This window comes from Paraburkholderia dilworthii, assembly GCF_000472525.1.
Classification (GTDB): domain Bacteria; phylum Pseudomonadota; class Gammaproteobacteria; order Burkholderiales; family Burkholderiaceae; genus Paraburkholderia; species Paraburkholderia dilworthii.
Map to the genome: position 1 here is coordinate 179,847 of NZ_KI421431.1, position 57,671 is coordinate 237,517.

Sequence of the window (57,671 nt, forward strand, 5' to 3'; positions counted from 1 at the left end):
AACGTCAAGGCCTAAGGTCATTCGCGCCTGCGTTTCTGCGTTCGCGGCGTATGACGCCCTGCCGTGTCGGTTGCCGACGCCCGCGGGGTTGCCATTTTTTGCTGCGAGGTGTGCCGTGCAGGAGCCAGCGATGTTGACAGCGCATTTTTCAGCGCGATTGCCGACTTAACAGCCACAGGGTGCACAGGGCAGGTTCCTGTGGCCGCTGTGGCTTTTGCTTTTGTCATCTATGAAAAAGGGGTTACCGTGAGCCGCCGTCGTGTTGTTGTTACAGGCCTGGGGCTGATTTCGCCTGTTGGCAATAATGTTGCCGACGGCTGGGCCAATCTGGTCGCCGGCAAGTCGGGTATTGCCAATATCACGAAGTTCGACGCGTCGAACTTCTCGACTCGTTTCGCCGGCGAGGTGAAGGGCTTCAATATCGAGGACTACATCCCCGGTAAGGAAGCGCGCCACATGGATACGTTCATCCATTACGGCGTGGCTGCAGGCATCCAGGCGATGCAGGACAGCGGCCTTGAAGTCACCGACGAGAATTCGGAGCGTATCGGCGTCGTGGTCGGCTCCGGCATCGGCGGTCTGCCGATGATCGAAGTCACGCAAACCGAACTGCTCAATCGCGGCCCTCGCCGCATCTCGCCGTTCTTCGTGCCGGCGTCGATCATCAACATGATCTCGGGCCATCTGTCGATCAAGTTCGGCATCAAGGGTCCGAATCTCGCCATCGTCACCGCGTGTACGACGGGGCTGCACTGTATTGGCGAGGCTTCGCGCCTGATCGAATACGGCGACGCAGATGTGATGATCGCGGGCGGTGCAGAATCCACCGTGTCGCCGCTCGGTATCGGCGGCTTTGCGGCGGCGCGTGCGCTGTCGCAACGCAATGACGACCCGGCGACGGCGAGCCGTCCGTGGGACAAGGATCGCGACGGTTTCGTGCTCGGCGAAGGCGCCGGCGTGATGGTGCTCGAAGAGTATGAGCACGCGAAGGCTCGCGGTGCGAAGATTTACGCCGAAGTCGGCGGCTATGGGATGAGCGGCGACGCCTATCACATGACCGCGCCGTTGGAAGACGGCGACGGCGCGCGCCGCTGCATGCTCGCGGCCATGAAGAACGCGGGCATCAACGCCGATCAGGTGAATTACCTGAACGCGCACGGCACGTCCACGCCGCTCGGCGATCTGGCTGAGACGACCGGCATCAAGCGCGCTTTCGGCGATCACGCGAAAGACATCGTTGTGAATTCGACCAAGTCGATGACGGGTCACCTGCTCGGTGGCGCCGGCGGTCTCGAGTCCGTGTTCACCGTGCTGGCTGTCCACCATCAGGTCTCGCCGCCCACGATCAACATCTTCAACCAGGATCCTGAGTGCGATCTGGACTACTGTGCCAACACTGCACGGCAGATGAAGATCGACGTCGCGTTGAAGAACTCGTTCGGGTTCGGCGGCACGAACGGCACGCTCGTCTTCAAGCGCGCCTGATCCTTCGCAACGGGTGACGCGCCAGCCGACTGCGCCGGTTTTGCCGGCGCTTTCCCTTGAAACAGCCATGTCCGAGGGAGCACCGCAGCAGATTGCGCTGCGGTGCTCCCTCGCGATGCGCGTTGCGCTCGCTACTTGCGTGGCGACGGCTTCGTGCGCGGTTTACAACTGCATGGCGTCGTGGCTGGGTGCGTGGCAGGCGGTTCCGTTGGCGCTTGCCGCTTTTGCATTGCTCGCGCTTTGTGCGGTGAGGCACGACCGGGCGCGGCCTGCGGCATTGAAAATGGGCCGCGAGAGTCTCACTGCGTGGGGTCGGGCCGGCAATCCGCTGGTACATGGCCGCATCGCCGGCTGCGCGCACTGGAGCGACCGTTTGCTCGTGCTCACACTGACACCCGATACAGGCCGCCAGCACACGCTGCTGGTTCCCGCCGACACCGTCCCGGCAGCCGTTTTTCGCGAACTGGCGGTGCGCGGCCGGCGCAGCGCCGGCGCGTGACTGTAACGACTGTAACTGCTGTTACCGCGCACTATTACCTCGGTAACGTGCCTCGTCGAGGGGGACGCTACAATGGTGCCCCGTCATGCGCCCTATAGTTAACGGATTTATCAGGTGAGCGAAAAAGAAATTGATCAGGTGTTGGTCGAGCGCGTCCAGAAGGGCGACAAGGCAGCGTTCGAGCTTCTGGTCTCCAAATACCACCGCAAAATTCTCCGGCTGATCTCCCGCCTCGTGCGCGACCCGGCTGAGGTGGAAGACGTTGCGCAAGACGCTTTTATCAAAGCCTACCGGGCGTTGCCGCAATTTCGGGGCGAATCGGCTTTTTATACGTGGTTGTACCGTATTGCGGTCAACACGGCAAAGAACTACCTTGCGACCCAGGGCAGGCGCGCGCCGACGTCGACCGAAGCAGATGCTGAAGAAGCTGAAACTTTCTCGGACGCGGACCAACTAAGGGATATCAACACGCCTGAGTCGATGTTGATGAGCAAGCAGATCGCCGAGACGGTCAACGCTGCGATGGCGGTTTTACCGGAAGAGCTACGTACCGCCATTACTCTTCGTGAAATTGAAGGTTTGAGCTACGAGGAAATCGCGGAGATGATGGGCTGCCCGATCGGCACCGTCAGATCACGAATTTTCCGCGCTCGCGAAGCCATTGCGGCAAAATTGCGTCCGTTGCTTGACACACCCGAAGGCAAGCGCTGGTAAGTCACCGGCGCGCCGGACGGGACGCGGGTGCAATATCTGGATTAGTGGTGTCACTACGGGGTCTTGTAAGATGGGGAGCATCATGGGGTCGGTCTCGATGCAATCGCAAGTCAGCTCGCGCGGCGAGCGTCTGTCCGCTTTTGTCGACGGGGAGTTGTCCGGCGAAGAGCATCTGAATCTGGACAAATTTCTGTCGGGGCTCGACGGCGAAGATCGTGCCGCGTGGTCCAGTTATCACCTGATCGGCGACGCATTGCGTTCCGACGATCTCGCGGTCAGTTCGGCGACGAGCGGCGCATTCCTGAGGGGATTCGCGGCGCGCTTCGAAAGCGAGCCGCACTTGCTCGCACCCGCCGCCATGCCGCTTGCGCGCCGACTGTTGGGCCTGCGCCGGCGCGTCGTGCCAGCTTTCGCAGTGGCTGCCGCGGCTGCCACCTTGACGTGGATCGTGGTGCCGCAATTGCAAGGTGTGCCCGGCGGTTCGGGCGTAACGCAGGTGGCGTCGGTTTCCTCGCATGGCGACGCGGTGCAGAAGGTTGCTTTGGCGTCCGTGCCAGTGGCTAACGTCATGCCGGTCGCTCAAGACGCCAATATCATTCGCGACGCGAGCCTCGACCAGTATCTGGAAGCTCATCAGCAATTCGCGCAGCAACCCGTCATGCCGGGCTCAATGCCGCTGATTCGCGCTGCTGCAGTCTCTACGCAAGGCCAATAGTTTGATGCAGACTCCGCGGTTGAACAAAACGACTATCTGGGGGCGGCTGCCGGCATTCCTGTTTTGCGCAGCCGTATTGTTGTCCGCTACACCGCGGGTCTTTGCACAAACCGACGATCCGCTCGTCGCCCGCCGCACGGCCGCCGATCTGCTCGATCGCATCCATCAGGCCGCGCAGCAACAGAACTACGAGGGCGCGTTCGTCTATCAGCGGGGCAATTTCGTTCAAACGTCGCGGATCGCGCACTATGCGACCCGTGCAGACGGTGAATTCGAACAGCTCGAAAGCCTCGACGGCAAGCCGCGCAAGATGCTCCGTCACAATGAGGAGCTTTACACGTTCGTGCCGGAACGGCATCTGTGTGTGGTCGAGAAGCGCCAGAACAAGGACTCGTTTCCTGCGTTGCTGGCTGTGAGCGGCGAGCAGGTCTTGTCAGTGTATGAGCCGAAATTGCTCGGCGACGATCGCGTCGCCGGCATCGAAAGCCAGGTGATCGAACTCGATCCGAAAGACGCCTACCGTTTCGCTTACAAGCTGTGGGCCGACAAGAGAACCGGCTTGCTGCTGCGCGCACAGACGCTCGATCCGAACGGCCAGGTGCTCGAGCAGCTGTCGTTCTCGCAAATCCGCATCGGCGTGCCCGTCGAGAAGGCGGGCATTGTCAACGGCATTCGCAATACCGCTGGCTGGACAGTGGTGCATCCGCCGATCGAACCGGTCGATATGGCCGCGCAAGGCTGGCAGTTCGGCTCCGCGGTGCCGGGCTTTCGCAAGATCCGCGAATTGCGCCGTCCGATGGCGGCGCGCGAAGCAGGCCAGCCGACCATTCCGGTCGATCAGGCCGTGTTCTCCGACGGTCTCGCCGCTGTTTCGGTGTTCATCGAGCCGGTTGAGAACAACACGCGTAAGGAAGGCGCGGGCAGTAGCGGCGCTACGCACGTACTAGTCAAGCGGCGCGGCGACTTCTGGATTACCCTGCTCGGAGAAGTGCCCCAGACCACGTTGCAGCAATTCGCGTCTGCCATAGAATACAAGGCTCCGAAGTAATCCTCCGAATCCTGAATCCCTCGGCTTCATACGATATGACGACTTTCTCGGTGCGCAAATTCCTCGCGACCGCGGTGGTGGCGGCATGTGTGCCGTTCGCACCGCATACGGCGTCGGCGGCTCCCGCAGCCAATCTGCCCGACTTCACCGACCTCGTCGACAAGGTCGGTCCGGCGGTCGTCAACATTCGCACAACTACGCGCGTGACAAGTAGCGGTACGCGCGGCGGCTTGCCGCCCGGCATGGACGACGGCGACATGTCGGAGTTTTTCCGGCGTTTTTTCGGCATTCCGATGCCGCAATCGCCGCAATCGCCCGGCATGCCGCGCGGCGGCGATAACGGTGGCAGCGGCGGCAGCCAGGATACGCCGGACAGCAACGACCCCGAACAGAACAGCGGCGTCGGCTCGGGCTTCATTCTGTCGGCGGACGGCTACGTGATGACCAACGCGCACGTCATCGACGACGCGGACACCATTTACGTCACGCTCACAGACAAGCGCGAATTCAAGGCGAAACTCATCGGCGTGGACGACCGGACTGACGTCGCGGTCGTGAAGATCAGCGCCGCCAATCTGCCGACCATCACCATCGGCGATTCGAACAAGGTTCGCGTGGGAGAGTGGGTGGTCGCAATCGGTTCGCCGTTCGGGCTCGAAAACACGGTGACGGCCGGCATCGTCAGCGCGAAGGGGCGTGACACCGGCGACTATTTGCCGTTCATTCAGACCGATGTAGCAGTGAATCCGGGCAATTCAGGCGGACCGCTCATCAACATGCAGGGCGAAGTGATCGGCATCAACTCGCAGATCTACAGCCGCACCGGCGGTTTCATGGGCATTTCGTTCGCGATTCCGATCGACGAAGCGATGCGCGTGGCCGATCAGTTGAAGGCTTCGGGCAAGGTGGTGCGTGGCCGGATCGCGGTGGCGATCGGCGAGGTGACCAAAGACGTCGCCGATTCGCTCGGCCTGCCGAAGTCGCAGGGCGCCCTCGTCAGCAGCGTCGAGCCGGGCGGTCCGGCAGACAAGGCGGGTGTGCAGCCAGGCGACATCATCCTGAAGTTCAACGGTCATTCGGTCGATACCGCGACGGACTTGCCGCGCATGGTCGGCGATACGAAGCCGGGCACGAAGGCGACCATCACCGTCTGGCGCAAGGGCCAAACGCGCGACCTGCCGGTCACGATCGCCGAGATGCAGCCGGACAAGAGTGCAAAAGCCGATCAGCGTAAGCCGCAGCCGCCGAAGCAGCGCGCTACGAACGCGCTGGGCCTTGCCGTCAGCGACATTCCCGCCGATCAGCTGAAAGCGCTGAAACTGCGCAACGGCGTGCAGATCGACGCGGTGGACGGTCCGGCCGCACGCGTCGGGCTGCAAAAGGGCGACATTGTCCTGCGCGTGGGCGACACGGATATCACGAGTGCGAAGCAGTTCGACGAACTGACCGCGCATCTGGACTCGCAGAAGATGGTCGCGCTGCTGGTGCGTCGCGGCGAGAATACGCAGTTCGTGCCGATTCGCCCGCGTAGCGCACAGAAATGACGAAGGGGGCGCCGCTTACGCTCTATGGGCGCGCGTGGTGCCACTTGTGCGACGACATGCGCGCCGCACTCGAGCCGTTGCTGGTCGAGTTCGGCGCGCATGTAGACGTCGTCGATATCGACAGCGATCCGTTGCTCGAAACCCGCTACAACGAACTCGTGCCCGTTCTGCTGTGCGACGGCGTCGAGCTTTGTCACTACCGTCTCGACGAATCGCGGGTGCGCGGCGTGTTAGCTGCCCGCGCCGGTGCGGCTTCCTGAACCGGCCGGGTTTTTTGAAGGAGCGTCCGCGCTTTCCGGTGCGACTCCAAAGCCGGACCAAAACATTGAGCCGAAGGTCGAGCCAAATATCCGCTCAAGACCCGGGCCACCGGTCTTTCGCAGGCCGTCTCGGTATCCAGGCCCTGCAAGATGCGCCGGGTGCCGGCCTTTTCGGCTAAAATAGACAGGTTTTTCACCTACTTACAAGGCGTGCTCCGCTATTGTCCGAGCGCGCCTTTTTTGCTTGATCGGCACTGAATGGATCATATTCGTAACTTCTCGATCATTGCGCACATCGACCACGGCAAGTCGACGCTCGCCGATCGCATCATCCAGATTTGCGGCGGCTTGTCCGACCGCGAGATGGAAGCGCAGGTCCTCGACTCGATGGATCTCGAGCGCGAACGCGGCATCACCATCAAGGCACAAACTGCAGCACTGAGCTATCGCGCTCGCGACGGCAAGATCTACAACCTGAACATGATCGACACGCCGGGCCACGTTGACTTTTCGTACGAAGTCAGCCGCTCGCTGTCCGCGTGCGAAGGCGCGCTGCTGGTTGTGGATGCAAGCCAGGGCGTGGAGGCGCAAACAGTCGCCAACTGCTATACCGCAATCGAACTCGGCGTCGACGTCATTCCGGTGCTCAACAAGATCGATCTGCCGGCTGCGAACCCCGAGAACGCGATCGCGGAGATCGAAGACGTGATCGGTATCGACGCAACCGACGCCACGCATTGCAGCGCAAAAACGGGCCAGGGTGTCGAAGACGTGCTCGAAGCGCTGATCGCGAAAGTGCCGTCGCCGAAGGGCGATCCGGAAGCGCCGTTGCAGGCGCTGATCATCGACTCGTGGTTCGACAACTACGTCGGCGTCGTCATGCTCGTGCGTATTGTCAACGGCACGCTTCGCCCGAAGGACAAGATTCGCATGATGGCGACCGGCGCGCAGTATCCGGTCGAACACATTGGCGTGTTCACGCCGAAGTCGAAGAACCTCGAATCGTTGTCGGCCGGGCAGGTGGGTTTCATTATCGCGGGCATCAAGGAATTGGCCGCCGCAAAAGTGGGCGACACCGTCACGCTGGTAAACCGTCCGGCTGCCGAGCCGCTGCCGGGCTTCAAGGAAGTGAAGCCGCAGGTGTTCGCCGGTCTCTATCCGGTTGAGGCGAACCAGTACGACGCGCTGCGCGACTCGCTCGAAAAGCTGAAGCTGAACGACGCATCGCTGCAATACGAGCCGGAAGTTTCGCAGGCGCTGGGTTTCGGTTTCCGTTGCGGCTTCCTCGGTCTGCTGCATATGGAGATCGTGCAGGAACGTCTCGAACGCGAGTTCGACATGGACCTGATCACTACGGCTCCGACCGTGGTGTACGAAGTCCTCCAACGCGACGGCACGACGATCATGGTCGAAAATCCGGCCAAGATGCCGGAGCCTTCGAAGATCGAGGAAGTGCGCGAGCCGATCGTCACGGTGAACCTGTACATGCCGCAAGACTACGTCGGCTCGGTCATCACGCTGTGTACGCAAAAACGCGGCAACCAGATCAACATGCAGTATCACGGCCGTCAGGTGCAGTTGACCTATGAGATTCCGATGGGCGAAGTCGTGCTCGATTTCTTCGATCGTCTGAAGTCGATCTCGCGCGGTTACGCTTCGATGGATTACGAGTTCAAGGAATACCGGGCGTCCGACGTCGTGAAGGTCGACATGCTGATCAACGGCGACAAGGTGGACGCGCTATCGGTCATCGTGCACCGTTCGCAAAGCCAGTATCGCGGCCGCGAAGTGGCGGCGAAAATGCGCGAGCTGATTCCGCGCCAGATGTACGACGTTGCGATTCAGGCCACCATTGGCTCGAATATCATCGCGCGCGAGAACATTAAAGCATTGCGTAAGAACGTGCTGGCAAAATGCTACGGCGGCGATATTTCACGTAAGAAAAAGCTGCTGGAAAAGCAGAAGGCAGGCAAGAAGCGAATGAAGCAAGTGGGGTCCGTCGAGATTCCGCAAGAGGCTTTCCTCGCCATTTTGCGTGTCGAAGACAAATAAGACGAACAACGGAACTCTATGAATTTTGCGCTGATTCTTTTTGTGCTCGTCGTTTTGACGGGCGTCGCATGGGTCGCAGACAAACTGGTGTTCATGCCGCAACGGCGGCGCGCGGCGGAAGCTGCGGTCGCTGAGTTCGACCGTCAGCAGGCGCGTATCGGCGAGCGTTTCGCCGACGAAAACGCCGCGCAAACACGCGCGCGTCTTCGCGACGACAAGCTGCGCCAACCGTGGTGGCTCGAATATTCCGCGAGCTTTTTCCCGGTGATTCTGGTGGTTTTCGTGGTGCGCTCGTTTGTCGTCGAGCCGTTCAAGATTCCATCCGGCTCGATGGTGCCAACGCTGCTGGTGGGCGACTTCATCCTCGTCAATAAATTCGATTACGGTATCCGTCTGCCGATCGTCAATACGAAAATCACCGAAGGCCGCCCGCTTCAGCGCGGCGACGTGGTGGTGTTCCGCTATCCGAAAGACGAGTCGGTCGACTACATCAAGCGCGTGATTGGCTTGCCGGGCGACACTGTCGCTTATCAGGACAAGCAACTGACGATCAACGGCAAGCCGGTGCCTGAAACGCCGCTACCCGATTATCTCGACGAAGAGCGTCTCGGCTACGCGAAACAGTTCGAGGAAAATCTGGATGGCCGCAAGAACGCGATTTTGAACAATCCGGCAGTGCCGCCGTTTATCGTCGGGGCCGAAGATTATCCGTATCGAGACAACTGCACATACAACGCACGCGGCGTGATTTGCAAAGTGCCGCCCGGCAATTACTTCATGATGGGCGACAACCGCGATAACAGCGCGGACAGCCGTTACTGGGGCTTCGCACCGGACAAGAATATCGTCGGCCGTGCGTTTTTCATCTGGATGAACTTCAGCAGTCTCAAGCGCATCGGCTCTTTCCAGTGAGTTCTGCATCGACTGTACGGCGCGCTGTGAGCACAGGTCGCTTATCAATAATCAACGCTCTCACGAGCGGCAGCGCGCTATCGCGCCACATCGAGAAACTCCGGTAACGTCGCTTCACCGCGCTTTTTCCGCCGGCCGGGCCGCGTTTTCGCCCGGCCCGGCGCCCGCGTTATACTCTGCCCATGCCCCTATCTCCGTTGGAAAGCCGTCTGCGCTATGAATTTCGCAATGCGGAATTGCTGCGCCAGGCTTTAACACACCGCAGTCACAGTGCCACGCACAACGAACGGCTCGAGTTTCTAGGCGATTCCGTTCTGAATTGCGCGGTGGCTGCGCTTTTGTTCCAACGTTTCGGGAAGCTGGACGAAGGGGATTTGTCCCGCGTTCGCGCCAACCTGGTCAAACAGCAATCGCTCTACGAGATCGCTCAGGCCCTGAATATCTCGGAAGGCTTGCGGTTGGGGGAGGGCGAGTTGCGCAGCGGCGGCTTCCGCCGGCCTTCGATCCTTGCTGACACGCTCGAAGCGGTGCTGGGTGCGGTGTTCCTCGACGGCGGCTTCGAAGCCGCTCAAACGGTCATCAAGCGCCTTTACGTGCCGATTCTCGATCACATCGACCCACGCACGCTCGGCAAAGATGCCAAGACGCTTTTGCAGGAATATCTGCAGGGGCACAAGATTGCGTTGCCGACCTACACCGTTGTGGCCACGCATGGTGCCGCGCACAATCAGCAGTTCGAAGTCGAATGTACGGTTCCTAAGCTGGACGTGAAGGTGTCTGGCTCCGGCGCGAGCCGTCGGGCGGCTGAGCAGGCCGCAGCCAAAAAAGCGCTCGATGAGGTTCTGGCCGCCGCGCCCGCGGTGGTCGGAAAATCGAAGCGATCCAAAGGCGCCCGCGCGGCGAAAAAGGCTGAGTTTGAAATAGTCCCCGGCGTGACGGGGGTTCAGACAGCGCTCGATTTGCGCAGCCCGGATCGCAAGAACGAACGCGGAGTAGTGCGGGGCGAAACCCGGGCGGCGTCCTCGACAGAGCTGGCAGTGGAACGCGGGGGGCTTGCGGTCGCGGTTGCGCCGTTGGCGGTGATTCGCGCGGCGCATGTCGAGTACAGCGTCCCGGAAAGAGTCGAACGCGCTGACAAAGGCGAAAGGCTGGAAAAAGCCGACAAGGCAGATAAATTCGAGAAAGCGGATAAAACCGCCGCACAACCGGGCGACAAATCCACGGAAAAAACAGCTGGGGACAGGCTGGACGCCAAGCCGGCTGAGCTCAAGCCGGCCGAACCGAAAGCTGCCAACGGCGGCGCCGCCGAATCGAAGCTCGCTGAACCAAAGGCCACGGAATCCAAGGCCGCGGAATCCAGGCCCGCCGAATTCAAGCCCGCCGAACTCAAGCCCGCCGAGCCCAAAGCGGCCGAATCCAAAGCAGCGGAATCCGCCACCGTCCGCGGCATAGACAAACCGCATCGCGGCCGCGACGCCGCCGCGGCAGCAGCGTCGCCTGCGACGAACGCCGCCGCGTCCACCGAACACGAACCCGGCGTAGCCGACGCGGTACCAACGCGCGTCGCCGACGCGGGCCATTGATTGTCCAGGCGCGCGAGCCCCGCGCGTCGATCCGAACCTGCCGTAGCCCAATATGAACGCTCCCACTCCCACTGGTTTTCGCTGCGGCATGGTCGCGATCGTCGGCCGCCCGAACGTCGGCAAATCGACGCTGATGAACGCGCTGGTCGGCCAGAAAGTCAGCATCACGTCGCGCAAGGCGCAGACCACGCGCCATCGCATTACTGGCATCCATACGCTCGAAGACGTCCAATATATCTTCGTCGACACGCCCGGTTTTCAGACCAAGCACAGCGGCGCGCTGAACCGTTCGCTGAACCGCGCGGTGACGTCGACGCTGACCTCCGTCGATACGATTCTGTTTGTGATCGAAGCCGGCCGTTTCGGCGCGGACGATCAGAAAGTGCTCGATCTGATTCCGCCTTCGGTGCCCACGCTGCTGATCGCGAACAAGCTCGATCGCGTGTCGGATAAAGATTCGCTGTTTCCGTTCATGCAGCAGGTCAGCGCGCTGCGCCAGTTCAGCGAGATCGTGCCGCTGTCGGCCAAAAATCCGGACGACATCAAGCGTCTGATGGCGACGGTCAAGCCTTACCTGCCGGAAGGCGCGCCGATTTACGGCGAAGACGATCTCACCGATCGCAGCGAGCGCTTTCTCGCGGCCGAAATTCTGCGCGAAAAAGTGTTCCGTTGGACCGGCGACGAACTGCCGTACACGAGCACCGTGCTGATCGACAAGTTCGAAACGGAAGGACGTCTGCGCCGCATTTTCGCGACGATCCTGGTCGAACGCGACACGCACAAGGCCATGATCATCGGCCAGAAGGGCGCCAAGCTGAAGCAGATCAGCACCGAGGCGCGCCTCGACATGGAGAAGCTGTTCGACGGCCCCATCTATCTGGAAACCTTCATCAAGGTGAAGAGCGGCTGGGCCGACAACGAAGCGGGACTTCGTGCGTATGGGTACGAATGACGCGTGGGTCACGCTGAATTCCGACACCGACCCGGACGACGCCGAGCCGGCCGCGCTGTCGCGCGAGTCTTCAAAGCCGGCTCGCGGTAGCCGCAAATCTTCCACTAAAAGCACATCCGACGCTGGTCCTGGTGATGCGCCGCGCAAGGCGCCTGCTCGCCGGCCGTCGCGCAGTTCCGCTTCGGCTTCCGAATACCGGATCGCCGAGCAGCCCGCCTTCGTTCTGCATAGCTATCCGTATCGCGAGACGAGTCTGATCATCGATGTGCTGTCGCGCGATCACGGCCGTCTTGCGCTCGTGGCGAAAGGCGCGAAGCGTCCGCACTCCGCATTGCGCGGCGTGTTGCAGACATTTCAGCCGCTCGCGCTGTCGTGGTCCGGCAGGGGCGAGGTGCGCACGCTAACCGGCGCGGAATGGGTCGGCGGCATGCTGCCTTTGACGGGCGACGCGCTGCTGTGCGGGTTCTACGTGAACGAACTGCTCGTTAAGTTTTGCGCGCGCGAAGATCCCCATCCGCAACTGTTCCATCACTACGTCGTCACCATGACGCGTCTCGCGCATGACGAGCCACCGGTGCAGGTGCTGCGTTCGTTCGAGCGCGTATTGCTGCGCGAAACCGGTTACGCGATGGCGCTCGATCGCACGGTTGCGCGCAAAGCGGTGGAAGCCAGCCGCCGCTATGTGTTCGACCCCGAGCGCGGCGTGCGCGAGGCAAGCGACGATGTGCCCGCGCAATGGCCGGTGGTCGCGGGCCAGACCTTGCTCGATATGGAAAAGGACGATTACCATCGAGCGCAAACGGTGGCACAAAGCAAAACGCTGATGCGCTTTCTGCTCAACACTTACCTTGGCGGCACGCCGCTCGCGACGCGCCAGATTCTCATCGACTTGCAGAACTTATGAGCTTCTTTCTAACGTCGCCGAATGTGATCGATCTCGGCGTGAACATCGATCACGTGGCCACGCTGCGCAACGCGCGCGGCACCTCGTATCCCGACCCGATCCGCGCCGCGTTGATGGCGGAGGAGGCCGGCGCGGACGCCATCACGTTGCATCTGCGTGAAGACCGCCGCCACATCGTCGACGCCGACGTGCGCGCGCTGCGTCCGCTCCTGAAAACGCGGATGAACCTCGAATGCGCGGTCACTCAGGAGATGCTCGACATTGCCTGCGAAGTAAAGCCGCATGACGTTTGCCTCGTGCCGGAAAAGCGCCAGGAATTGACGACCGAAGGCGGCCTGGATGTGGCCGGTCAGTTCGAGGCCGTGCGCGCCGCGTGCAGGCAACTCGCCGACGCGAACTCGCGCGTGTCGCTTTTCATCGATCCCGACGAGACGCAGATTCGCGCCGCACACGAGGCCGGCGCGCCGGTGATCGAACTGCACACCGGACGTTATGCCGAGGCGCACGATCCCGCCGAACAGCAGCGCGAATACGAGCGCGTGGTTCGTGCGGTCGAGTTCGGCGCGACGCTTGGCATCAAGGTCAACGCCGGCCACGGCCTGCACTACACGAACGTCCAGCAGATCGCGGCAATCGAGGGCATTGTCGAGCTGAATATCGGCCATGCGATCGTCGCGCACGCGATTTTCGCGGGCTGGGACAACGCGGTGCGCGAGATGAAGGCGATCATGGTCGCCGCGCGTCTCGGCGCACGCGCGTAACGTACCGGCTTGCATATGGCGATCTACGGAATCGGTACGGACATCGTTCAGGTGAGTCGCGTGGCGGCGGTCATGACGCGCACCAACGGCCGCTTTGCCGAGAAGGTGCTCGGTCCCGACGAACTGCGCGTCTATCACGCGCGCAATGCCCGTTCGGCCGCGCGCGGGCTCGCGTTTCTCGCTTCGAGATTCTCGGCGAAGGAGGCGTTCTCAAAGGCAATCGGCCTCGGCATGCACTGGCCGATGACATGGCGCGCTCTGCAAACGCTCAACAAGCCGAGCGGCGAACCGATGGTGGTCGCTTCCGGCGAGTTGGCCGAATGGCTCGAGGCGCGAGGCATCACGGCGCGTGTCACGATCACCGACGAGCGCGACTACGCGGTGTCGTTCGTGATTGCCGAGAGCGCGCAGGCCGAAGAGGCGAACGGCTCCAACCCGCGACCTGCTGCCGAATAAAAAATCGGGAACGCGGCCCGAGCGGTCGCGTCTTTCCTTGCTCCACGCAATCTTCAAACGGAATTCGATGAAAACCAATCCCGGACCGGTGATGCTCGACGTGGTCGGCAAAACGCTGAACGACGATGACAAGCGCCGCCTCACGCATCCGATGACCGGCGGCGTGATTCTATTCGCGCGCCACTACGAGAGCCGGGCGCAACTCATCGCGCTGACGGATTCGATCCGTTCGATCCGCGAGGACTTGCTGATCGCCGTCGATCACGAAGGCGGGCGCGTGCAGCGTTTTCGCACCGACGGCTTCACCGTGCTTCCGGCAATGGGCAAACTTGGCGCGCTGTGGGACAGCGACGTTCTGCATGCCACCAAGGTGACGACCGCGGTCGGTTATATCCTCGCGTCAGAGTTGCGCGCTTGCGGCATCGACATGAGCTTTACGCCGGTGCTCGATCTGAACTACGGGCAGTCGCAGGTAATCGGCGATCGAGCGTTTCATAGCGATCCGCGCGTCGTGACGATGCTCGCTAAAAGCCTCAACCACGGTCTCGCGCTCGCCGGCATGAGCAACTGCGGTAAGCACTTTCCGGGGCACGGTTTTGCGCACGCGGATTCGCACGTCGCGATGCCTGTCGACGAGCGCTCGCTCGACGAGATTCTGCGCGACGACGTGGCGCCGTATGACTGGCTTGGGTTGTCGCTGGGCTCGGTGATTCCCGCGCACGTGGTTTATCCGCAAGTCGACTCGAAGCCGGCGGGCTTTTCGCGCGTGTGGCTGCAGGACATCCTGCGCGGCAAGCTGCGCTTCGAAGGCGCCATTTTTAGCGACGACCTGTCGATGGAAGCCGCGCGTCAGGGCGGCACACTCACCGAAGGCGCGACTGCCGCACTGCAGGCCGGTTGCGACATGGTGCTGATCTGCAACCAGCCCGAGCAGGCTGAAAAGGTGCTGGACGAACTACGTTTTACGCCGTCGAAGGAGTCGCAGCAGCGGGTGAAGCGCATGCGCCCGCGCGGCAAGGCGCTCAAGTGGAGCAAGCTGGTGGCGGAGCCGCGATATCTGCAAGCGCAGGCTTTGCTGCGCAGCGCGTTTGCCTGAACGGCGGGCGAAGACAGTAAGTAAAAAAACGGCGCCTCACTTGAGGCGCCGTTTTTCATCGGACATACGCACGCGAGCGCCTGAAGCCTCCAAAGCCCGCAAAGCGCAACATGCGTCAGTTCAACCGCATCCGTTGCAGTTTGTTGTACAGCGTCTTCGGACTGATGCCGAGCAGCGACGCCGCCCGATGGCGTGTACCGCCTACCGCGTCGAGCGTCGCGCGAATCAGCATTTCCTCGACGTCCGCGAGCGGCGTGCCGACCGTAACCTGAACGCGGCTGCCGTTCAGATCGCGGCCATTGACGGAGCCCGCTTCGTCGGCGCGTAACGACTCCAGCACATCGCCCGACGCGTGGTACGCGCGACGCACGCGGTCTTCCAACTCGCGCACGTTGCCCGGCCATTCGTACGTGAGACATTCACGCAGAAAGTTCGGCCCGATCTGTTTGGCGACGTCCGACGTGCCGCGCGCGGCCGCGTCGTGGTTCAATTCGTCGACAATCGCCTGCGCGATCAGCGGCGGATCTTCGCCGCGCTCGCGCAACGGCGGCAGCGTCACCGCTGCAGCTTCGAGGCGCAGTGCAAGGTCTTCGTGCAGGCTGCCGTCGGCCACTGCCGCACGCGGGGCCTTGCGCGTCGACGCGATCAACCGGAAATCGGTCACGACCTGGCTCGTGCCGCCGACCCGCATGAAAGTCTGCGAATCGAGCGCGCGCAGCAGTGCTTCCTGTTGAGCGCGTGGCAGTTCCGCGATTTCGTCAATGAAGAGCGTCCCGCCGCTCGCCTGTTCGAAAAGGCCCGGCTCGCGCTGCTCCGCGCCGCTGAACGCGCCGCGTTCGTGGCCGAACAACACGCTATCCAGCGACCGATGCGCCGCCACGCTGCCCGCGCTTCGGCAATCGAGCGTGACAAACGGGCCTTTGCGGCGCCGGCTCATCTCGTGCATCGTGCGAGCGGCCACCTGCTTGCCGGTGCCGGCTTCGCCTGAAATCAGCACGGCCGCTTCCGTCGGCGCAATATGTTCGATCGTGTCGTAGACGTGTTGCATCGCGCCGCTGCGGCCGAGCATCGAGCCAAAACGGCCGAGTTGACGCAGCGACGCACGCAGCGTCTGAACTTCCTCGGTCAGTTCGTACGGGCGCGGAATTCGCGCAAGCAGGCTGCGCAGACGCGGAATATTGACGGGCTTCAGCAGATAGTCCCAGATGCCGTGCCGCAAGCCCTCAATCGCGCTTTCGACGGTCGCATTGCCCGTCATAACGATGACGGGCAATGCACCGCCTGGCGGCTGCGCAGGCAGATGCTGCAACAGATCGAGCCCGCTGCCGTCCGGAAGGTTTAGGTCGACCAGCACGACGTCGGGAATGAAGCGCGTGAGCGCGGCGCGCGCTTCGGCAATGGTCGTGGCCGTGTCGACGGAAAAGCCGTCGGCGGCAAGAATGGCGGACAGACCTGACAGGCTATTGGGATCGTCTTCAACAATCAGGGCGTGTGGCATGGCGAGCGCAACTTTTTAAATGGATGGAATAGCCGCTTCGCCGCGCCGTGACTGGCGCGCGCGAGGCGGGCACGATGGCTGGCCGGTACTGTCGGTCGGATGCGTCGCCAGCACAGCGTCAGCCGGGCGGCGCAAAAGCGGGCCTCCAGTCGGCATGAACGCAGTGCCCGGGGTCTACGACACCGGGCGAAGCGGGCGGCGAGTCGACTCACGTAGTTCTGGTCCTTTGCTGTCCGAAGGGCGATTGGCTGCTCGCTGATTTGCGTCGCGTCCCGCCCGGTTCTAGTCCACCAGCATCCGCGCGGCCACGATGTGACGCCGCACGGGCACCGGCACTTACTTCGCTACTGATGTCAGAAATCCCGATTGTTGTCGAAGAAACGGCGTACTTCGCGCTCGGCGTCCTCGCGGCTCTTGCCATAGCGCTCCTGGATCAGGCCGGCGAGCCGGTCCGCGCGGCCTTCGGCCCGGGTGAGTTCGTCGTCGGTCAATTCGCCCCACGCAGCCTTCGCTTTGCCAACCAGTTGCTTCCACTTGCCTTCAGCGATGTCGTTGTTCATACCGCATCTCCGGTCGAAAGACATAGGTGAAGGCTCACAAGCATGACTTGTGCCAATGCTCTTTGGCTTGCTATATCAAAGGCTTACCTTGGCCTCAGGCGGCAAGATCGGGGACCGCGACAGGCAATTTGGAGAAAATTGCCGGTAAAGTTTTCCTCAACAATACCCGGCGGCGCAAAAAAGAAAAAGCGCCCAATTGGGCGCTTCTCAATTTTGCCAGCGCGCGTTGCGTCGCGCCGGCAGAGGACTTGCCGCTTTACGCGCGGCTACGGTACTCGTGCGTACGCGTGTCGATCTCGATCTTGTCGCCAATATTGCAGAAGAGCGGCACTTGCAGTTCGAAACCAGTGTTCAGCTTGGCGTTCTTCAGCACCTTGCCCGACGATGTGTCGCCCTTGACAGCCGGTTCCGTGTAGATGATTTCGCGGACCAGCGTGGTCGGCAGTTCGACGGAGATGGCCTTCTCGTTGTAGAACACGACTTCGCAAGTCATGCCGTCTTCGAGATAGTGCATCGCGTCGCCCATCATTTCGGCTTCGACTTCATACTGGTTGTAGTCGGCGTCCATGAACACGTACATCGGGTCGGCGAAGTACGAGTACGTCACTTCCTTGCGCTCGAGCACGACGACGTCGAACTTGTCGTCTGCCTTGTACACGCTTTCCATGCCTGCGCCGGTCAGCAGGTTCTTGAACTTCATCTTGACAACGGCGGAGTTGCGGCCCGATTTGTTGTATTCGGCCTTTTGCACGACCATTGCGTCTGCGCCGATCATCACGACGTTGCCGGTGCGGAGTTCCTGTGCGGTCTTCATAAAACTGTCCTGTACGAAATAAGTAGCTTCAACTTTTGCTCAACGGCATACGGCGCAAGCGGCTTCGACGTTTCCTGCGCTTTACGCCGCGCCGTGATGAGACGGCCTGGCGCGAAGCGGTGCATGAAGCGTGGTTGGTTTGCTGCGAGGTTTCCAGTGGCGTTGCCGATGCGACGCGTTCCGCAATTCCCGCGAGTCCGTTACCTGCTTTTTTACCCGATGCGGGCGTGTACACGAGTGGCGCCGGTCGGCAGCGTGCGTCCTGAAGTGCGCTTTTCTCTGCCGTTTCCGCTGCGGCGCTCAACGAGCAGCGCATTGCATCTTTCGATGCCGGTGAAACGAGCTAACAGCCGGAGCCGAGAGCCAAAGAGCCAACCAAACAGGATTTTTGCTGCGATCGGGCCGCGCTTGCGTCGTCGGCCGTTGGATAACCGCTTATTTTAACTGACTTTTTGTGAACGAGGCCAGATTTCCCACGAGGTCGCCGACTTGCGCGAGTTCGCCGGCCCATTCGATCGCGCGCCGCTGTAGCGCCGGGTAGTGGTGCAGCAGTGTGGCCCAGTCCGGCTCGCCAGTGCCATTCCAGGCGTGCCAGAAGCGCGCGAGCGAGGTGCGTGCATCGGCCGGAAGCGTACGGGCGTAATGTGCAAGCGCGGCGCCGAGTTTCGGCAGATGAGCGTCGTCGGCTTGTGGGTAGATGTGCCAGACGAAGGGCCTGGCGGCCCATTGCGCGCGTACGAACGAATCCTCGCCGCGCACGAAGTTGAGGTCGCTGGCCCATAGCAGCGCGTCGTAGCCGGATTGCTCGGTGAACGCGAGGCCGTGCGCGCTCAAGCTTCCGCGCTCCGCATGAGCGCCGGCGGCGAACTCAGGCACTCCGAAAAAGCGCGCGAGCGCGCCGCAGATGCGTCCCTCCGGCACCAGCAGCACGACAGGATCGGCACTGTCGCGCCATTGTTCGAGAAGACTGTCGACGGCGGGGTTCTCGTACGCGAATAAGGAAACGACGGTCGCGCCGACAGGCGGCGCACGCCCCACCGTTTGCAGCCACCACGCTTTGCGTGCCGCCGGCGACGCCTCGAACGCCGCGCGCGCGGCATCGAGATGCCGTTCCTTCAGCACGCCGCCGGTGCCTGGCCCGAGCCCCGGAAAGAAAAACGTTTTGACGAGCGGATAGCGCGGATGCGGCGATGGCCGCAGATGAAAGTCCGCGACCCAATCCTCGGCGCTCAGATATTCGAGGTTGATCCATACGGGCGCGCGCTCGCGCTGGGCCATCGCCGCCACGTAGATGGGCGGCAGTTCGCAGGCGAACGCCTCGATCACTACGTCGGCCACTTCGAGGGTCTCGCCGGCATGCGTCGGCGTGTGCCAGTGTTCGACGACGATCCCGCCGACCGCCTGCCGCGCGCGATCCAGTGCGAGCGACGGGCACAGCTTCTGGAACGCATGCAGATCGTCGACGAAGATGCGCACCTGCCAGCCGTGCTCGCTCGCGAGTTGCCGCGCGAGGCGCCAGCACACGCCGATATCGCCGAAATTATCGATCACCGCGCAGAAAATATCGCATGCGATCGCTGCGGGTGGTTCGTTAAGCGACGCGGCGGTTGGATCGGAGGGCGGCGCGGTGGAGGGCATCGGCGAGGCTCGGGCGGACGCGGAATGTTCTAAACTGGCGATTCTAAAGCACCCGTTCGATCTTCTCGCGCCGACTCGTTCGAGCGCGAACCCGAAGGGGCCACACGTGGCCAACCGTGGCCAAACGGGGCGACCGCCCGCGAGACAGTTCCATCAGCCGATCCTGCATGACCGAACCCGAAGCAAACATCGCTTTCGAGCCGAAAAAAGTGCTCGCCCAGTTGCCGCATCTGCCCGGCGTCTACCGCTATTACGATGCGCACGGCGCGGTGCTGTACGTCGGCAAGGCGCGGGACCTGAAGAAGCGCGTGTCGAGCTATTTCACGAAGACGCAACTGTCGCCACGCATCGCGATGATGGTGACGCGCATTGCGCGCATCGAGACCACCGTCACGCGCTCCGAGGCCGAAGCGCTGCTGCTCGAAAATAATCTGATCAAGGCGCTCGCGCCGCGCTACAACATTCTGTTTCGCGACGACAAGTCGTACCCGTATCTGAAGCTGACCGGCCATAAGTTTCCGCGCATGGCGTATTACCGCGGCTCGGTGGACCGCAAGAACCAGTACTTCGGCCCGTTTCCGAGCGCGTGGGCGGTGCGCGAGAGCATCCAGATCTTGCAACGCGTATTTCAGTTGCGCACCTGCGAGGACTCCGTTTTCAACAACCGCACGCGGCCGTGTCTGTTGCATCAGATCGGCCGTTGCACGGCGCCGTGCGTCGCGAACATCAGCGAAGAGGACTACGCGCGCGACGTTGCCAATGCGTCGCGCTTCCTGCTCGGCCGTCAGGGCGAAGTGATGAACGAACTCGAGCAGAAGATGCACGCGTTTGCGAGCGAGCTGAAGTTCGAGCAGGCCGCGGCTGTGCGCAATCAGATGAGTTCGTTATCGACGGTGCTGCATCAGCAGGCCATTGAAGTCGGCAGCGATAGCGATGTGGATATTCTCGCGGTGGTCGCGCTGGGCGGCCGCGTCTGCGTGAATCTCGCGATGGTGCGCGGCGGCCGGCATCTGGGCGACAAGGCCTACTTCCCCGCGCACGTGGAAAGCGCGCTGACGGCGGAAGAAGGCGGCCTTGAAGACGAAAGCGGCGATGACGTATTGGTCGGCGTCGCGTCGGACGCGGGCTCGGCCGCGCGGGAAGATGTCCTCAGCGGCGTAAGCAGCGAAGCGCGATCGTCCGACACGGCCGATGCGCTCGCGATCGCCCAGGAACTGCCGCCAGAAGATGACGACGATTCCAGCGAAGTTTCCAACGAAATTTCCAGCGACGATCCTGGCAACGCAGACGCGCTCGACACGGATGCCACCTCGGGGTCGGCGAAGCCGCGCAAAGGCCGCGCGTCGGGCGGCATTGAATCGGAAGTGCTCGAAGCGTTCATCGCGCAACATTATCTCGGCAATCGCGTGCCGCCGGTGCTGGTGGTCAGCCACGCGCCGGCCACGCGCGAACTCGTCGACGTGCTGATCCAGCAGGCCGGCCACAAGGTTACCGTGCTGCGCCAGCCGCAAGGCCAACGGCGCGCGTGGCTCGCAATGGCCGAGCAGAACGCGCGGCTCGCACTCGCGCGGCTGTTGTCGGAGCAAGGCTCGCAACAGGCCCGCACGCGCGCGCTCACCGACACGCTCGGCATGGAGTGCGACGACCTCGCGCATGTGCGCATCGAATGTTTCGACATCAGTCATACGATGGGCGAGGCGACCCAGGCGTCGTGCGTCGTGTATCACCATCACAAGATGCAGTCGTCGGAGTATCGGCGCTACAACATTACCGGCATCACACCCGGCGACGATTACGCGGCGATGCGCCAGGTCCTCACGCGCCGCTACGAGAAGATGGTCGCGCAAGCCGCCGCGAATGCTGCGGACGAAGCCGCCGAATTGCAAAGCGACGCGGCCGTGGACCCGTCGCTGACGCCCGAGGCTGCTGAACCCGTCGCGGCGGGTGGCATCTTGCCCTCTATCGTGTTGATCGACGGCGGCAAGGGCCAGGTCGAAATCGCGCGGCAGGTGTTCACCGAGTTGGGGCTGGACACCGGCATGCTGGTCGGCGTGGCGAAGGGCGAGGGGCGTAAGGTCGGTCTCGAAACGCTGATTTTCGCCGACGGCCGGGCACCGCTCGAACTCGGCAAGGAAAGTGCCGCGCTCATGCTCGTCGCGCAGATCCGCGACGAAGCGCACCGCTTCGCCATCACCGGGATGCGCGCGAAACGCGGCAAGACGCGTCAGACGTCGCGGCTCGAAGAACTCGAAGGCGTGGGCGCGAAGCGGCGCCAGCGGCTGCTTGCGCGCTTTGGCGGGCTGCGCGGCGTGATTGCGGCGAGCGTCGAGGATCTGGCGAGCGTCGAAGGGATTTCCCAGGCGCTAGCCGAGCAGATCTACCGGCAATTGCATTGATTCGCGGCGCGTGGGTCGGGCCCGTTGCTGGGCGCAGCGGCTAATGTCTTGCCGCAGCGCCTCGCATTACGAGCCCCGTCCACTGGCCGACATCCGCAGCTGGCCAGGCTCCGTGCACCCGTCCCCGCACAGTAACTCGCGCAAGCGATGGACGGTGCGCGCTTCGCTCGCCGAGCCGCTTTGCTTGTGGCAGGCACTGCGACACGGCACAATTGCATCTCTCCTGTCAGACGCTGCGCCTGCCCATGCCGTTTAATTTCCCGATTTTCCTGACCTGGCTGCGGATCGTTCTGATCCCGCTGGTCGTCGGCGTGTTCTATTTGCCCGACATGATGATGAGCCCCGCGCACCGCAACCTCGCGGCCGCGACGATCTTCGTGCTGGCTGCGCTGACCGACTGGTTCGACGGCTACCTTGCCCGCAAATGGAATCAGACCTCGGCGTTCGGCGCGTTTCTCGATCCGGTCGCGGACAAACTCATGGTGACCGCCGCGTTGCTCGTGCTCGTGCAACTCGCGCGAATCGATTCGGCAATTGCGCTTGTGATCGTCGGACGCGAGATCGCGATCTCGGCGCTGCGCGAATGGATGGCGCAGATCGGCGCGTCCAAAAGCGTTGCCGTGAACTCGCTTGGCAAGTTCAAGACCGCTTGCCAGATGGTGGCGATTCCAATGCTGCTGTTTCACGGCACGTTGGTCTTCGGCGGCGGCGTGACGATCGACACGCGAACGTGGGGCTTGTGGCTGATTTATCTCGCGGCGTTTCTCACCATCTGGTCGATGCTCTATTACATGAAGCTCGCGTGGCCGCAGATTCGAGAGCGTGGCGGGGCCGTCTGACCACCGCGGCTCGCTTGCATCGCGGCGGCATCTGAGCACGTCATGAGTGAAATCTGTTCAGTTAAAGAGATTCGCAAAGGGGGTTGACACGTTTCGGTCGTTTCTCCATAATCTCGTTTCTCCGATGCACGCGGTTTGAAACTTCGGTTGCAGTAGAGGGAAGAAGGGCGCAGTAAGCCTTTTTAAGCGGTAGAACAGCAGTGACGCAGCAGTAATACGCGGGAGTAGCTCAGTTGGTAGAGCGCAACCTTGCCAAGGTTGAGGTCGCGAGTTCGAGCCTCGTCTCCCGCTCCAGAATTTGAAGCAGCGCGTTGTTCAGTAAAAGTAGTGTGGCGAAGTAAAAGTGCAAGGCGTTGCGAAGCAGTGCAATGCGGGAGTAGCTCAGTTGGTAGAGCGCAACCTTGCCAAGGTTGAGGTCGCGAGTTCGAGCCTCGTCTCCCGCTCCATACATCAGGGAAGCAACGCTTCCCTTTTTGTTTGGTGGACCGACGGTTGTCCACGAGACAGATCAGCGAATCTGTAGCTAGATTCCCATCCGCTTGCGGCGCGATAGCAAAGCGGTTATGCAGCGGCCTGCAAAGCCGTTTAGGCCGGTTCGACTCCGGCTCGCGCCTCCAGTAGTTGAAGTGCAGAAAAGCCCCGCCATGTCGGGGCTTTTCTTTTTTGCGCCTTCGCATCCGTTTGGATGCGTAAGTGGCCTTGCGCGCCGCTGCGCATGCTGCACGCGGACACCACGCGGACACCATGCGGATCCGATGGGGCGCACAATGCCGGTTTGCTCCTTGTCATTGAACGTGCATGTACCTACACATCATCGGCACGAACGTGCGCCTGCTCGGCTCCATGCATCTCTTTCCCGCGTCGAGCCGCAGAACGCCGCCGTGGGTCGAGCAAGCCTATGACTGGGCCGAAACGTTGGTCTTCGAATCCGACCCGCCGACCATTCTGCCTTTCCTGAAAGCCGATCCTCAGAGTGGTGCGCAACGCCTCGCGCCTCTGCTTTGCGCCGATGCATGGACCCGTCTGCAAGCGGCATGGCCCGCTGAAGGGCCGTTGGCGCCGTTTGCCGATCTGCATCCGTGGGCCGCACTGATCGTCGCGCCTACGTTGTTCCAGCAGCTTGTCGAAGGCGTCGAGCCGCGCATGCTCCGCTGGGCGATTGGGCAGGGTAAGCCGTATGAGTATCTGGAGACAGCGCGCGAAGTGGCTAGTGTGCTCGAATCGATTCCGCTCGATGCAGTTGGCGCGGCGCTCGCGGTGCTAATGGCCGACCTGAGCGAGCCGCAGCGCACGCTCGAGCGCATGCATGCAGCGTGGCTCGGCGGCGACCTGTCAGCCGTGCATCGCATCGCCGTCGAATCGCCGATGTTCAATCTGCCCGAGATACGGCACGCGATTCTGGATGCCCGCAATCTCATGTGGGCTGAGCGCGTGAGCGCGTTGCTCGCGCGACCTGAAAGAACCTTGGTTGTGATAGGTGCGCTGCATCTATGCGGACCGGGTAACCTCGTTGAACATCTCGCGCGACCCGTCCAGGCGGTCTTTGAAGCCGGTGCGTGCGTAAAATCGCAGGGTTGAGAAGCCTCGAATCGCCAGGGAATCAGCCGGATCTCCACCCGCAGTTTCGCGAGACGGTTTCAGGGGACACACATGCATGCGCCACCGACACCCGGCAACGCGAGCACACGTCTCGACACCTTGCGCGCGCTGAATATTCTCGACAGTTCGCCCGAAGAGCGCTTCGACCGCCTGACGCGGCTCGCAAAGCGTCTATTCGGCGTGCCCATCGCGCTCGTGAGTCCCGTCGACGCAAACCGGCAATGGTTCAAGTCGTGTGTTGGCCTGTCGGTGAACGAGACTTCCGCGCGATGTGTCTTTCTGCGGGCATGCAATCCTGTTCACGATTGCTTCCCGCGATGTACAGCCACAAGCAGGCGTCGAAGGCGCGCGCCGGGCGGGGCGCGTAAGTACCTGACTGGTTCGATGCCGTGGTGCGCGGCATAATCGTGCATTCGCCGCCGTCGGTAACGGCGCGCTTCTTTCTAAAAGCCTGTCATGACCAAACCGCAACTTACCGCCGCCGCGAGGCTCGCGGAACTCGAATGGCGTTGGAAGACGTTCGATGAGCTCACGAGCACCGAGGTCTACGCGATGCTGGCCGCGCGTAGCGCCGTCTTCGTGATCGAGCAGAACTGTCTGTATGGCGATATCGACGGTCTCGATATCGACGCCTGGCATTTACTCGCATTCGGCGCGACTACTGACGCAACTGCAAACGCTAACCCAACCGCAACGGCTATTACGCGTACAACGCGGCCACCGTTGGCCGGCTATTTGCGCGTGCTTCTACCCGACGCCGACGATCGCGATATCCGCATCGGCCGTGTGCTGACAACTGCGCAATTTCGCGGCATCGGTCTGGGTAATGCAATGCTGGATCGCGCGATCGCGCATATTCGCAAGCAGTGGCCCGGCACGCCGATTCGCTTGCATGCGCAGGCGCATCTGCAACGTTTCTACGGCGCGTTTGGTTTTGCGCCGGTGTCCGGGATTCACGAAGAGGACGGCATCCCGCACGTCTGGATGCGTTCGGCCTAGGCGTCCTGGCCGCGATCAGCAAGAGATCGGCGAGACGTACGTTCTCCGACACATCAGCGGTGACCGCGGGCCGTCGACGAAGCCGCGCTCGCAGTTGCTGCCGCGGTTGCACTCGCCACTGTCGCACGCCGTTCGCCACGCACGCGTCCGCGTGCGGAGAGGCGCATCCAGTGACGCAACGCCACGAGCGCGCCGATCACGCTCATCATCGAGCCGGGGATCCACAGAAGCAGGCCGCCGATCTGTTGATCGCGCATCGGACTAAGCCACGTGAACGCGCGGCCGCAGATCGAATAGATCGGATATAGCTCACGCGGCGTAAAGAAGATGAACGCGCCGAGGATGATCTGCGGCGGAATCGCGGCGATCACCACCAGCACGCGCTTGCCGGGCGACAAACGCGCGGGCGGCGCCGGACGCGGATCGAGCACGAGCCACCAGAACAGCAGGCCGTCAATCACCATGCTCCAGTTCATCACGCGATAAAGCCGCCAGTCGAGCATCGCGACAAAATGGACCGGCGACATCAGCCAGAAGTAAATCAGGCCAACGAACAATGTCACCGCGACGACCGGATGCATGACGACATCGAGCAGCTTGCGCACGAACGGCATAGCAAGCGCGGGCCGCACGAAACGCCGGCGCCAGTTGAACGGAATGCCCGCACGCAATGCCGCGCCAGGATACGACAGCGCGATAAAGAAAGGTCCGAGATGATGCAGCACGAGATGCTGCGCGCGATGCATGAAAAACTCATGCTCGAAGAAATAGTCGAGACGCGTGTGCAACGCGACGTACAAGGCCACCAGCCCGAACCAGAAAGAAACGCGCCGCGCCACCGATAGCTTCGCCTTGCGTGCGCCGCGCACGAACAGAATCGCGGGCAGCAGCAGGGCGATGACGACCGTCGGTGAAAATTCCCAGGGATCGAGCCAGTAGAGCAGGTTCATTGCGGCGAATCGTCGTGACGTGCCGTGCTCACTTGGCCTGCGCGGGCGACTTCACCGCGAACGGTGTGTCGAGCGCTGCGCCGTCGGAGAACTTCAGTGTCAGATGCACGGTGTCGCCAGGCGCGATCTTGTGCTTCGCGTTTTCGAGCATCACGTGATAGCCGCCGGGCGCGATAGCAACCTGGCCGTGCGCGGGCACCGTCAGCTTGTCGACCATCACCATCTTCTGCGACGAACCGTTCGAGACGGTCTGATGCAGCATCGCGTCGCCGTAATCGCTGCTCGAAATATCGACGAGATCGACGGGCTTGTCGCCGGAATTCACGAGCGTCACATAGCCGGCCGCGGGCAGGTTGTTCGGCAGCCAGCGCACCCATGCATTTTTCGCGGCAATCGCCGGCGCGCCGGCGGCGTGGGCGCTAGCCGCGAAAGCGAGCGAGAGGGCGAAGGCGCCAGCAAGAGCGGAAAGCGTGCGGGTTCTGATCGTTGTGATCTGTGTCATGGTTTAAGGTCAGGAGCGTTGATCGACGATGCGGCGCAGGTCGGCTGCGATCGCATCGGGCGTGTCGTGATCGGTGGCGAGCAGGCGCGCGCGGCCTTGCGCGTCGAACACGTAGACGGCGGAACTATGAGTGACTTCGTAACTGCCATTGGGGTCGCGCTTTTCCATCTGATACGCAACGCGGTAGCGTTTCGCGAGCGATTCGATCTGCCAGTCGGTGCCGGTCAGTCCCTCGGCGTGCTCCGGGTCGAACGCGCCGACGTAGTCGTGCAAGGCGTGCGGTGTGTCGCGCGCCGGATCGACGGTAATGAAGAGGATGCGCACCTTCTGGGCGTCGGGGCCGAGTTTGCCTAGCACCTGCATCAGCCGGCTCATGGTTTCCGGGCAAACGTCCGGGCAATGCGTGTAGCCGAAATAGACAAGCGCCGCGCGGCCCTTGAACGAATCGCCGTTGACGGGACGGCCGTCGTCGGCGGTCAGCGTGAAGTCGAGGTCGGGCAAATGGCCGCTCACGTTCGTCAGATGCCACGGCTCTGCGCGATTCGTGCAGCCGGCAAGCGAGATCATGGCCAGGAGCGCGCCGATGGCGACCGTCGACGCAAACCCGCGTGCGCGGTGGCCGGCGCGGGGCGGTGACGCCGGATTCGGTTGCAACCGTCGCAATGAGAGGATCGGGAACAAAGCAGGTATCAATGACTCGATTGAAGAGCGGCGCGATGCATGGTCGCCGCTCGCGTTCTCGCTGCGCCGAAACCTGAACATGTGCTTGCGGCGGCGAGCGTTTGCGATAGTGGACAAAAATCGTCGTAACGCCAATGGCTCATGTGGGTGCGACTGTATCGCAAAATGACGGAAGGCGTCGCTCGCGGCCTACGGCGCGCGGTTTGCGAGGCAATATGACGCACATGGCTGAAAGCTGTCTGAAGCCAGACCGTTTCCATTTTGAACGCAATTCGAGCGAGCACGGCGCCGTCCTGCTCGCGGTACGGCCTGGTTTCTCGAAAAATTGATCGATGCGCGGTAAGATGCGCACACTTTTCCGGCTGCAAAAGGCCGAAAGGCAAAATTACCCGATGCAAGCACTTCCGGCTTTCCTGTCTCCGAGCGAGACCGCGTTTTTCTTCGATTTCGACGGCACGCTCGTCGAACTCGCGCCCACGCCGGACGGCGTGCAGGTGCAACCTCGCGTCATCGAACTCCTCACCGACCTGCGACGCCTGACGAACGGCGCGGTCGCGGTGGTGTCGGGGCGCGGCATCGACAGTATCGACGCGTTTCTTGGCATGCCCGATCTGCCGATTGCGGGTCTGCATGGCGCCGAACGGCGCGACGCGAACGGCGACACGCAACGCATCGGCTTTCACGACGAGCGGCTTTTGCGCATGGAGCAGGTGCTGGCTGACGTGGTCAACGCCAATCCCGGCATGCTGCTCGAGATCAAGGGCGCCGCGCTTGCGCTGCACTACCGCAATGCGCCGGACCGTGAGCCAGTCGCGCGCGAGGCGTCCGAGCGGCTCGTCGCGGATTATCCGAACTCGTACGTGTTGCAGCCGGGCAAGATGGTCTATGAGATCAAACCGAAAGACGTCGACAAGGGCCGCGCAATGCGCGCATTCCTCGACGAACCGCCGTTCGTCGGACGCAAGGCCGTTTTTGCGGGCGACGACCTGACCGACGAAAAGGGCTTTGCCGTCGTCAACGAGCGCGACGGACTGTCGATCAAGGTCGGCGCGGGCGACACGACCGCGCGAGCGCGCGTCGAGTCCGTGACTGCGTTGCTCGACTGGCTCGAAACGGTAGTTGCGGCGGCGCGTGGCGGATGACGGCCGCATCGTCCAGCGCACGACGCTCATACCGCGCATCAAGTAGTGCGACAACACCATATTGCATCGGGGACAGCGCTTCATGAGCCGACTGATTATCGTTTCGAACCGGGTTGCGCCGATCTCCGAGGGCGGTCCGGCGGCGGGCGGTCTGGCGGTCGGCGTGTACGACGCGCTCAAGGAGACCGGCGGCATGTGGTTTGGCTGGAGCGGCGATGTGCTGAGCTCCGGCCAGCCGCAGATCAAACTCGAAGAGCGTGGCCCGGTGGCTTTCGCGACCATCGCGCTGATGCGCCGCGACTACGATCAGTACTATCGCGGCTTTTCGAACGCAACGCTGTGGCCGGCTTTTCACTACCGCGCCGATCTGCTGCAGTACGACCGGCACGACTTCGAGGGTTATTGCCGCGTGAACGCGTGGCTCGCGCAGCAACTGGTGCCGCTGCTGCGTGAAGACGATGTGATCTGGGTCCACGACTACCACCTGATTCCATTCGCCGAGGCGCTGCGCGCGGCCGGCGTGAAGAATCGCATTGGCTTTTTCCTGCACATTCCGTTTCCCGCTTCGCAGGTGCTGCTCGCCGTGCCGCCGCATCTCGAACTGGTCCAGGCCCTCTGTTCGTTCGATCTGCTCGGCTTTCAGACTGCGCCCGATCTGCGCGCGTTCTGCGATTACATCGTCAACGAGGCGAACGGCACGGTCGACGCGTCGCCGTCCGGGCCGCTCGCGATTCATGCGTTTGGCCGCACGTTGCGCGCGGCGGCTTACCCGATTGGCGTCTATCCGGACGAGATCGCCGAACTCGCGAAGGCGGGTGAGCGCGGCAAGCCGGTGCGCACGATGAAAGCGACGCTGCATTCGCGCAAGCTGATCATGAGCGTGGATCGTCTCGATTATTCGAAGGGACTGGTCGAGCGTTTCCGCGCATTTGAGCGCTTGTTGGAGCACGCCACGGCACAACGCAACAAAGTGTCGTTCCTGCAGATCGCGCCGCCGACCCGCGCCGACATGCACGCCTACCAGGACATCCGTCTGCAACTGGAAGGGGAGTCGGGTCGCATCAACGGACGCTTCGCGGAACTGGACTGGACGCCGATTCTGTATATCCACAAACAATACGAACGCTCGGTGCTTGCTGCGCTCTTTCGTACCGCGCATGTCGGCTACGTAACGCCGCTGCGCGACGGGATGAACCTCGTCGCGAAGGAATACGTGTCGGCGCAGGACCCGGAGAATCCAGGCGTGCTTGTGTTGTCGCGCTTTGCGGGCGCGGCACAGGAGCTAGACGGCGCGCTGATCGTGAATCCCGTGGACATCGACGGCATGGCCGATGCGCTTGCGAGAGCGCTCGACATGCCGCTCGCGGAGCGCCAGGCGCGTCATCGGGACATGATGGCGCAATTGCGCGAGAACAATGTTTCCGTCTGGCGCGACAACTTCATGCGCGATCTGCAGAGCGCCGGTGGTGCAACGCGCACCAGGAGCGGGCGAGCGCGTGCCGGCTCGGGGAAGAAAACCGCAAACGAGGTTCTGGCGAGCTAGCAACGTTGAGCCGGGATTAGATAGGCGCTTTGGCGTCGTTACAAGCCGCAAAACAAAAAAGCCGCTCGATCAAGCGGCTTTTTTGTTGGTCGCTGAACGCGCCCGTGTCTACGGCACGCGGTTCAGATCACATGCTGTTCGTCCACTTTCTTCCCGCCCACGTGCAGCGTGGCCCCCTTGCCGTATTGTTTCGAGAGCAGGTCCCGATACAGTCCGGGGCGCACACGCAACTCTTCGGGGCTGCCGTCGTCGATCACCTTGCCCGCGCTCATCACGATGATGCGGTCGAAGTTGTTCAACGTGGACAGACGGTGCGCGATCGCGATCACCGTGCGACCCACCATCAGCCGGTCGAGCGCTTTCTGGATGGCTTCTTCCGATGCGCTGTCGAGCGCCGACGTGGCTTCGTCGAGCAGCAGGATCGGCGCGTTCTTCAGGATGGCGCGCGCAATGGCGATGCGCTGACGCTGTCCGCCCGACAGCTTCACGCCACGATCGCCGACGATCGTATCGAAGCCTTCGGGCATCGCCTCGATAAAGTCCGTGCAGCGCGCTTCGCGCGCAGCGGCCAGCACTTCTTCGCGGGTTGCCTCGGGGCGGCCGTAAGCAATGTTCTCGTACACCGTGCGATGGAACAGCGAAATATCTTGCGGCACGAGCGCAATCGCATGGCGCAGGCTGTCCTGCGTGATCGTGGCGATGTCCTGTCCGTCGATCTTGATCGCGCCGCCCTGCGTTTCATAGAAACGCTGTAGCAGCGCGAGCACCGTCGACTTGCCCGCACCGGACTTGCCGATCAGCCCGACGCGCTGCCCCGGCTCGATATGCAGATCGAAATGATCGAGAATCGGCCGGCGCCGCGGATAGGCAAACGTCACGCTTTCGAAATCGACGCGGCCGCCTTGCGGCACCAGTTCGGTCGCGCCGTCGCGGTCGGGCATGCCATGCGGCTCCAGCAACGTGCGCACGGCTTCCGCGAGACGGGCCACGTGCTGCGTGACATCCACCAGCGCGACTGCCAGATCGCGCGTGCCGTGCAGGATGGTGAAGCCGAGCGAGCTGACGAGCACGATGTCGCCCGAGGTCGCTTTACCCTGATCCCACAGCACGAGCGCCCAGCCAAGCAGGCCCGCCGACAGCAGCGCGGTGATCACCGCGTGCAGCAGGCGCAGCTTTTCCAGATACAGCAGGCTTTGCTGGCGCGCGTCCATCTCGGCCTTGACCGTTGCGCCGAAGCGCTGCTGTTCGCGAAACGTCATGCCGAAGGCGCGCACGAGGCCCATGTTGCTGATCACGTCGACGAGTTCGCCGTCCACCGAGGCTGCCTTGGTCGCGAAATGGTGGTGGCGCGCCGAGCCGCGCCCAGCAAGCTTGTACAGCACGACCGACAGAATCGCCGAGCACAGCATCAGGCCGCCTGCCATCAGCGGGTTCACCGCGATGATCATGAAGATCGCGCCGAGCACGGCGATGCACGGTGGCAGCACGTTCCAGGCAGTGGTGTTTTCGGCGGTGTAGACGGCGTTCGAGGTCGCGGTGATCCGGCTTGCCAGCATGCCGGGCTGCTTCTCGGAGTAATAGGTCGGCGAATGTCCGCTCAGATACTGAAACAGGTCGCGCCGCAAGTCGCCGGTCACGGCGACGAACGTGTGGGCCGCGACCCAGCCGCCCACACGCCACAGCAGGTTGTCCGCCGCGATCAGACCGACGAGGATCGCGAACGCGCCCCACAGCGGACCGGGATGGTGCCTGCCCGTGCCGAGTACATCGATAAGATGCTTGATCGCATATTGCGAAGCGAGCGCACAGCCCACGGCCGCTATCACGCTGCACAACACGGTCGCATGAGCGAGCGGATGACGGCGGATAAAACGGAAAAGGAACGCAAGCGGCCTGTGCGCATAGCTCGCGAGCTTGGCGTTCTGGGCGTTGCGCTGGGCGATGGTCGAATGTTCCAATTGATCGTGAGGTTGTGTGGTTCGGGGGTGTGCATGCAAGGCATGGGCCACGCGAAAAAAGTTTCGCGGCGAAGCCAATGCTTCGCATTGTAAACACGCAAAAGCGATTGCGCCCTGCGTATCCGGGCTTTTGGCGCGATTGATGTCGCGATGGACGTGCGCGGTCCACCTTCTTGCTCGACTCAGTGCAGCGGCAGTGGTTCGGGCGGGTCGCGGAACGTTTCAGGATATAATTACAAATTGCATTCAGCCGGGGCGCTGCATTCTCTTCAACGCGTGCCGGCAAGCTTGCCGCAAGAACTTACAAAGGCCGCCAGACGAGCCGGGGCACAATGCAGGTGGCAGCCAGTCGCTACTGTAGAACTGTCTTGGAAAACAAGGGTTTGCAAAGTGTATCTCCCTTGTAACAACGTAAAGACTTTGAAATGTTGCGGCGCGGCGTGAATCCCGGCACCGATAATGCATGCGCTACAAGCCACCGAAATTTCTGACAGTTTGTCAACGTCGGTAACGTTCACGCGTTTACCGCAGATGCGCGGACGGTCAAGTTCGTCCGGGCTTTTAAAACTGAAGCGATCTATCGCCGGAATTCTCGAAAGAATCAGGCCCGCGCCGGCGTGTCCGGCCCCGCGACCTGGCGAGCAAGCGAGTCGCTTTTACCAAACGCAGTACTTTTGCCGGTTTTTTACGAGGAGTTCTTCATTATGCGAATCGCTCAAATCGCTCCGTTGCACGAGGCGGTTCCTCCCAAGCTATACGGTGGTACGGAACGAGTGGTGTCCTATCTGACCGAAGCGCTGGTCGAGCAGGGCCACGACGTCACGCTCTTTGCGAGCGGCGATTCGCAAACCTCGGCAAAGCTCGAAGCATTCTGGCCGCAAGCGCTGCGCCTTGACCCGACCATCCGCGACGTGATGGCGCCGCACATGCTGCTGCTCGAAGAAGTGCGCCGCCGCGCGGACGAATTCGATGTACTGCATTTCCACATCGACTATTACCCGTTTTCACTGTTTGCGCGCCAGCCGGTGCCGTTCGTGACCACGCTGCATGGCCGTCTCGATCTGCCGGAACTGCAGCCGATCTTCAACACGTTCAAGGACGTGCCGGTTGTGTCTATCTCGGACAACCAGCGTATTCCGCTGCCGCAGGCGCACTGGCTGCAAACCGTTTATCACGGCCTGCCGGAAAACCTGCTCACGCCGATCAAGGACGTGAAGCCGAGCTACCTCGCGTTCCTCGGTCGCATCTCGCCGGAAAAGCGTCTCGACACGGCAATCCGGATCGCCCAGCAAGCCGGCATGCCGATCAAGGTCGCCGCCAAGCTCGACAAGGCTGACCGCGCCTACTACGACGAAGTCATCAAGCCGCTCATGGCGCTGCCGCACGTCGAATACATCGGCGAAATCAGCGAAGCGGAAAAGACCGAGTTCCTCGGCAACGCACACGCGCTGTTGTTTCCGATCGACTGGCCGGAGCCCTTTGGTCTCGTGATGATCGAGGCAATGGCTTGCGGTACGCCGGTGATCGCGTTCAATCGCGGCTCGGTGCCGGAAGTGATTGAAAACGGCGTGTCGGGTTTTGTCGTCGAAGACGAAATCAGCGCTGTCGCGGCGGTCAAGCGTCTGCATACGCTGCCGCGCGAAACGGTGCGCAAGGCGTTCGAAGCGCGCTTCTCGTCGAAGGTGATGGCGCAGAACTACGTCGCCACATACGAAGAGCTGCTGCGTCGGAAGCACCGTACCGTGCTGCGTGAAGTCAACGCGAACTGAATGTGAACTGGACCGGGAAGTCCCGGTCAGGCAGACAGGCTTGCTGAACAAAGCGCCCTCGGGCGCTTCGCCAAAAGCCACCAGCAACGCCCCGCGCGCAAGCCGCTCGCGGGGCGTTGTTGCATGCGCGCCGCGTTTTTCGCGTTCCGCGATGCAAACTGAGCGTTTCGAGTCCGTCGGCGCGAGCCACCCTTCTTAATATCCCTATAATGGCCGTGCCGCAAATTTGGCTGCGGTGCCGCCGACGACAGGAGGATGCCTTGGCGAGAACGAAAGAGACGCGTGCGAATGCCGCGCCCGGCGCCGGAACGATGTTCGCGTTGCGCGCCATCGGTCTCGTGCTTCTTGCCCGCTGGCTGTTTTCGATGTCGGAGATGGATCTCAGCTCGTCGCTGTCGGCTATGGCCTCGTCGCCCTGGGCGTGCATCAACCTCGTCTTCCTGTTCCTGCTGATTTTCCTGCCGGGCGCGCGCGCGGTCGCCGAGCGTCCTTTTCATCCGCTGCCGCAATGGTTGCGGCAGGCGCTGCGTCTTTTTGCGTTCCTCGGATTTCTGTTCGCGGTGTGGTCGGTCAGCGCCTTCGTCATAAGCGCCGGCTGGCGTCGTGCCGCGCAAGCGGTGGCGGCGACCAACGGCTGGCTGCTGGCGGCGCCGGCGCTGTATGCGGCCGTTCTGTGGATCTGCCGGCCGCGCGCGCTGTGGCGCACGAACATTGCCGCGCGTCGCTTTGCCATCGGCCGCTATGCGGTCTCGCTCGATCCGCTCACGCGCACCGTGAGCGTGTGGGCTGAGCGTCGCAAGGTGGGACAGTACGACGCGCGCGAGCTCTCCGTGCGCTGGGCGGATGGCGCAGGCACGCAGTCTGCAACGCCGCCCACGCCGATAGTCGCGCTGCACGCGGCCGGCGATACGGTCGCTTCGCCGACGCCGGCACGCACGAGCGGCGCACCGTCGCTTGCTCGCGCTTCATTCGGCCGACGCCCGAAGATCGAGCTGTTGTGGGATTCGCCGGCGGCGGCGGGTCACAACCGGCAAACCGTATTTCGCACCGCGTTGACGACCGAGGGCGACCGTGTTGCCGCGCGCGCGCTCGATACCACGCTTCGGCAAGTGTGAGCCGGGCGTTCGTTGTGTGCAGTCGGTCACATGCCATGACGGATGCGCAGGTTGTAAAGTAAGCCGTAGTCGATAATGAAATAAAGATGCCGCCCGCGCTTGACGGCGGGTGAGTGGAACAACAATCGATGTGCCGTGTCGTTTGCAGGAGTCGCTATGCTGGTTCGCTGGTTGCTTGCCGCTCTTCATCTGCTCGCTTATGGCTTCGCGCTTGCCTCGATTTTGCGGCGCACGTGGTCGTTGCGCCGCGCCACCGTGCCTGCCGCGTTACGCTCCGTGTTCCGGGCGGATACACGCTGGGGCCTTTCCGCGCTGGTGCTGATCGTCACCGGCCTGATGCGCGTTTTCGGCAGTTATGAAAAGGGCGCCGACTACTATCTGCACGAGCCGCTCTTTCACGTCAAGATGACCCTGCTCGTGATCATTCTCGTGCTCGAAATTCCGTCGATGCTCGCATTGATGCGTTGGCGCGCGGCGATACGAAAAGGTGTTGCACCAGAGCTGCAAAATGCGCGCCGCTATGCGCACTTGAGCGTGATTCAGACCGTCTTACTGGTATTGATGGTATTCGCGGCAACCGGCATGGCGCGCGGTATCGGTTTGCCCTCGGGCGTGGTGTAACGCGAGCGGCGCGCCAGCGAAAAGTGCCTTCCACAAAGGCATATTCCGCATGACGCGCCCCATCTTTGCCACGCTTACTTGCCGACCAGCAGGCTCGAATCGTCCGGGACGCGGCTGCGCAGGCGGGGCGGTTCGTGCGCTCCGTGCTGTACCGGCGGTTCGTTCAAACCCTTGATCAATTCCAGCGCCTGCCGTTCGAAAAGACGCCGATACAGGCCGTTCTCCAGGCCGATCAGTGACTCGTGACTGCCTTCTTCGATCACTTTGCCTTTGTCGAGCACGAGCAAGCGGTCGAGTGCTCGCACGGTCGAAAGGCGGTGCGCTACGACGAGCGTCGTGCGACCCATCATCAGCCGCTCCATCGCCTGCTGGATCAGCACTTCACTTTCGCTGTCGAGGCTCGACGTGGCTTCGTCCAGAATCAGAATGGGTGCGTCCGCAAGGAATGCCCGCGCGATCGCGACGCGTTGGCGTTCGCCGCCCGAGAGCTTGATGCCGCGCTCGCCGACCAGCGTGTCGTAGCCGTTGGGCAGCGCGCTGATGAAGTCGTGCGCGTTCGCGAGCCGCGCAGCGTGTTCGATCTCGGCATGGCTCGCGCCCGGCCGCGCATACGCGATGTTCTCCGCCAGCGAGCGGTGGAACAGTAGCGGCTCCTGTTGCACGATGGCGATCTGACTACGCAACGACGCCTGTTTCACTTGCGCGATGTCCTGTCCGTCGATCGTGATGCGGCCTTCCGACACGTCGTAAAGACGCTGGATCAGCTTGATGAAGGTGGTCTTTCCCGAGCCCGAGTGGCCGACCAGCCCGACCCGTTCTCCGGGCGCAATGCGCACGGAGAAGTCGCGATAGAGCGGCGTGGCGTTCGCGCCATAGTGAAACGTCACATGCTCGAAGCGGATCTCGCCTTTGCCGATGGCGATCGGACCGGCCCCCGGACGATCCTCGATGCCGAGCGGCTGGCGCTCCAGCGAGACGAGTTCTTCCATGTCGTTGACCGAGCGCTGCAAGTTGCGAATGTGCATGCCGACCTCGCGAAGATAGCCTTGCAGCATGAAGAACATCGTCAACGCGAACGTGATGTCGCCAACGCTCGCCTCGCCGCGCAACCACAACACGAGCGCGGCGCCGAGAATCGCGGTCTGAATGGCGACCAGCATCGCGCCCTGCACGCCGCCGTTGATCGTCCCGCGGACCCACGTGCGGCGAGTGCGGTTGCGCCACTTGCCGATTACTCGCGCGAGCAGCAGCTCTTCGCGCTCTTCAGCGCCGAAAGCCTTGACGACGCTGTTGCAGCTGACCGCGTCTGCGAGCGCGCCGCCCATCCGCGTGTCCCATGCGTTGGCGAGGCGCGCGGCTGGCGCCACGAAGCCGAGCGACAGCGCGACGGTCACCGCGATATAGAGCGCCGAGCCGATGCCGACCACCGCGCCCATCATCGGCCAGCGCCAGCCGAGCAGAAGCGTCGCGCCGACCAGCATAATCAGCGACGGAAAGAGGGCGATCAGCAGCGTGTCGTTGAGCAGGTCGAGCGCCCACATGCCACGTGTGATCTTGCGCACCGTGGAGCCGGCAAAACTGTTCGCATGCCAGTCGGTCGAAAAGCGCTGCACGCGATGAAACGCGTTTGCGGCGATCTCGCTCATCATCTTCAGTGTCAGCTTGATGATGTTGAAGTACATGGCTTGCCGCAGCAAAGTCGCGCCGAGGCCAAGCCCAGCCAGCACGCAGAAGGCCGTGATGGCTGCATGCCAGGCGCTCGCACGCGCGGCCGGGCCGGACGCGATGGCGTCGACGAGGTGGCCGGCGAACATCGGCGTGAGCACGTCCGCCACTGCGGATAGCATCACAAGCGCGGCAATGACGACGATGCGCCACGGCTGTTGCGCCCAGTGATGGAAGGTGAAACCGAGGACATCCTTGAAAGCTTGTCCGCGAAAGTCGAGTTTTTTTCTGGTCATTTGCGACAACCCGTTCGCGCGCAGCGCACCGGGGTTCCAGTCAAAAGCGAGATGAAGAGACAGTCCAAGCGCGCCGCTTGATGGCAATCAGACCGCGGGCAATAAGCCTGCGGAGCTTGCGGTGAACTGTCTGGAATTGCGCGGAGTGCCTTTTCAGGTCGACTCGCGCGGGCGACGACTCAACGTCGCGGGACCATGTCAGGGATGGCCATATGCACTGCGAACATGTGACGCCTCCCTGTAGTCAATGAGGTGGAGAAGTAGACGGGGCGAATGCCCGAGAGCCGACTATATCAGCACTGTTTTGCCGTCGCAATCGACGAGGTTTCGGTGTTGACGGCGCGATTCGTTACTGATTCACGCGAACACCGCGGCGCCAAACGTCAACATGCAATCAACGCAAAACAAAACGGAAAAGGGCTTACGCATTGCTGCGTAAGCCCTTTTGTCTTCGGTGATCGACACACCAAAATTCTGGTGGGTAGTACTGGGATCGAACCAGTGACCCCTGCCGTGTGAAGGCAGTGCTCTACCGCTGAGCTAACCACCCGAAGAGATCGAGATTATGTCAGTGATTCTCGAACTCGTCCAGCATTTTTTAAGCGGCTTGCTCATCGGAGACGGGCGCCGGTTCGAGGCGCCACACGCTCGTGCCTCTTATCGCCTTGTCGAGGCCATCAAGAACCGCCTGATGTGCGGCAAGTTCTTCGTCGTTCGCAGCGATTACGACGAGTTCGAGCGAGTCTATCGCCACGCGCGGCGTGAGTGCTTCGCCACCGGCGTGCGATTCCCCGAGCATGTCGATGACGAGGCTTTCCTGGCCGCGCGTCATCGCGAGATAAACCTCGGCGAGCAGTTCCGAGTCGAGCAGCGCGCCGTGCAGCGTACGGTGCGCATTGCTGATGCCGAACCGATCGCACAGCGCGTCGAGTGAATTGCGCTTGCCGGGGAACATCTGCTTGGCGCGCGCGAGCGTGTCGATGATTTCGCCGCAATAAGTGCTGACGGGCGGCAGGCCGAGCAACGCGAATTCGGCGTCCAGAAAGCCTATGTCGAACGGTGCGTTGTGAATGATCAGGTCCGCGCCCTGAATGAAGTCGCGGAACTGGTCTGCGATTTCTGCGAACTTCGGCTTGTCGCTGAGGAACTCGGTTGTGAGCCCGTGGACCGCCAACGCGCCCGGATCACTGTCGCGTTCGGGATTGATATAGAAGTGCAGATTGTTGCCGGTGAGTCGCCGGTTCACCAGTTCGACGCAGCCCAGTTCGAGGATGCGGTCGCCGGTGCGAGCATTGAGGCCGGTCGTTTCGGTATCGAGGATAAGTTGACGCATGTCGGATTAGCTTTGCCTCAGAAATTGCAGCCGGCGAAGTGCAGCCGGAAAAATACAGCCGAAAAATAAGCGTGTAAAACCGTTGGCGCGCACCTTGGCGCGCCAGCGTCACAGTTCCACGAGCGACGCGACGCCGCGATTGGCGAGTTGATCCGCGCGCTCGTTTTCCGGGTGCCCGTTGTGCCCGCGCACCCAGCGCCATTCGATTTCGTGCTGCGCGACGAGTGCGTCGAGCCGCTTCCACAAATCGGCGTTCTTCACGGGCTGTTTGGCGGCGGTGATCCAGCCTTTCTTTTTCCAGCCGTGAATCCACTCGCTGATGCCTTTCTGCACGTACTGCGAATCGGTGTGCACGACGACCTTGCACGGACGCTTCAGCGCTTCGAGCGCGGAGATCACGCCCATCAGTTCCATGCGATTGTTGGTGGTATTCGCTTCGCCGCCGAACAGTTCTTTTTCCTGATCGCCGAAGCGTAGCAGCGCGCCCCAGCCGCCAGGGCCGGGGTTGCCCTTGCAGGCGCCGTCGGTATAAATGTCGATGATGTTCGCGGTCATTGAGTGTGGTTGCGTGTGTTCGGTGTGGCGGCGGGCGCGAGGCCCGCGGCGAGGACGGGTTTTTTCACCTTCAGCGGCCCGACGAGGCGCATGCCGCGCACGCGCTTGATCGCCTTGATCATGTAAGTGGCGCCGAATATCGGCCACCACCGGTCGCCGGCGGCTTCCATAAAACCGTAGCGGGAGAGCCACTGGTCGCTGTCGAGCGGCGGACGATAGCAGCCGAAGCGTCCGCGTTCAAGGTCGAAGCCGAGCAGCTTGATCCAGTCTTTCAGCCGCGTAAAGGCAATCAGATCGACGGCGGCGGGCACGAACGGCCGGCCGGTCATCTTGCCGACCGACTGCCGGGCGCCCCACAGCGACAGCGAGTTGAAGCCGAGAATGATCAACTGGCCTTCCGGCATCAGCACGCGCTCGGCTTCGCGCAGCAGGCGGTGCGGGTCGCTCGTGAATTCGAGTGTGTGCGGCATCACGATCAGATCGACGCTTTGCGCCTCGAACGGCAGGTCGAGCAGATCGCACCACACCGCACTGCGCCCCGTCGGCGCGGGTTGCGGTGCAAATCCGCCGCGTATTGAGTCGTGGATCGAGCCGTGGATGGCACCGTTGCTCGTCCCATTTCCGGCAGGCGCGGCTGAGCGCGGGAAACCGTAGGGCGCACTGGCGCCGCTCGCGGCATCGAGCACAAGTCCGCGGCAGGGCATGCGGTTTTCGCGCAAGGCGTCGAGCTGCGGCAGGCCGAGTTGCAGCGCGTGATAGCCGAAAACGTCCGACACCACGCGGTCGAGCTGGCTCTGTTCCCACTCCAGCACGTAGCGGCCGGGCGGCGAATCCGTCCAGGCGGGCCAGTCTATAATCGCTCGGTCAGTCATATCAAAGAATGCGTCGCCTATGAATGCGCTCGAGTACGTACCGGTCCCGGCGTTTGAAGACAATTACATCTGGGTCGTTTCCGACGGACACCATGCGGTAGTCGTCGATCCGGGCGAAGCCGCTCCGGTTCGCGCCTATCTGGCCAAACGCGGGTGGCGGCTGAGCGCTATTTTACTCACGCACCATCATCAAGACCATGTCGGCGGGGTGGCTGATCTGCTGAATGGCCAGGCCGTTCCCGTCTACGGGCCCGCCGGTGAAGCGATCGAGCATCTCACGCAGCGTCTGAAAAATGGCGATCGCGTGACGATCGCGGCGCCCGCGCTCGATTTGCGCGTGCTCGAAGTGCCGGGTCATACGAGCGGTCACATCGCCTATTTCCAGGCGGCCGACCCGGCCGGCACGCCGCACGTGTTCTGCGGCGACACACTGTTCGCCTGCGGATGCGGCCGGCTCTTCGAAGGCACGCCGGGCCAGATGCTTGCGTCGCTCGACTCGCTCGCCGCGCTGCCCGGTGCGACCGAGGTTCACTGCGCGCACGAGTACACGCTGTCCAACATCCGTTTCGCGCTCGCCTGCGAGCCGGGCAACGGCGAACTGCTCGCCTGGCGTGACAAGGCAAGCGACTTACGCGCGCGCAATGCGCCCACGCTGCCGACCACGATCGCTCACGAACGCGCGGTGAACCCATTCCTGCGCACGGACAACCCCGCAATCCAGGCAACCTTGCAAGAGCAATTGCACGCCGACGCATCAGACCGGCTGGCGGCGTTCACGTTGATGCGCGAATGGAAAAACCGCTTCAGGTGACCGGGTTGGTCCTGGGGTCTTGCTCAAGCGAAGAATCGGAAGAATTCGCCAAGCCCCAGATTTGCTTGATATTTTGGTCAATTTTCGATTGACGTAGACGTTACGGTTTCGTACTATCGGCTGCAAATTCCAGCCCTTGTGGAAGCCGAGACGTTCATGCGATTTATCTTTAGTGCGTTGCTGGTCCTGACGCTCGCCGCCTGCGCGAGCCAGGGACCAACGACGATCAGCCCCACCACCGCAACAAATCCCGCCAGCCAGCAAGCCGTAGCCGACGCACTTCGCAAGACAGCCACCGCCAAGGAAACCATTAACGTCGACCAGGGCTCGGTCACGCAATTGACGAGCGCCGACGCCGATCTGTGGAGCCGTATTCGCCGTGGTTTCCAGATGCCCGATCTGCAAACCGACCTCGTCGACATGCAGGTCAACTGGTATGCGCAGCGTCCGGACTACGTGCAGCGCATGACTGAGCGCTCGCAGAAGTATCTGTATCACATCGTCGAAGAGCTCGAGGCGCGCCATATGCCGACCGAGCTCGCATTGCTGCCGTTCATCGAATCGGCGTACAGTCCGCAGGCATTGTCGGTGGCGAAGGCGGCCGGCATGTGGCAGTTCATGCCGGGCACCGGCCGCACTTACAACCTCAAGCAGAACATGTGGCAGGACGAGCGCCGCGACGTGCTGGCGTCGACCAGCGCCGCGCTCGACTATCTGTCACGGTTGCACGACATGTTCGGCGACTGGCAACTGGCGCTCGCTGCGTACAACTGGGGTGAGGGCAACGTGCAGCGCGCAATCGCGCGCAATGAGGCAGCGGGCTTGCCGACAGACTATCTGAGCCTGCGCATGCCGAACGAAACACGCAACTACGTGCCGAAGCTGCAGGCGGTGAAGAACATCGTGATGAACCCGCAAATGTACGGGCTCGCGCTGCCGTCCATTCCCAATCACCCGTATTTCGTGACCGTCACTACGTCGCACGATATCGACGTGGACATGGCGGCCAAACTGGCCAACCTGTCGCTCGACGAATTTCGTTCGCTGAACCCGTCGTTCAGAAAGCCGGTGATCCTCGGGGCGACGCAGCCGCAAATCCTGCTGCCGTTCGACAACGCGAGCGCGTTCGAGCGCAATCTGAAAACCTATTCGGGTTCGCTGTCGTCGTGGACTACATACACGGTCACCGAGCGTTCCGCGCCGGCGGCAATCGCTCAAAAGATCGGTGTCGACGCCGACACGCTGATGGAAGTGAACAAGATTCCGGTCGGCATGCGTCTGAAGCCGGGTTCCACGATCGTCGTGCCGCGTGGCTCGGACGACGACGAGGACATCAGCGCGGACGTTGCCGAAAGTGCGGTGCTCGCGATGGAGCCCGACGTTCCCGACACGCGAAAGATGCTGATCCGCGTGCGCCGCAATCAGTCGATGTCGGCTCTCGCAATGCGTTATGGCGTGTCCGTTGGCCAGTTGAAGGCATGGAACCGCACGCATCGCAGCAGCGTGTCGCGCGGGCAGGTCATCGTGCTGCATGTGCCGGTCGGCAGGGCCGTCCCGAGTGAACCGGGTCCCGAGCGCATCGCGACGGACGTGCAAGGTGGCGGGGTCCAGAAGATCGGAACGCGCGTCGGCGGCTCCAAAGGCGAATCGCGCAGCGACAGGAAGAAGGGGCGTGGCCACTCGGCCGTGGTGAAGGTGTCCGAGCCGGCGGCCAAGGCCGGCAAATCGAAAGCGTCCGCTACCCCTGCTGGCAAGGTGAGCAAAGTGTCGGCCTCCACTTCGAGCAAGGCGAAGAAGAGTAAGTGAAGGACCGCGGCTGCACCAGGGCCGCTTGTATTTCGCGCTAGCGCAACCAGTCCGCTGCGATCGAACCTCGAGTCTTTTCGACGCCGTCACCCTGTGGTGACGGCGTTTTCCATTTGCGGCGTTGTCGGCGAGCTCCGCCGAATTCCGATATCGTTCGTCATTTAGCCCCCGGACCATCCGAATATAAGAGCGTATGTCGTCGACACAGTTGCGCGTGTTTCTGCTGTTTTCCGCTGGTTATTTCGTGTCCTATGTGTTCCGGGGCGTCAACCTCGGTTTTGCGCCCTTTATCACGCGCGATCTCGGGTTGTCCGCGGCCGACCTTGGCGTGCTGACGAGTCTGTATTTTCTCGGCTTTGCGGGCGCGCAGATCCCAGCGGGCGTGCTGCTCGACCATTTCGGTGCACGGCGCGTAACGGCGCTCACCTTGCTGTTTGCCGCCGCGGGAATCTGGGTGTTCGGCGCGGCGCACAGCCTCGGCATGATGATGGTGGGGCGGCTGCTGATCGGCATCGGCGTATCAGTGTGCCTCGGCGCCGCATTCAAGGCGTTGGCGCAGCATTTTGCGTCGGCGCGTCTGCCGCTGATGAACGGGCTGGTAATGGCGCTCGGCGGTTTCGGCGGAGTCATGGTCGGTTCGCCGCTCACCTGGGTGCTGACCTTTAGCAGTTGGCGCTCGGTCTGTGTCGGGCTCGGCTTTCTGACGGTCGCCGTTGCGCTCGCCCAGTGGACGCTCGCTCCAGAAACGAATGAAAGCCGTCATCAGGCCAGTATCAGCGCGCAGTTCCAGGGCACGCTGCATATCCTGCGGAGCGTGGCTTTCTGGAAAATCGCGTCGTTTTCAGTCATGACGCAGGGCGTGTTCTACGCGATGCAATCGCTATGGGTCGGCGCGTGGCTGCGCGACGTCCAGGGTTTCGAGCCGCGCGAAGCGGCTGCGCTGGTGTCGATTCTCGGTTTCGCGATGATGGCTGGCTGCGTCGGTTTCGGCGCGGCGGCCCGGAGTCTCGAGCGGCGCGGCGTGTCGCTGTATGCGTTTTGCGGCATCGGCATGGCGCTGTATGTGCTTACCCAGTTGCTGATCGTATTCAACGCGCCGCTTCCGGCGAGTTTGCTGTGGGCGGCTTACGGGATTTTCGGCGGCACGGGCATTCTCACGTATGCGGTCATGGCGCGCAGCTTTCCTGCGCAAATGATCGGCCGCGTGAACACCACGCTGACATTGATCATTTTTCTGCTGATTTTCGGTTTCCAGATTGGCGTGGGCGCCGTGCTGTCGCATTGGCCGGCGAGCGGCGGCCATTATCCGGCGGCCGCGCATCTGACGGCGTGGGGCATTTTGATCGCGTTCCAGGTGCTGAGTGCGATCTGGTATGTGCTTCCGGGGCGCAAGCTGGTACACGCGGTTGCCCCCCACGCGGAACAGGACGCGTGACGTTTTGTCCGGCAATTTGCGCGAGCTTCGAGGCGGACGCACTACCGCTCTCACTTGCCCGAATCACACCACGTAAATGTTGCTCGCTTGCCGTGCGAGCCGCATCCAGTAAGGCTTTGGCTCTTTCCGCTTGCGCCGCCGCCGTGCCTGCGCGCCATCCCGGATTTGGAGAGAGGGGCAGTTTCACGCTATAATTCCGAGGTTTGAGCTTATCAACCCGCACCCTAGCGCCTACCTCTTCCATACCGTTCATCCGCCGCGCGCCACTGGCGTAGCAAGCAGCTCGCACCCAGCCTCCGTCCACAAAACGGACACATTGGACACCTCGCGCGCCTTGCAACGTCAACGGCAGTACGCGAGCGAGTCTGCGCGCGCATCACGTGATGCTGTTCGCTGCGGCTCGCAAACCGGATAGGCAGGTCGGCAACAGGGTGTTCCCCCAAGGAGTCTCCCGTGTTGCCGTCATTTTCTCCCGCTCTGCTCGCGCTCGCCGACGGCACGGTCTTTCGTGGTTATTCGATCGGCGCCCCCGGGCATACCATCGGCGAAGTGGTGTTCAACACCGCTATCACCGGCTATCAGGAAATTCTGACTGACCCGAGCTACGCGCGCCAGATCGTGACCCTCACGTATCCGCATATCGGCAATGTCGGCGTGAACGCCGAAGACGTCGAAGCGACGAAAGTCCATGCCGCCGGGCTGATCATTCGCGACCTGCCGGTTCTCGCGTCGAACTTCCGCATGGAGCGCACGCTCACGCAATACTTGCAGGACGAAGGCGTGGTCGCCATCGCCGGCCTCGATACGCGCATGCTGACCCGCGTTTTGCGCGACAAGGGCGCCCAAAACGGCGCCATCCTCGCCGGTTCGGACGACGAAGCGCGTGCAATCGAATTGGCTCGCTCGTTCCCGGGCCTCGCGGGCATGGACCTGGCGAAGGTCGTGTCGACGAAGCAAACGTACGAATGGGCGCAGACCGAATGGCGTCTGGGCGACGGCTACGGCAAGCAGAGCGCGCCGAAGTACCGTGTGGTGGCGTTTGACTACGGCGTCAAGTACAACATCCTGCGCATGCTGGCCGAGCGCGGGTGCCACGTCACCGTGCTGCCGGCAGAAGCGTCGGCGGCCGAGGCGCTCGCGCTCAATCCCGACGGCATCTTCCTGTCGAACGGCCCGGGCGATCCGGAGCCGTGCGACTACGCGATCGCGGCTACTAAAGAACTGATCGAGCGCGGCATCCCGACCTTCGGCATCTGTCTCGGCCATCAGATCATGGGCCTCGCGCTCGGTGCGAAAACCGTGAAGATGAAGACGGGCCACCACGGCGCGAACCATCCGGTGAAAGATCTGGAAGACGGCCGCGTGGTCATCACGTCGCAGAATCACGGCTTCGCAGTCGATGCCGCCACGCTGCCCGCCAACGCGCGCGTCACCCACGTGTCGCTCTTCGACGGCACGCTGCAAGGCTTCGCGCTCTCCGACAAGCCGGCGTTCTGCTTCCAGGGCCATCCGGAAGCGTCGCCGGGCCCGAACGACATTGCCTATCTGTTCGACCGCTTCACCGCGTTGATGGACGCGAAGAAGGCCGACAAGACCGCGGCAGCATAAGAGGCATCGCGAGAAGCGCGGCGGAAAGCACAGCAGCAAGCACAGCAAAAAGCGGCGAGAGGCAAAGCGCGCACAACGCCCCAGGCGGCGCGCGCTGACGGAAAGAATTCAGGAATACATTAGCGAGAGCGTTATGCCCAAGCGGACAGACATCAAGAGCATCCTCATTATCGGCGCGGGGCCGATCATCATCGGCCAGGCGTGCGAGTTCGACTACTCGGGCGCGCAGGCATGCAAGGCGCTGCGTGAGGAAGGCTACAAGGTCATCCTCGTCAACAGCAATCCGGCGACGATCATGACCGACCCGAACACGGCCGACGTGACCTACATCGAGCCGATCACGTGGGAAGTGGTCGAGCGCATCATCGCGAAGGAGCGCCCGGACGCGATCCTGCCGACGATGGGCGGCCAGACCGCGCTGAACTGCGCGCTTGATCTTCACGCGCATGGCGTGCTGGAAAAATACAAGGTCGAGCTGATCGGCGCGTCGCCGGAAGCAATCGACAAGGCGGAAGACCGTCAGAAGTTCAAAGACGCGATGACGAAGATCGGCCTCGGTTCGGCCAAGTCGGGCACCGCGCACTCGATGGAAGAAGCGCTGCAAGTTCAGGCCAGCATCGCCGCGGAAACCGGCAGCGGCGGCTATCCGGTCGTGATCCGTCCGTCGTTCACGCTCGGCGGCTCGGGCGGCGGCATCGCGTACAACCGCGAAGAATTCGAGGAAATCTGCAAGCGCGGCCTTGATCTCTCGCCCACGCGCGAGTTGCTGATCGAAGAATCGCTGCTCGGCTGGAAAGAGTACGAGATGGAAGTGGTCCGCGACAAGAAGGACAACTGCATCATTGTCTGCTCGATTGAAAACCTGGACCCGATGGGCATCCACACTGGCGACTCGATCACCGTCGCGCCGGCGCAAACACTCACCGACAAGGAGTACCAGGTGCTGCGTAATGCGTCGCTCGCGGTGCTTCGCGAGATCGGCGTCGACACGGGCGGCTCGAACGTGCAATTCTCAATCAATCCGAAAGACGGCCGGATGATCGTGATCGAAATGAACCCGCGCGTGTCGCGCTCGTCGGCATTGGCGTCGAAGGCGACGGGTTTCCCGATCGCCAAGGTCGCGGCCAAGCTCGCGGTCGGCTATACGCTAGACGAACTGAAGAACGAAATCACCGGTGGCCAGACCCCGGCATCGTTCGAACCGACTATCGACTACGTCGTCACCAAGATTCCGCGTTTCGCGTTCGAGAAATTCCGCGAAGCCGATTCGCGCCTGACCACGCAGATGAAGTCGGTCGGCGAAGTCATGGCGATTGGCCGCACGTTTCAGGAGTCGTTCCAGAAGGCGCTGCGCGGTCTCGAAGTCGGCGTCGACGGTCTGGACGAAAAGACCGATAACCGTGACGAGATCATCCGCGAGATTGGCGAAGCCGGCCCGGACCGTATCTGGTACGTGGGCGACGCGTTCCGCATCGGCATGACGGCGCAGGAAATTTTCGAAGAGACGTCGATCGACCCGTGGTTCCTCGCGCAGATCGAACAGATCGTCTTGAAGGAAAAGGCGCTGGCGGGCCGTACGCTTGCGAGCCTGTCGAAAGAAGAACTGAAGTATCTGAAGCAAAGCGGCTTCTCGGACCGGCGTCTCGCGAAGCTCGTCGGTGCAAAGCCCGCGGAAGTGCGCGCGCGTCGCATCGAGCTGAATGTGCGCCCGGTGTACAAGCGCGTCGACACCTGCGCGGCTGAATTCGCCACGAAAACCGCCTACATGTACTCGACCTACGAGGAAGAGTGCGAGGCGAACCCGACGAACAACAAGAAGATCATGGTGCTGGGGGGCGGCCCGAACCGGATCGGCCAGGGCATCGAGTTCGACTACTGCTGCGTGCACGCCGCGCTCGCCATGCGCGAAGACGGCTACGAAACGATCATGGTCAACTGCAACCCTGAAACCGTTTCGACCGACTACGACACGTCCGACCGTCTGTACTTCGAATCGCTCACGCTCGAAGACGTGCTCGAAATCGTCGACAAGGAAAAGCCGGTCGGCGTGATCGTGCAATACGGCGGCCAGACGCCGCTGAAGCTTGCACTCGATCTCGAGGCGAACGGTGTGCCGATCATCGGCACGTCGCCGGATATGATCGACGCGGCCGAAGACCGCGAGCGGTTCCAGAAGCTGTTGCAGGACCTCGGTCTGCGTCAGCCGCCGAACCGCACCGCGCGGGCGGAAGACGAAGCGCTCAAGCTCGCCAATGAAATCGGCTATCCGCTCGTGGTGCGTCCGTCGTACGTACTCGGCGGCCGCGCAATGGAAATCGTCCACGAGCCGCGCGACCTCGAGCGCTACATGCGCGAGGCCGTGAAGGTGTCGAACGATTCGCCGGTGCTGCTGGACCGCTTCCTCAACGACGCGATCGAGTGCGATGTGGATTGCATTTCGGACGGCGATGCGGTGTTCATCGGCGGCGTGATGGAGCATATCGAGCAGGCGGGCGTGCACTCGGGCGACTCGGCCTGCTCGCTGCCGCCGTACTCGCTCTCGAAGGAAACCGTGGCTGAACTCAAGCGTCAGACCGGCGCGATGGCGAAGGCGCTGAACGTGATCGGCTTGATGAACGTGCAGTTCGCGATTCAGCAAGTTCCGCAGGCCGACGGCTCGAAGGAAGACATCATTTACGTGCTGGAAGTAAATCCGCGCGCTTCGCGTACGGTGCCGTACGTATCGAAGGCAACGAGCTTGCCGCTCGCCAAGATCGCGGCGCGTGCGATGGTCGGTCAGAAGCTTGCCGATCAAGGCGTGACGAAGGAAATCGATCCGCCTTACTTCAGCGTGAAGGAAGCCGTGTTCCCGTTCGTCAAGTTCCCGGCGGTCGATCCCGTGCTCGGACCGGAAATGCGTTCGACGGGTGAAGTGATGGGCGTTGGCCAAACGTTCGGCGAGGCGCTCTTCAAGTCTCAACTGGCGGCGGGTTCGCGCTTGCCGGAATCCGGCACGGTGCTGTTGACCGTGATGGACGCCGACAAGGCGAAGGCCGTCGAAGTCGCGCGCATGCTGCATGAACTCGGCTATCCGATTGTCGCGACCAAGGGCACCGCTGCGGCGATCGAAGCGGCCGGCGTGCCGGTGAAGGTCGTCAACAAGGTGAAGGACGGTCGTCCGCACATCGTCGATATGATCAAGAACGGCGAGATTGCGCTGGTCTTCACGACCGTCGACGAGACGCGCGCCGCCATCGCCGATTCGCGTTCGATCCGCATGAGCGCGCAGGCCAACAAGGTCACGTACTACACGACCATGTCCGGCGCGCGCGCGGCCGTCGAAGGCTTGCGCTATCTGAAGGACCTCGAAGTCTATGATTTACAAGGTTTGCACGCTCGCCTAAACTAAGGCTTCGAATACCTGTCCAAGATGTAAGTGCCGCGGTTAAGCGGCGTTCCGCAGGTGCTGTGGTCCGGGTTTTCCCCGGGCCGCCGGCTCCCTCGGAATGCACTTAACCGCGGTGATTTTTTTTACGGCCGTTTTTTGTTCCAGAGCGTTCCCGCGGCTGCCGCTTGTGCGTCAGTCCCAGCGAGGAGAAGAAAAAGCCTGGAGCGGCCCGGCGTTTTCAGAGAGTTGTTTATGAGCACTATTCCATTGACTAAGCGCGGCGCAGACATGTTGCGCGACGAATTACAGCGCCTCAAATCGGTCGAACGTCCCGCCGTGATCAACTCGATCGCGGAAGCGCGCGCCCAAGGCGATCTGTCGGAAAACGCGGAATACGACGCAGCGAAAGAGAAGCAGGGCTTTATCGAGGGCCGCATCGCGGAAATCGAATCGAAGCTCGCCGGCGCGCAGGTGATCGACCCGTCCAAGGTGGATGCGGACGGTCGCGTCGTGTTCGGCGCGACCGTCGAACTGGAAGACCTGGACTCGGGTGCGTCGGTCAAGTATCAGATAGTCGGCGACGACGAAGCGGATATCGACCACGGCCTCATTTCCATCAGTTCGCCGATTGCGCGCGCGCTGATCGGCAAGTCGGAAGGCGACGTCGCGTCGGTGCAGGCGCCGGGCGGCGTACGCGAGTACGAAATCATCGCGGTTAGCTACGTTTAAGGTGGCTTAGGTGTCCCTGATGCCGCATCGAATTTTCCGTCTGCTGACGGTAGTGTGGGTCGGTAGCCTGTTGACTATCGGCTATGCCGTCGCGCCCGTGCTGTTTACCTCGCTCGATCGGACGACGGCGGGCGCGGTCGCCGCACAACTGTTTCGAATCGAAGGCGTGCTCGGTGCTGTGTGCGGCATTCTGCTGCTCGGTCTCGCCAACGTGGTGATCCGGCGCGGCGGCAACGCATATCGCCGTTTGCGCTGGCTCGTCGCGGGAATGCTGGTGTGCGTGCTGCTGGGGTATTTCGCGCTGCAGCCGTTCATGAACGCAATGCGTGTCGCCGCGCTGGAAGCGGGAACGGATGTTGGGCATTCGGCTTATGCGGCCCGCTTCGGCATGCTCCACGGCGTTTCGAGCGTGTTCTACCTGATCGAAAGCCTGCTCGGCGTAGTCTTGGTCTGGAAGCTGCCGGTGGGCGCGGGAGCCGGTTCAGCACAGCCAGGCGCTCGCGATGTTTCGAGGAAGGTGGCGGGCTAACGCGCTGACGGTAGCGGCGGTTGCCGGCGGTGCCCTGGTTGCGCCGTCTGCAATGTGTAGCGAGCGTGGCCCGAGATCCAAGCCGCCCGCAGACAAGGTGCGGATGTCGCCGCACCTTTCATACATTTGCTTATTTCGACTGATGCGCGCGCTTTGCGCTGGTTTGCCGTTTTTTCGCGCGCTTGATGTTGCCGCCCTGCGTGACGCGTTCGTTGCCGCGCACCAGCACAGCTTTTGCTTTGGGCTTGCGCATAGGCACTTCGCTAGGCTTCACGACCTTGACCACGCGCGGTGCGCGGCCCTTGCCAGACTTGGCTTCGTCAGCAGCTTCGCGGGCGCTCGGCAGTGCGCCGCGCTTGCCCTTTACCGCGGGCTGAGCGGCGGCTTCCGGCTTCCAGATGACCAGCAGCTTGCCGATATGCTGGATCGGCGCGGCGTTCAGCGTGTCGCAGATCTGTTCGTAAATGGCGATGCGTTCCTCGCGTTCGTCGCCGAACACGCGGATCTTGATCAACTGATGAGCGGCGAGGTGAACCTTGATTTCGGCGAGCACGGCGTCGGTCAAACCTTCGGCGCCGACGAGCACGACCGGTTTGAGCGCATGTGCCTGGGAGCGCAACTCGGCGCGTTGGTCGGAAGAGACTTTGAGGGCGGGCATGTGAAGTGGGAGACTCGACTAAAATGGCGGCACCTGCGTTCCCCGATCCCGCTTTCGACGGGTTCTCGAGTGGCCCAGTCTGGACACAATCGGGACACGATAGGGACAGTACGGCAGGCGGCGCGTCAGAACAACAGAATCGCGGATAACGGCCGGTTTTTTGGCGGTACCCGCGCGAATTAACCGCGTATTATCCGCTAAAGCGTGACATGACGCAGCAAGAGTTCAACGTTTAATGGCAAAAAACAAGTTCAACACGGCGTGGCTGCACGACCACATCAACGATCCGTACGTGAAAATGGCGCAGCGGGAAGGCTATCGCGCCCGCGCCGCGTACAAGCTGAAGGAGATCGACGAACAGGACAAGCTGATTCGGCCGGGGCAGGTCATCGTCGATCTGGGCTCCACGCCCGGTAGCTGGAGCCAGTACGCGCGCAACAAACTCGCAAAGGGCTCGCGGCGCGACGCCGAGCGCGAGGGCGGAATCGACGGCACGATTATCGCGCTCGACCTCCTGCCGATGGAGCCGGTGGCCGACGTCCACTTCATACAGGGCGACTTCCGCGAAGATTCGGTGCTGACCCAACTGGAAGAATTAGTGGGAGAGCGGCAGGTTGACCTTGTAATTTCGGATATGGCGCCCAACCTGTCGGGAGTGGCCTTGGCGGATGCGGCGCGAATTGAGCATTTGTGTGATCTCGCGCTGGAATTCTCACAAAATCACCTGAAACCGGATGGAGCCCTTTTAGTCAAATGCTTTCACGGCAGTGGTTACAGCCAGATTGTCGAAAAGTTCAAGCGCCAGTTCAAGGTGGTGGCTGCCCGCAAGCCCAAGGCTTCACGGGACAAGTCGTCAGAAACGTTTATTTTGGGTAAGCATTTGAAGCGGCCCGCGTAGGGCGACCCGCGTAGAGTCTGCAAGGACGAATCACAATTGTCCATAAAAGTCCTGATGACGTCGGAAGCCGGCGTCGCGACAGCCCGCCATGCTATTTCTGTGGTAGCGAAACCTTATGGCAGGGGTCTGCGGACTGGATTAGAATGCTTTCGTGGTGCCGCAAGGCAAATGTAGGCGCCCGTCTAAGTGAAGGAGTGGTGCTTTGAACAACAATATGTTTTCGAAAGCAGCAGTGTGGCTGGTTATCGCACTGGTGCTATTTACGGTGTTCAAGCAGTTCGACAAGCCCCGTGTCCAGGAAGGCGTTTCCTATTCGCAGTTCATGGACGACGCGAAGAACGGCAAAGTCAAGAACGTCATTGTCCAGGGGCGGAACCTCACGGTCACTCCAGCAGACGGCCAGAAGTACCAGATCGTGTCGCCCGGCGACATCTGGATGGTCGGCGATCTGATGAAGTATGGCGTTCAGGTAAGCGGCAAGGCTGACGACGAACCCAATGCGCTGGTGTCCGCACTGTATTACCTTGGACCGACGATCCTGATCATCGGCTTCTGGTTCTACATGATGCGACAGATGCAGGGGGGCGGGAAAGGCGGTGCCTTTTCGTTCGGTAAGTCGCGCGCGCGTCTGATCGACGAAAACAACAACGCAATCAATTTCACCGACGTCGCCGGTTGCGACGAAGCGAAGGAAGAAGTCTCCGAACTGGTCGATTTCCTGCGCGATCCGCAGAAGTTCCAGAAGCTGGGCGGCCGTATTCCGCGTGGCGTGCTGCTCGTCGGCCCGCCCGGAACCGGTAAGACGCTGCTCGCGCGCGCCATTGCCGGCGAAGCGAAAGTGCCGTTCTTCAGCATCTCGGGTTCGGACTTCGTTGAAATGTTCGTCGGTGTCGGCGCGGCTCGCGTGCGCGACATGTTCGAGCAGGCGAAGAAGCACGCGCCGTGCATCGTGTTCATCGACGAAATCGACGCGGTCGGCCGTCATCGTGGCGCCGGCATGGGCGGCGGTAACGACGAGCGCGAGCAGACGCTGAACCAGATGCTGGTCGAAATGGACGGCTTTGAGGCGAACTCGGGTGTGATCGTGATCGCTGCGACGAACCGTTCGGACGTGCTCGACAAGGCTCTGCTGCGTCCGGGCCGTTTCGACCGCCAGGTATACGTTGGTCTGCCGGACATTCGTGGTCGCGAACACATCATGAAGGTTCACCTGCGCAAGGTGCCGATTTCGAACGACGTCGACGCAGCGGTGATCGCGCGTGGCACGCCGGGCTTCTCGGGCGCCGATCTGGCGAACCTCGTGAACGAAGCGGCTTTGTTCGCGGCGCGCCGCGGCAAGCGCATCGTCGAAATGACGGACTTCGAAGACGCGAAAGACAAGATCTTCATGGGCCCGGAGCGCAAGTCGGCCGTGATCCGCGAAGAATCGAAGCGTGCCACCGCGTATCACGAGTCGGGCCATGCGGTTATCGCGAAGCTGCTGCCTAAGGCAGATCCGGTGCACAAGGTCACGATCATTCCGCGTGGCCGTGCGTTGGGCGTCACGTGGCAGTTGCCCGAGCACGACAACGAAACGTATTCGAAAGACTACCTGCTTGATCGCCTTGCGATCCTCTTCGGTGGCCGCGTCGCGGAAGAGTTGTTTCTGAACCTGATCAGTACAGGGGCGTCGGACGACTTCAACAAGGCGACGCAAACCGCCCGCGCGATGGTGGCACGCTTCGGCATGACCGACGCGTTGGGACCGATGGTCTACGTCGACGACGAAAACGACGCAACGCCGTTTGGCCGCGGCTTCACGCGCACCATTTCGGAAGCGACGCAGCAGAAGGTCGACGCGGAAATTCGCCGCGTGCTAGACGAGCAGTACAACCTCGCGAAGCGCCTGCTGGAAGAAAACCGCGACAAGGTCGAAGCAATGACCGCAGCCCTGATGGAATGGGAAACGATCGACGCCGATCAGATCAACGACATCATGGCGGGCCGTCCGCCGCGCTCGCCCAAGAGCTCGCCGCCGTCGGCAAGCGACGCCTCGTCGGGCGGGAGCCCGGGCACCGAAGTCAAACCGGGCAGCGCGACCGCGCCGGCCTGATCGGCTATCAATAGAAAGTGCGGGCCGGTGTGTTTCACACCGGCCCGTTTTGCATCTATCCGTCTTGTGATGTAACGCTACGTGCCCATAGTCGCTTTCCCTTCTCCCACCATCCCTGAGCCGTTGCAATGCGGCCGGTTCAAGCTGAGCTTCGAGCGCCCGCTGGTCATGGGCATCCTGAACGTCACGCCTGATTCTTTCTCCGACGGGGGCCAGTACGCGATACGCGGCGATGCGTTGCGCCAGGCCGAACGCATGCTGCTCGAAGGTGCGGACATCATCGACATCGGCGGAGAATCGACCCGCCCTGGCGCGCCGCCAGTGCCGCTCGATGAGGAGCTCGAACGCGTGATCCCGCTGGTCGAGCAACTGCGCGGGGCCAATGTGCCGCTTTCCGTCGACACTTATAAGCCCGAAGTAATGCGGCACGCGCTCGCCGCGGGTGCCGATCTGATCAACGACATCTGGGGCTTTCGCATGGCCGGCGCCGTCGATGCGGTCCGCGAAAGCAACTGCGGTCTGTGCGTAATGCACATGCTCGGCGAGCCGCAGACCATGCAACTGGGCGAACCGGCTTACGAAGATGTCGTAGGCGAAGTCCGGCAGTTCCTGGAAGAACAGGTGGCGGTGCTGAGGCAAGCAGGCATCGCACGAGAGCGTATCAGCGTCGATCCCGGCTTTGGTTTCGGCAAGGCAGTGGTCGAGCATAATTACGCGCTGCTCGCGTGTCTGCCGGACACCGCGCCGCGGGCCGAGCCGCCGTATCCGATTCTCGCCGGCATGTCGCGCAAATCGATGATCGGCGCGGTCACAGGGCGACCGGCGCCGGAGCGTATCGCGGGCAGCATCGCCGCGGCCGTGTGCGCCGCGGAGCGGGGTGCTGCGATCCTGCGCGTGCACGATGTCGCGCAAACAGTAGATGCATTGAAAGTATGGGCAGCTTTGCGCGATGCGGCGAATCACGCCGACGCGCGCGGTTGAGTCCAAAAGCCAAGGAGGAACATAAAAGATGGCACGTCGTTATTTCGGCACGGACGGAATTCGGGGCAAGGTCGGCGAAGGACCCATTACGCCGGAATTTGTATTACGGCTCGGCTATGCGGCCGGCAAGGTGCTGGTCGGCGCGGACCGCTGGGCGCGCACGGGCACGAGGCCCACGGTGCTGATCGGTAAGGACACGCGAGTGTCGGGCTATATGCTCGAGGCCGCGCTCGAAGCGGGTTTTTCTGCGGCCGGTGTGGACGTGATGCTGGCCGGCCCGATGCCCACGCCGGGCATCGCCTATCTGACGCGCGCGTTGCGGCTTGCTGCGGGCGTGGTTATCAGCGCGTCGCACAATCCGTATTACGACAACGGCATCAAGTTTTTTTCCGCCGACGGCAACAAGCTGCCGGACGAGGTGGAATCGCAGATCGAAGAACAACTGGAGCAGCCGCTTGCCTGTGCGGCGTCGGAGCAGCTGGGCAAGGCGCGGCGTCTCGACGACGCTGCCGGCCGTTACATCGAATTCTGCAAGAGCACTTTTCCGGCGGCGTTCGATTTGCGTGGACTCAAACTGGTGGTCGATTGCGCGCATGGCGCCGCGTATGACGTCGCGCCGCACGTCTTTCATGAACTCGGTGCGGAGATCATTCCGATCGGCGTCGCGCCGAACGGCTTCAATATCAACGACGGCGTCGGCGCAACCGCGCCGGATGCGCTGGTGCGGGCGGTGCGGGCCAATCATGCCGACCTCGGCATTGCGCTCGATGGAGACGCCGACCGTTTGCAGGTCGTCGACGCGGCGGGGCGTCTGTATAACGGTGACGAACTGCTGTACGTGCTGGTGAAGGACCGTATCGCGACCGACGGCAAGGTGGAAGGCGCAGTCGGCACGTTGATGACCAATATGGCCGTTGAGGTCGCGTTGCAGGCGGCCGGCGTGAAGTTCGTGCGCGCGGCAGTGGGCGATCGCTACGTGCTCGAACAGTTGCGCGAGCACGGCTGGCAGCTCGGCGCGGAGGGTTCGGGGCATATTCTGTCGCTCGATCGCCATTCCACTGGAGACGGCATTGTCTCCGCGTTGCTCGTGCTTGCTGCCATGAAGCGCAGCGACAAGACGCTCGCCGAACTGCTCGACGGCGTCACGCTGTTCCCCCAAAAACTGATCAATGTGCGAATGAAACCGGACGCGGACTGGAAGGGCAGCGACACGATCCGGCGCGCCATCGGCAACGCTGAAGACGCACTCAACGGCCGCGGACGCGTGCTGATTCGCGCTTCGGGCACGGAGCCGGTGCTACGCGTGATGGTGGAGGCGGAACAGGTCGAGGATGCGGTTCGCCACGCCGAATCGATTGCGGCTGCGGTGAAGCAGGCGACAGCTTAAGCGGTTATCTGGATGCGCTGGGCGGGGCCACCACCGAAGGAAGGGGCTCCGCCTTGACGTGTTCGAGCCGGTTTCCGCCAACCGGGATCACGTTCGGGCGTCATTCCAATCTGCGCGAGGCGTTTGGAGGCTGACGGTGAGGCGCCGACCGCCCATCGCCCAAGGTCAAGGCCAAGGCCAAGGCCACGCAAACGCAAACGAACGCAAACGCAACGCAACCACCCAACGCCACGCCAACGTTCGCGCCCGCACTTTTTCGCCTAATCTGTACAGGCATCGCGGCGAACGCTGTCACACCGGCAATCTTTCCGCTGCAACGCCTTTCATCTTGGTAAACGCACTGTCACATGCGTTTCACGGTTAGTCACGTTACTGACACAAAGAGACCCTAAGCTTCGCGGTGTTCGTCTTACTCGCTCACACCGCTCACACCTTGGAGGTTTCGATGAAATTGATGCAGACCGTGTTCGCTGGCGTCGCTGGCGCGTTTTTCGCGATTACAGCGCAAGCTGCAGACATCACCGGCGCGGGCAGCACCTTTGCAGCACCCATTTACACGAAGTGGGCCGACGCTTATCAGAAGTCCGGCGGCGGCAAGGTCAACTATCAGGGTATCGGCTCGTCGGGCGGCATCAAGCAGATCGTCGCGAAGACTGTCGATTTCGCAGGCTCCGACGCTCCGCTGAAGGACGACGAACTCGCGAAGGACGGCCTGTTCCAGTTCCCAACGGTGGTCGGCGGCGTGGTGCCGGTTGTCAACGTGCCGGGCGTGAAGCCGGCTGAACTGGTTCTGTCTGGCGAAGTGCTCGGCGACATCTATTTGGGCAAGATCAAGAAGTGGAACGATCCGGCGATCGTTGCACTGAACCCGAAGGCAAAGCTGCCGGACACGGACATCGCCGTGGTCCGCCGCGCCGATGGTTCGGGTACCAGCTTCATCTGGACGAACTATCTGTCGAAGGTCAATACCGAATGGAAGTCGAAGGTCGGTGAAGGCTCGACGGTCAACTGGCCGACGGGTACGGGCGGCAAGGGCAACGACGG

General features: G+C 62.2%; 51 protein-coding genes, 4 tRNA genes and 1 pseudogene (2 of these 56 cut by a window edge). 42 read left to right on the plus strand and 14 right to left on the minus strand.

What is annotated here, in order from left to right:
• The 16 genes from acpP to nagZ all read left to right on the plus strand — a co-directional run.
• Positions 1-15: the 3' end of an acyl carrier protein gene (gene acpP / locus F759_RS0136505; protein ID WP_004197638.1), read on the plus strand. The gene continues 225 nt to the left of window position 1, outside the view; only the last 15 of its 240 coding nucleotides appear in the window; its start codon lies beyond the left edge, outside the window; the stop codon is at positions 13-15.
• Between the two features lie 231 nt (positions 16-246).
• Entirely contained in the window at positions 247-1,485 is a 1,239-nt protein-coding gene (gene fabF, locus F759_RS0136510) for a beta-ketoacyl-ACP synthase II (RefSeq protein ID WP_027804079.1), read from the plus strand.
• Positions 1,486-1,552: 67 nt separating this feature from the next.
• On the plus strand, positions 1,553-1,984 hold the full coding sequence (locus tag F759_RS0136515; protein WP_322787137.1) for a protein YgfX: 432 nt from the start codon (positions 1,553-1,555) through the stop codon (positions 1,982-1,984).
• Positions 1,985-2,098: 114 nt separating this feature from the next.
• Entirely contained in the window at positions 2,099-2,698 is a 600-nt protein-coding gene (gene rpoE, locus F759_RS0136520) for an RNA polymerase sigma factor RpoE (RefSeq protein ID WP_006051939.1), read from the plus strand.
• 82 nt (positions 2,699-2,780) lie between these two features.
• Entirely contained in the window at positions 2,781-3,413 is a 633-nt protein-coding gene (locus F759_RS0136525; RefSeq protein ID WP_027804081.1) for a sigma-E factor negative regulatory protein, read from the plus strand.
• A 4-nt stretch (positions 3,414-3,417) separates the two neighbouring features.
• Entirely contained in the window at positions 3,418-4,461 is a 1,044-nt protein-coding gene (locus F759_RS0136530) for a MucB/RseB C-terminal domain-containing protein (protein WP_027804082.1), read from the plus strand.
• 35 nt (positions 4,462-4,496) lie between these two features.
• Positions 4,497-6,005 carry a DegQ family serine endoprotease gene (locus tag F759_RS0136535; protein ID WP_027804083.1) on the plus strand — a complete coding sequence of 503 codons (1,509 nt, stop codon included), beginning with the start codon at positions 4,497-4,499 and terminating at the stop codon, positions 6,003-6,005.
• Positions 6,002-6,265, plus strand: a complete 264-nt coding sequence (locus F759_RS0136540) for a glutaredoxin family protein (protein ID WP_027804084.1) — start codon at positions 6,002-6,004, stop codon at positions 6,263-6,265. Before F759_RS0136535 ends, F759_RS0136540 begins: the two co-directional genes overlap by 4 nt.
• A 258-nt stretch (positions 6,266-6,523) precedes the next feature.
• Entirely contained in the window at positions 6,524-8,317 is a 1,794-nt protein-coding gene (gene lepA, locus F759_RS0136545) for a translation elongation factor 4 (protein ID WP_027804085.1), read from the plus strand.
• Between the two features lie 18 nt (positions 8,318-8,335).
• A complete protein-coding gene (gene lepB, locus F759_RS0136550) occupies positions 8,336-9,229 on the plus strand; it encodes a signal peptidase I (RefSeq protein ID WP_027804086.1) in 894 nt (297 codons plus the stop codon).
• 182 nt (positions 9,230-9,411) lie between these two features.
• Positions 9,412-10,812 carry a ribonuclease III gene (gene rnc / locus F759_RS0136555; protein WP_027804087.1) on the plus strand — a complete coding sequence of 467 codons (1,401 nt, stop codon included), beginning with the start codon at positions 9,412-9,414 and terminating at the stop codon, positions 10,810-10,812.
• 52 nt (positions 10,813-10,864) lie between these two features.
• The gene (gene era / locus F759_RS0136560) at positions 10,865-11,764 is read left to right on the plus strand and encodes a GTPase Era (RefSeq protein WP_027804088.1); all 900 of its coding nucleotides are present in this window, start codon (positions 10,865-10,867) and stop codon (positions 11,762-11,764) included.
• On the plus strand, positions 11,751-12,668 hold the full coding sequence (gene recO, locus F759_RS0136565) for a DNA repair protein RecO (RefSeq protein WP_027804089.1): 918 nt from the start codon (positions 11,751-11,753) through the stop codon (positions 12,666-12,668). Before era ends, recO begins: the two co-directional genes overlap by 14 nt.
• The gene (gene pdxJ, locus F759_RS0136570; protein WP_027804090.1) at positions 12,665-13,429 is read left to right on the plus strand and encodes a pyridoxine 5'-phosphate synthase; all 765 of its coding nucleotides are present in this window, start codon (positions 12,665-12,667) and stop codon (positions 13,427-13,429) included. The genes recO and pdxJ overlap by 4 nt, the downstream gene beginning before the upstream one ends.
• 15 nt (positions 13,430-13,444) lie before the next feature.
• The gene (gene acpS / locus F759_RS0136575; RefSeq protein WP_027804091.1) at positions 13,445-13,885 is read left to right on the plus strand and encodes a holo-ACP synthase; all 441 of its coding nucleotides are present in this window, start codon (positions 13,445-13,447) and stop codon (positions 13,883-13,885) included.
• 67 nt (positions 13,886-13,952) lie between these two features.
• A complete protein-coding gene (nagZ, locus tag F759_RS0136580; protein WP_027804092.1) occupies positions 13,953-14,981 on the plus strand; it encodes a beta-N-acetylhexosaminidase in 1,029 nt (342 codons plus the stop codon).
• Between the two features lie 115 nt (positions 14,982-15,096).
• Here the strand turns inward: nagZ and F759_RS0136585 are convergent, their stop codons facing one another.
• The 4 genes from F759_RS0136585 to earP all read right to left on the minus strand — a co-directional run bounded on the left by F759_RS0136585 (position 15,097) and on the right by earP (position 19,491).
• Positions 15,097-16,479, minus strand: coding sequence for a sigma-54-dependent transcriptional regulator (locus tag F759_RS0136585; protein ID WP_027804093.1), 1,383 nt, complete (start codon positions 16,477-16,479; stop codon positions 15,097-15,099).
• A 353-nt stretch (positions 16,480-16,832) separates the two neighbouring features.
• On the minus strand, positions 16,833-17,039 hold the full coding sequence (locus tag F759_RS0136590; RefSeq protein ID WP_027804094.1) for a CsbD family protein: 207 nt from the start codon (positions 17,037-17,039) through the stop codon (positions 16,833-16,835).
• Between the two features lie 256 nt (positions 17,040-17,295).
• Complete coding sequence (gene efp, locus F759_RS0136595; protein ID WP_027804095.1) at positions 17,296-17,853, minus strand: elongation factor P; 558 nt, start codon at positions 17,851-17,853, stop codon at positions 17,296-17,298.
• A 435-nt stretch (positions 17,854-18,288) separates the two neighbouring features.
• The gene (gene earP, locus F759_RS0136600) at positions 18,289-19,491 is read right to left on the minus strand and encodes an elongation factor P maturation arginine rhamnosyltransferase EarP (protein ID WP_027804096.1); all 1,203 of its coding nucleotides are present in this window, start codon (positions 19,489-19,491) and stop codon (positions 18,289-18,291) included.
• A 167-nt stretch (positions 19,492-19,658) separates the two neighbouring features.
• Between earP and uvrC the strand changes: the two genes are divergently transcribed.
• The 8 genes and pseudogenes from uvrC (at position 19,659) to F759_RS0136640 (ending at position 25,324) form a co-directional block, all read left to right on the plus strand.
• Positions 19,659-21,887, plus strand: coding sequence for an excinuclease ABC subunit UvrC (gene uvrC, locus F759_RS0136605; protein ID WP_027804097.1), 2,229 nt, complete (start codon positions 19,659-19,661; stop codon positions 21,885-21,887).
• A gap of 245 nt (positions 21,888-22,132) precedes the next feature.
• The gene (pgsA, locus tag F759_RS0136610) at positions 22,133-22,726 is read left to right on the plus strand and encodes a CDP-diacylglycerol--glycerol-3-phosphate 3-phosphatidyltransferase (protein ID WP_027804098.1); all 594 of its coding nucleotides are present in this window, start codon (positions 22,133-22,135) and stop codon (positions 22,724-22,726) included.
• 218 nt (positions 22,727-22,944) lie between these two features.
• A tRNA-Gly gene (locus tag F759_RS0136615) sits at positions 22,945-23,020 on the plus strand.
• Between the two features lie 76 nt (positions 23,021-23,096).
• Positions 23,097-23,172 (plus strand) — tRNA-Gly (locus F759_RS0136620).
• 97 nt (positions 23,173-23,269) lie between these two features.
• Positions 23,270-23,343, plus strand: a tRNA-Cys gene (locus F759_RS0136625).
• A gap of 181 nt (positions 23,344-23,524) precedes the next feature.
• Positions 23,525-24,304 (plus strand): TraB/GumN family protein, encoded by a 780-nt coding sequence (locus F759_RS0136630; protein ID WP_027804099.1) that lies wholly within the window; start codon positions 23,525-23,527, stop codon positions 24,302-24,304.
• Positions 24,305-24,376: 72 nt separating this feature from the next.
• Positions 24,377-24,623: pseudogene (locus tag F759_RS0136635) on the plus strand (GGDEF domain-containing protein); the annotation flags it as partial.
• Positions 24,624-24,781: 158 nt separating this feature from the next.
• Positions 24,782-25,324, plus strand: coding sequence for a GNAT family N-acetyltransferase (locus F759_RS0136640; protein WP_027804101.1), 543 nt, complete (start codon positions 24,782-24,784; stop codon positions 25,322-25,324).
• Positions 25,325-25,377: 53 nt separating this feature from the next.
• On the opposite strand, the gene F759_RS0136645 is transcribed toward F759_RS0136640, so the two are convergent.
• Genes F759_RS0136645 through F759_RS0136655 form a run of 3 tightly spaced genes read right to left on the minus strand, consistent with a single transcriptional unit; the run spans position 25,378 to position 27,457 of the window.
• Positions 25,378-26,274 (minus strand): cytochrome c oxidase assembly protein, encoded by an 897-nt coding sequence (locus F759_RS0136645; RefSeq protein WP_027804102.1) that lies wholly within the window; start codon positions 26,272-26,274, stop codon positions 25,378-25,380.
• A 28-nt stretch (positions 26,275-26,302) separates the two neighbouring features.
• Entirely contained in the window at positions 26,303-26,776 is a 474-nt protein-coding gene (locus F759_RS0136650) for a copper chaperone PCu(A)C (protein WP_027804103.1), read from the minus strand.
• A 9-nt stretch (positions 26,777-26,785) separates the two neighbouring features.
• Positions 26,786-27,457: an SCO family protein gene (locus F759_RS0136655; protein ID WP_027804104.1), complete on the minus strand. Its 672-nt coding sequence runs from the start codon at positions 27,455-27,457 to the stop codon at positions 26,786-26,788.
• Between F759_RS0136655 and F759_RS43880 the strand changes: the two genes are divergently transcribed.
• The 3 genes from F759_RS43880 (at position 27,360) to otsA (ending at position 30,142) form a co-directional block, all read left to right on the plus strand.
• Complete coding sequence (locus tag F759_RS43880) at positions 27,360-27,626, plus strand: hypothetical protein (RefSeq protein WP_209440550.1); 267 nt, start codon at positions 27,360-27,362, stop codon at positions 27,624-27,626. The two genes, F759_RS0136655 and F759_RS43880, sit on opposite strands and share 98 nt — an antisense overlap.
• Positions 27,627-27,849: 223 nt before the next feature.
• The gene (gene otsB / locus F759_RS0136660; RefSeq protein ID WP_027804105.1) at positions 27,850-28,599 is read left to right on the plus strand and encodes a trehalose-phosphatase; all 750 of its coding nucleotides are present in this window, start codon (positions 27,850-27,852) and stop codon (positions 28,597-28,599) included.
• A gap of 82 nt (positions 28,600-28,681) precedes the next feature.
• Complete coding sequence (gene otsA, locus F759_RS0136665) at positions 28,682-30,142, plus strand: alpha,alpha-trehalose-phosphate synthase (UDP-forming) (RefSeq protein ID WP_027804106.1); 1,461 nt, start codon at positions 28,682-28,684, stop codon at positions 30,140-30,142.
• 122 nt (positions 30,143-30,264) lie between these two features.
• Here the strand turns inward: otsA and F759_RS0136670 are convergent, their stop codons facing one another.
• Positions 30,265-32,100 carry an ABC transporter ATP-binding protein gene (locus F759_RS0136670; protein WP_027804107.1) on the minus strand — a complete coding sequence of 612 codons (1,836 nt, stop codon included), beginning with the start codon at positions 32,098-32,100 and terminating at the stop codon, positions 30,265-30,267.
• A 704-nt stretch (positions 32,101-32,804) separates the two neighbouring features.
• Between F759_RS0136670 and F759_RS0136675 the strand changes: the two genes are divergently transcribed.
• The 3 genes from F759_RS0136675 (at position 32,805) to F759_RS0136685 (ending at position 35,605) form a co-directional block, all read left to right on the plus strand.
• Positions 32,805-33,869, plus strand: a complete 1,065-nt coding sequence (locus F759_RS0136675) for a glycosyltransferase family 4 protein (protein ID WP_027804108.1) — start codon at positions 32,805-32,807, stop codon at positions 33,867-33,869.
• Between the two features lie 260 nt (positions 33,870-34,129).
• A complete protein-coding gene (locus F759_RS0136680; RefSeq protein ID WP_027804109.1) occupies positions 34,130-34,984 on the plus strand; it encodes a hypothetical protein in 855 nt (284 codons plus the stop codon).
• Between the two features lie 156 nt (positions 34,985-35,140).
• Positions 35,141-35,605 carry a DUF2214 family protein gene (locus F759_RS0136685; RefSeq protein WP_027804110.1) on the plus strand — a complete coding sequence of 155 codons (465 nt, stop codon included), beginning with the start codon at positions 35,141-35,143 and terminating at the stop codon, positions 35,603-35,605.
• 74 nt (positions 35,606-35,679) lie between these two features.
• On the opposite strand, the gene F759_RS0136690 is transcribed toward F759_RS0136685, so the two are convergent.
• The 5 genes from F759_RS0136690 to F759_RS0136710 all read right to left on the minus strand — a co-directional run bounded on the left by F759_RS0136690 (position 35,680) and on the right by F759_RS0136710 (position 40,326).
• Positions 35,680-37,566, minus strand: coding sequence for an ABC transporter ATP-binding protein (locus tag F759_RS0136690; RefSeq protein ID WP_027804111.1), 1,887 nt, complete (start codon positions 37,564-37,566; stop codon positions 35,680-35,682).
• Positions 37,567-38,041: 475 nt separating this feature from the next.
• Positions 38,042-38,116 (minus strand) — tRNA-Val (locus F759_RS0136695).
• 48 nt (positions 38,117-38,164) lie between these two features.
• Positions 38,165-38,899, minus strand: coding sequence for a DNA polymerase III subunit epsilon (gene dnaQ / locus F759_RS0136700; RefSeq protein ID WP_027804112.1), 735 nt, complete (start codon positions 38,897-38,899; stop codon positions 38,165-38,167).
• A 108-nt stretch (positions 38,900-39,007) separates the two neighbouring features.
• On the minus strand, positions 39,008-39,454 hold the full coding sequence (gene rnhA / locus F759_RS0136705) for a ribonuclease HI (protein WP_027804113.1): 447 nt from the start codon (positions 39,452-39,454) through the stop codon (positions 39,008-39,010).
• Positions 39,451-40,326, minus strand: coding sequence for a class I SAM-dependent methyltransferase (locus F759_RS0136710; protein WP_027804114.1), 876 nt, complete (start codon positions 40,324-40,326; stop codon positions 39,451-39,453). Before F759_RS0136710 ends, rnhA begins: the two co-directional genes overlap by 4 nt.
• Positions 40,327-40,345: 19 nt before the next feature.
• Here F759_RS0136710 and gloB point away from each other — a divergent pair, with 19 nt between their 5' ends.
• From gloB to F759_RS0136745, 7 genes are all read left to right on the plus strand, one after another.
• On the plus strand, positions 40,346-41,137 hold the full coding sequence (gene gloB, locus F759_RS0136715; RefSeq protein ID WP_027804115.1) for a hydroxyacylglutathione hydrolase: 792 nt from the start codon (positions 40,346-40,348) through the stop codon (positions 41,135-41,137).
• Positions 41,138-41,293: 156 nt separating this feature from the next.
• Entirely contained in the window at positions 41,294-42,943 is a 1,650-nt protein-coding gene (locus tag F759_RS0136720) for a transglycosylase SLT domain-containing protein (protein WP_027804116.1), read from the plus strand.
• 193 nt (positions 42,944-43,136) lie between these two features.
• A complete protein-coding gene (locus F759_RS0136725; protein WP_027804117.1) occupies positions 43,137-44,378 on the plus strand; it encodes an MFS transporter in 1,242 nt (413 codons plus the stop codon).
• Between the two features lie 453 nt (positions 44,379-44,831).
• Positions 44,832-45,986 (plus strand): glutamine-hydrolyzing carbamoyl-phosphate synthase small subunit, encoded by a 1,155-nt coding sequence (carA, locus tag F759_RS0136730; RefSeq protein ID WP_027804118.1) that lies wholly within the window; start codon positions 44,832-44,834, stop codon positions 45,984-45,986.
• A gap of 133 nt (positions 45,987-46,119) precedes the next feature.
• Positions 46,120-49,374 carry a carbamoyl-phosphate synthase large subunit gene (gene carB / locus F759_RS0136735; protein ID WP_027804119.1) on the plus strand — a complete coding sequence of 1,085 codons (3,255 nt, stop codon included), beginning with the start codon at positions 46,120-46,122 and terminating at the stop codon, positions 49,372-49,374.
• A 231-nt stretch (positions 49,375-49,605) separates the two neighbouring features.
• The gene (gene greA / locus F759_RS0136740) at positions 49,606-50,082 is read left to right on the plus strand and encodes a transcription elongation factor GreA (RefSeq protein ID WP_027804120.1); all 477 of its coding nucleotides are present in this window, start codon (positions 49,606-49,608) and stop codon (positions 50,080-50,082) included.
• 19 nt (positions 50,083-50,101) lie between these two features.
• Complete coding sequence (locus tag F759_RS0136745; RefSeq protein WP_027804121.1) at positions 50,102-50,611, plus strand: DUF4149 domain-containing protein; 510 nt, start codon at positions 50,102-50,104, stop codon at positions 50,609-50,611.
• 130 nt (positions 50,612-50,741) lie between these two features.
• Here the strand turns inward: F759_RS0136745 and F759_RS0136750 are convergent, their stop codons facing one another.
• Positions 50,742-51,269 carry a YhbY family RNA-binding protein gene (locus F759_RS0136750; protein ID WP_027804122.1) on the minus strand — a complete coding sequence of 176 codons (528 nt, stop codon included), beginning with the start codon at positions 51,267-51,269 and terminating at the stop codon, positions 50,742-50,744.
• 235 nt (positions 51,270-51,504) lie between these two features.
• Between F759_RS0136750 and F759_RS0136755 the strand changes: the two genes are divergently transcribed.
• From F759_RS0136755 to pstS, 5 genes are all read left to right on the plus strand, one after another.
• Positions 51,505-52,167, plus strand: coding sequence for an RlmE family RNA methyltransferase (locus F759_RS0136755; protein ID WP_027804123.1), 663 nt, complete (start codon positions 51,505-51,507; stop codon positions 52,165-52,167).
• A gap of 202 nt (positions 52,168-52,369) precedes the next feature.
• On the plus strand, positions 52,370-54,259 hold the full coding sequence (gene ftsH, locus F759_RS0136760) for an ATP-dependent zinc metalloprotease FtsH (RefSeq protein WP_027804124.1): 1,890 nt from the start codon (positions 52,370-52,372) through the stop codon (positions 54,257-54,259).
• 81 nt (positions 54,260-54,340) lie between these two features.
• The gene (folP, locus tag F759_RS0136765) at positions 54,341-55,240 is read left to right on the plus strand and encodes a dihydropteroate synthase (RefSeq protein WP_084534473.1); all 900 of its coding nucleotides are present in this window, start codon (positions 54,341-54,343) and stop codon (positions 55,238-55,240) included.
• Positions 55,241-55,268: 28 nt separating this feature from the next.
• Positions 55,269-56,627: a phosphoglucosamine mutase gene (gene glmM / locus F759_RS0136770; RefSeq protein ID WP_027804126.1), complete on the plus strand. Its 1,359-nt coding sequence runs from the start codon at positions 55,269-55,271 to the stop codon at positions 56,625-56,627.
• Positions 56,628-57,072: 445 nt separating this feature from the next.
• Positions 57,073-57,671: the 5' portion of a phosphate ABC transporter substrate-binding protein PstS gene (gene pstS / locus F759_RS0136775; RefSeq protein ID WP_027804127.1), read on the plus strand. The gene runs 433 nt beyond the window's last position; only the first 599 of its 1,032 coding nucleotides appear in the window; the start codon lies at positions 57,073-57,075; its stop codon lies off the right edge, out of view.

Coding starts and splice junctions, on each gene's coding strand:
- F759_RS0136515 (WP_322787137.1), top strand. CDS start 1,553: ATGTCCGAGGGAGCACCGCAGCAGATTGCGCTGCGGTGCTCCCTCGCG.
- F759_RS0136525 (WP_027804081.1), top strand. CDS start 2,781: ATGGGGTCGGTCTCGATGCAATCGCAAGTCAGCTCGCGCGGCGAGCGT.
- F759_RS0136530 (WP_027804082.1), top strand. CDS start 3,418: ATGCAGACTCCGCGGTTGAACAAAACGACTATCTGGGGGCGGCTGCCG.
- F759_RS0136535 (WP_027804083.1), top strand. CDS start 4,497: ATGACGACTTTCTCGGTGCGCAAATTCCTCGCGACCGCGGTGGTGGCG.
- F759_RS0136540 (WP_027804084.1), top strand. CDS start 6,002: ATGACGAAGGGGGCGCCGCTTACGCTCTATGGGCGCGCGTGGTGCCAC.
- lepA (WP_027804085.1), top strand. CDS start 6,524: ATGGATCATATTCGTAACTTCTCGATCATTGCGCACATCGACCACGGC.
- lepB (WP_027804086.1), top strand. CDS start 8,336: ATGAATTTTGCGCTGATTCTTTTTGTGCTCGTCGTTTTGACGGGCGTC.
- rnc (WP_027804087.1), top strand. CDS start 9,412: ATGCCCCTATCTCCGTTGGAAAGCCGTCTGCGCTATGAATTTCGCAAT.
- era (WP_027804088.1), top strand. CDS start 10,865: ATGAACGCTCCCACTCCCACTGGTTTTCGCTGCGGCATGGTCGCGATC.
- recO (WP_027804089.1), top strand. CDS start 11,751: ATGGGTACGAATGACGCGTGGGTCACGCTGAATTCCGACACCGACCCG.
- pdxJ (WP_027804090.1), top strand. CDS start 12,665: ATGAGCTTCTTTCTAACGTCGCCGAATGTGATCGATCTCGGCGTGAAC.
- acpS (WP_027804091.1), top strand. CDS start 13,445: ATGGCGATCTACGGAATCGGTACGGACATCGTTCAGGTGAGTCGCGTG.
- nagZ (WP_027804092.1), top strand. CDS start 13,953: ATGAAAACCAATCCCGGACCGGTGATGCTCGACGTGGTCGGCAAAACG.
- F759_RS0136585 (WP_027804093.1), bottom strand. CDS start 16,479: ATGCCACACGCCCTGATTGTTGAAGACGATCCCAATAGCCTGTCAGGT.
- F759_RS0136590 (WP_027804094.1), bottom strand. CDS start 17,039: ATGAACAACGACATCGCTGAAGGCAAGTGGAAGCAACTGGTTGGCAAA.
- efp (WP_027804095.1), bottom strand. CDS start 17,853: ATGAAGACCGCACAGGAACTCCGCACCGGCAACGTCGTGATGATCGGC.
- earP (WP_027804096.1), bottom strand. CDS start 19,491: ATGCCCTCCACCGCGCCGCCCTCCGATCCAACCGCCGCGTCGCTTAAC.
- uvrC (WP_027804097.1), top strand. CDS start 19,659: ATGACCGAACCCGAAGCAAACATCGCTTTCGAGCCGAAAAAAGTGCTC.
- pgsA (WP_027804098.1), top strand. CDS start 22,133: ATGCCGTTTAATTTCCCGATTTTCCTGACCTGGCTGCGGATCGTTCTG.
- F759_RS0136630 (WP_027804099.1), top strand. CDS start 23,525: ATGTACCTACACATCATCGGCACGAACGTGCGCCTGCTCGGCTCCATG.
- F759_RS0136640 (WP_027804101.1), top strand. CDS start 24,782: ATGACCAAACCGCAACTTACCGCCGCCGCGAGGCTCGCGGAACTCGAA.
- F759_RS0136645 (WP_027804102.1), bottom strand. CDS start 26,274: ATGAACCTGCTCTACTGGCTCGATCCCTGGGAATTTTCACCGACGGTC.
- F759_RS0136650 (WP_027804103.1), bottom strand. CDS start 26,776: ATGACACAGATCACAACGATCAGAACCCGCACGCTTTCCGCTCTTGCT.
- F759_RS43880 (WP_209440550.1), top strand. CDS start 27,360: ATGGCGACCGTCGACGCAAACCCGCGTGCGCGGTGGCCGGCGCGGGGC.
- otsB (WP_027804105.1), top strand. CDS start 27,850: ATGCAAGCACTTCCGGCTTTCCTGTCTCCGAGCGAGACCGCGTTTTTC.
- otsA (WP_027804106.1), top strand. CDS start 28,682: ATGAGCCGACTGATTATCGTTTCGAACCGGGTTGCGCCGATCTCCGAG.
- F759_RS0136675 (WP_027804108.1), top strand. CDS start 32,805: ATGCGAATCGCTCAAATCGCTCCGTTGCACGAGGCGGTTCCTCCCAAG.
- F759_RS0136685 (WP_027804110.1), top strand. CDS start 35,141: ATGCTGGTTCGCTGGTTGCTTGCCGCTCTTCATCTGCTCGCTTATGGC.
- F759_RS0136690 (WP_027804111.1), bottom strand. CDS start 37,566: ATGACCAGAAAAAAACTCGACTTTCGCGGACAAGCTTTCAAGGATGTC.
- dnaQ (WP_027804112.1), bottom strand. CDS start 38,899: ATGCGTCAACTTATCCTCGATACCGAAACGACCGGCCTCAATGCTCGC.
- rnhA (WP_027804113.1), bottom strand. CDS start 39,454: ATGACCGCGAACATCATCGACATTTATACCGACGGCGCCTGCAAGGGC.
- F759_RS0136710 (WP_027804114.1), bottom strand. CDS start 40,326: ATGACTGACCGAGCGATTATAGACTGGCCCGCCTGGACGGATTCGCCG.
- gloB (WP_027804115.1), top strand. CDS start 40,346: ATGAATGCGCTCGAGTACGTACCGGTCCCGGCGTTTGAAGACAATTAC.
- F759_RS0136720 (WP_027804116.1), top strand. CDS start 41,294: ATGCGATTTATCTTTAGTGCGTTGCTGGTCCTGACGCTCGCCGCCTGC.
- F759_RS0136725 (WP_027804117.1), top strand. CDS start 43,137: ATGTCGTCGACACAGTTGCGCGTGTTTCTGCTGTTTTCCGCTGGTTAT.
- carB (WP_027804119.1), top strand. CDS start 46,120: ATGCCCAAGCGGACAGACATCAAGAGCATCCTCATTATCGGCGCGGGG.
- greA (WP_027804120.1), top strand. CDS start 49,606: ATGAGCACTATTCCATTGACTAAGCGCGGCGCAGACATGTTGCGCGAC.
- F759_RS0136745 (WP_027804121.1), top strand. CDS start 50,102: ATGCCGCATCGAATTTTCCGTCTGCTGACGGTAGTGTGGGTCGGTAGC.
- F759_RS0136750 (WP_027804122.1), bottom strand. CDS start 51,269: ATGCCCGCCCTCAAAGTCTCTTCCGACCAACGCGCCGAGTTGCGCTCC.
- F759_RS0136755 (WP_027804123.1), top strand. CDS start 51,505: ATGGCAAAAAACAAGTTCAACACGGCGTGGCTGCACGACCACATCAAC.
- glmM (WP_027804126.1), top strand. CDS start 55,269: ATGGCACGTCGTTATTTCGGCACGGACGGAATTCGGGGCAAGGTCGGC.